Origin of the sequence: Micromonospora sp. NPDC005324 (assembly GCF_040607155.1) — a bacterium.
Taxonomy (GTDB): Bacteria; Actinomycetota; Actinomycetes; order Mycobacteriales; family Micromonosporaceae; genus Micromonospora; species Micromonospora trifolii.
Genome location: NZ_JBEXGE010000013.1, coordinates 112959 through 168380, shown reverse-complemented (window position 1 = coordinate 168380; position 55422 = coordinate 112959). Strand labels below are relative to the sequence as shown.

Genomic DNA, 55422 nt, shown 5'->3' with positions numbered 1-55422 from the left:
GGCCCTTATGCGCGTACCCCTGCTCAATGCTCTTCGGGGTTGCCGTCGCTGTGCGGGTGGCGCCAGCGCTCGTGCGGCTTCCGGGCCCGGCCGACTTGATTGTGCCCGCATGTCACGCGTCGATGTGGATCACCGAAACCGATGCACCACCATCCGAACAAGGAGCACCACCAGCCATGCCTGCAGGAAATGTCTTCAAACGATGCGGCTGCCGCCATCCCGACACCGGCAAGCCCTACGGAAACGACTGTCCGAAACTACGCCGACCCAACCGCGCCTGGAGCTCCGAGCACGGAAGCTGGGCCTACCAACTCGAACTCCCACCCACCGCCGACGGCCGCCGACGGCTCCTGCGACGCGCCGGCCTACCCACCAGACGAGCCGCCGCCGACGAACTCGACCTCGTACGCGAACTCCTCGCCCTCGCACCCAAGGCAGACACGCGCCGCCGCACCGAGATCGCCGACCTCATCCAGAGCGCCGTACGCGCCAAACGACCCCTGCCCGACGTCGAGCGCATCCGCCAACGACTACGCGGCGACGGGGTCCTCGCTGACATGCCCACCGTCGCCGACTACCTCACCACCTGGCTGGCCCACATCGACGTCGACGCGAACACCCTGCGCGGCTACGAGTCCATCGTGCGCGTGCACCTCACCCCACACCTCGGCGAAGTGCCACTCGACAACCTGCGCACCAGTCACATCCGCTCGATGTTCGTCGCCATCGAGCACCGCAACGCCGACATCATCGCCGCTAAAGCCAGCCCCGACCCCGCCGTCCGCAAAACCGTCGCCGGGGTACGGCCCACCGGCCCCAACACCCGCCAACGCATCCGCGCCTGCCTACGCAAAGCCATCAACGACGCCCTCGCCGACGAACTCATCGTCGGCACCAACCCCGCCGCCCTGGTCAAGGTCCCCGGCGAACCCGCCCGCCCCATCATCTGGGAAGACGAACGCGTCCAACAATGGAAGGCAACCGGCAAAGTCCCCGGACCAGTGATGGTCTGGACCGACGAGCACGTCACGGAGTTCCTCGACTACGCCGCCATCCACGCACCCGACCTGTTCCCCATGTGGCACTACATGGCCTACCGCGGACCCCGCCGCGGCGAAGCCTGCGGACTACGCGACAGCGAAGTCCGACTGCACCGCCACGAAACCACCATCAACAACCAGATCGCCACCCACGGCTACACGCCCGTCCAGAAAGCCCCCAAAAGCCAAGCCGGCAACCGCGACGTCGCCCTCGACACCGACACCGTCACGATCCTCACCACCTACAAAGCGCTCCGCGCTCAGTGGCGACTCGCCGCTGGCGACGCCTGGCCCACCACCGGGCTGTTCTTTGTCCGCCAAGACGGCCACGCCTGGCATCCCAACGCCGTCACCCAACGATTCCGGCGCCTCGTCCGCAAGGCCGGACTGCCACCAATCCGACTGCACGACCTACGACACAGCGCCGCCACCCTGGCCCTCGACGCTGGCGTCGACATCAAAGTCGTCTCTGAACAACTCGGCCACTCCACCACCACCCTCACCCGCGACACCTACCAAAGCGTCAGCAAACAACTCCACCGCGAAGCCGCCGACGCTGTCGCCAACAAGATCAAGAAGAGGCGACCCAAGGCAGCGTGACATGCCCCCGAGCAGTTATCAGCAATCGGCGATGCCGCACGGACGGACGTCCAGCCACTCGGGACGGGGCACCGGTCCAGATCCGGAAATCAGCTGCCGCTGGCTACCTGGTGGGGGTTAAGCAACACGCAGTGGAGCTGACCCGCCCATATGAGGGAACCGACTTGGTGGAGCGGGAGTCTCACCACAGAATATGCGCTATTCCCGAAAAGTCTGGTTCGCGGCACCTCCGAGGGCCGCCCGAGGAGGTCTGAATCATGCCCTGACGCCCGACCAAACTGCTGCTGGCAATGCCACTACTAGCGCTCGCCGGCTCCAGCGTCGCCACCGCCGCGCCGACGACGCCCCCGCAACCGCCACCCGCGACCGCGACCGCGACACCCGATCCAGGCAGGTCCGAATGGCCGAGCCAACAGGAGGTGATGGACGCCGCCACCGTAGTCGGAAAGGCAGCCTCGACGCGCTGGCCAAGGGCCTACGCGGGAGTGGCCGTCGACCTGCCCGCCCGACTCCTACTGGTGCAACGCATCCCCACCCCCGGTTTCGACGCCGCCATCCGCGCGCTGGTGCCGGCCGTGACCGTACGGTTCGCCGACGCCCGGTACTCCGAGCTGACCCTCGACGCGTGGGTGGCAGACATCAGCGCCGATTACGACTACTGGCAGCGGCGAGGCATCCCACTGCACGCCATCGGCGCCGAGCCCGGCCAATACGTGGAGGTGGGCACCGACAACCCGCAGCACAACGCAGGCAGGATTCGCGACCACTACCCGCGCATGACCCTGCGCGTGGTGCAGGGGAGCCCTTCGGTGCCGGCCACCGCGAACTGACGACGTCGCGGCCACTGATCACAGTCGGCCAGCAGCGCGGAAACGACACCAGCCCCACGCTCACCACGTTCCAGAGCTGCATCGGCCGGCAGTAGGTCCGGCGCGACTGACGACACCGGCGGTCCAGCACAATCCCCTGATCTCACGCGGCCCGATGCCAATCAAGCCCCGAGTAACGCTTCTCCGCAGCGTCTAGCTAGTCGCCAGGATTGGCTACGACCCACTGGACAAGACTCGTGTAGGCAGCGAGGGCGGTATAGACGTCCTCGCGTAGTCCGGCCATGGTGATCAGTTGGGATCTGCGAGTTCGGCGGTCCACCAGGCGCCACTCCACTTGCTGGGTCTTGCCTGGTCCGTCGGATCGCGGACAGGACTCACCGACGACTCGGGTGATGTTCCCGTGTGCCAACTCGTTTCGACGCCGCACCACGGCCCACAGTTCCTCTCGTGGGAAGCTGCGGTTCGCCTCCGAGGACGGGTGACTTGCCAGCAGCGACTCAACACGATGAAGTCGCTTCCCAATCATCCACCCGTCTAGCTCGCTTCGGCGCGCCTCGGGATCATCTGGCTTCTCCAGTTGCAGGACCACATCGCCGAGGAGGTCCTCCAGGACAGTGCTCTGCGTGATGACAAGACCTCTTCGTTGATCAAGCACGCTGCGCTCGGCGATTTCTTCCCAGTCAAGATCGACCTCGTCATGGAATGACAGGAGGAGGTCATAGTCTGAGAAGACGTTCAGGGGTTCGTCCGAGTCGTCGTCGAACGACACCTCGACGACGTACACCGACATTTCCTCGAGGATCCGGACGTTGTCTTCGTCCAGCATTCCGGCGTAGGCCCAGTCGACGGTGTATGAACAGGCCAGGTCAGGATAGTCCGGCGTCCGGAAGGCGCAGCGCCAGCCGGTGATTGCCGGAACTAGATCCGAACTCTTGCGCCACACCTCGCCGTGACGGGGGCACCTCATGTGTGTGGCGACCGGAGCAGCCTGCCAGCGACGAAGTAGCGCGACCTGCCCAGCAGTGAACGGTGCGTAGACCTTTGGCGTGTCAGTTGGAAGTCCCAGCGCGAATCGGAGCGCCACTCGGTGTCTCCACTCCCTCGTATCGGACGGGCCAAGTCAGGGACGTTGCGTCACGCGCACCTATCCTGCCGTAGCGCCACCACCGTGGACTGCCGTCACTGCGGCGTTACCGGGCACGCTAGTGAGGACCCCGGATAGTGACCGGCCACGTCGCGGGCGCCGGACCTGGTGCCTGACCCCTCCGAGTGGAACCCGATCTAGATCAGCGACATCTGCTCGTGATCGGGGAGGTTGAAATGCACGATACGGGTGGGGTCGATGGCGCCGGTGGCGGCGAGTTGTTGGGCTTCGCGGCCGTTGCGCACGTAGACCGGGACCGCTGGGGGCAGCCGGTGCAGTGATGCGGGGCTGGGTCGGAGTACCCCGTGTAGCCGCTGGCGAATGCGAATGGCGATGCCGTAGGCGCGGTCCGGGGTGGGGCCTTGGGCATCGAACTCGGGGCGGGCGGCGTGTGTCTTCCACAGCGGATCCGCGACGGCCTCGCGGAATTCGTAGAGTTGCTCGGCAGACAACTCCCCCCACCATCGGTCCGCGGCCAGTCGCTCGTCCTGCTCCTGGCGCAGCCGCTGCTGCTCGGCGGCGCGTTGCTGTGCCTGCCGCTGCTGCTCCTCTACTTCTCGTCGCTGGCGTGCCTGTTCGGCTTCGGCTGCCCATCTGCGCAGTTGCTCATCTCGCCGGGCGGCCTCCTCCGCTGCCCTAATCTCGCGTTGCCGTTGCTCGTCTTTGCGTCGGGCTTCGGCTTCTGCTTCGGCTTGTCGCTCGGCTTGGCGCTGCTGCTCTTCGCGCTGGCGCTTGCGCGCCTCCTGGCGCTGCCGCATCGCCTCGTGCCGGGTCTCGCTATCAATGTGCGGGCTGGAGGTCCAGACCAGGCGCCGCCGGCGGTAAAGATCGTCGGCGGCGAACCACACCCGCCGGTATCGGGGGCGGACCTCGTGCACGACGAGCTGCCCTCGCGACACCCAGCGGACGAAGGCGGTCAGCTCCAGCGCGTCGACGGCACCCCAGGCGCCGCGGTCGAAGTCGAACGCTGACGGACCCTCCACGACGGTCCAGGGCCGGCCCTGCGTGGGTTCGCGGACCCGGATCGACGGCACGTGTCCCATCCACGGGGCCTGCGCGGCCGGACTGACCCAGCACACGCCGACACCGGCGGCGCGGTATCGCTCGGTGCGCTCCTGGATCTCCTCGATGGTGATGGGCGACAGTTGGGCCTCCCAGGCGATGCGTCGGGTGCCGTCGTGCGAGGAGGCGAGGACATCGGCGCGCCATGAGCCATCCGGGGAGCGGACCTCCAGCTCGGCGTGCCAATCAGCGGCCCGAACCGCGGTAGCCAGTTCCAGCTTGAGGAGGTGATGCTCCAGGGACTCGTTCAACCAGGCGCAGCCGGTGAGGCGTCCGGGATCATGGGCGAAGTACCGCAGCCCGCGAGCGGACACCTTGGCATGGACCCCATGCCCGCACTCCGGACACCGCAACGCCACCCGCGGCCGAATCCTGTGCACGGCCGACCAGGTCAGACCACAGCCGAGGTCGGGCAAGGTGGCGTCGATGCGGCCAGCCTCGGGATGAATCGCCGCGAAGGCCATCTCACCGCCGCCGTCTAAAGGCGCCGCCGACGTCCGGGCTGCGGTTGGTGACCGTGCGGATCTCGCCCACGCGTACCTCTCACCGATGGTCGCGGAAACGCGTATACGTCGAGCATGGCAGAGTGGCGCGACAACATCACTGCTCGTACCAGTCCCCCAGTTGTCAGTCGAAGACCTGGTTGACCGTGACCCGGATGCGCTCGGGGTAGCTGTCGACGATGAGCCACCAGTGATCGTCGTAAGGCACCTCCAGGACCACGGGGGTGAGATCGTAGAAGCCACCGAAAAACTCATACTCGTCGCCGTCGACGTACGCCTGGTACTCGTCGTCGTCCATAAGGCAGACCCTGGCGGTCGAGCCGCGCAACCCAATCTCGAACACCGCGCCAGTGGCGCACTCACCAAGGTCCCAGTAGAGGTGATCCACACACTATGTGTAATGGATGATGACGCCCCGTAGAAAGTCCTTCCGGGCGTGTTCCTGTCCGCTCCGCAAGTCACGGCCGCTCGCGGGGTATCTGCCGAGTTAGTGACAGGGGTGCGTACTCGTGGTATCGCGACTGGGCGCGCGGAAGCGCTATGTGGTCTGCGGTGATGGTGCGGTGGCTCGTCGTCCGGTCACCGAACTGACGGACCGCTTCGGTGTCGCGGTCAGCGTGGTTGTACCGGGAAGCATAAACAGGCGCTGCACGTTGGACAGGTTGCCCCGAGAAGGTGTCCATGTAGGACGGCGCCCGCAACGCTTGTCTGCCTCGGAAGCAACGTGACTTCGGTGCGATGCTGCCAGAATGACACGATGGTTGACGACGCGGGTGTCGCGACGCTTCGTGAGATCGTGATCCGGGCCGCTCGCGCGATCGCTGACGGAAGCACTCACGCTCGACTAGACGAGGACCTGATCGAGGCTGGGCTCCCGCCGTCGACAGGCGGCGAAACCAAAGCCCAGCGGGGCGAGAGCAGTGCCGCGGCGGTCCCGGACGAGCGGCTCAGGGAGGTCGCCGTCGGCCTGGTCGAGCGGCACAGCGGCCTGCACATGATTGACCGTATAACGGTCCAGGATCTCGTGTGGGCCGACGAGCATCCTCCTCCGATCCCGAAGCGGACACGTCGCGACCTCGCCCGGGCCTTGCCGGGGCAGGTCCTGGTCGATCACGCCCAGCGATTCCACAACCTCCTGGCCACGCTCTTTGACCTAGGCCGCGGCGGCCTCTCTTTTGGATTCGAGGACACCAGCCTCAGTGGGCAGATCGATCGGCACTTCTACCGCAACGACGACTGGACCGTCGAGCAGTTGTTCGACGAGCTCGGTGCGGTCGATCAGGCAGCTGACCGCAGATTCGCCCTCTTCCTCGAAGGCATGGTGTCCGGCGACACCGTGCCGGACGAAGACGCCCAACGCCAACTGGTTGACGCGATCAATCCGCCGCTGGCCGCCATCGGGCTGGAGCTTCGGGAGACGGGCAACACCGATGGCTACCCGACCTTCCACCTGGTGGCCACCGGATCCAGGACCGGCCGACCCAAGCAGCTCATCTTCGCGTCCCCGAAGAAGCCCGATCTGCGGCTCATCGACGTCATCGACAGCGAGGTCGAGGTCGTGGATCCCACCGGGGAGGTTCTCGTCTACAATCGGCCTGTCGGTGCTTCGGGCCTGCGCTGGCGCGACCTACAAAGTTGGTGGTCCGACACCCGCCAGATCGACGATGGTCACCACGCCAAGCGGGAGCTGTACCAGCGGCTCGGCAGCAGCGTGCCGCAGGGCTCTCCGCATCAGCTGCTCCTGTTCAAGCTCTACCACGACATCTACCGTGGCGCCCTGCAGGACCTTCCGGCCCTCTTGCCCGAGGTGTGGCGCCACTGGGACCCGAAGACAATCAAGACCCGCGGTAAGGACGCGCTGGTGCAGTTCCGCATGGACTTCCTGCTGCTAGCACCGGCGGGCGCCCGAATCGTGCTGGAAGTCGACGGCCAAACGCACTACGCAAGCGAACAGGGAGCCCCCGACGGCCAGCGACGCTGGCTCCCGGATGGCAACGAGTACGCGCATACCGTGGCCGCCAGCCGCGACCTCACTCTCGCCGGCTACGAGGTCTATCGGTTCGGCACGAACGAACTCCACGACGAAGGCCAGGCGCGCCCGCTAGTAACGGCCTTCTTCAACAGCCTCTTCCGCAGGCACCACATCGCCCTACCCAGGTAGACGAAACAGGCCCGGCGAGCCACTCGCCAGGATCCCACTGGCCTGTCCGCGTCAGAAGGCCGATCAACTCTTAACGTCGTGGTCGCCGCTTTTCGAAGCCGCATCGAGTACGGCTCGGGCGCGGCGATCGGTTCGTGCGTCGCCGCCTGATGGGGGGGGTCACTGACCCTCAGGCCCAAGCCCAGGCCAGGGCGTCAGGAGTCGAGCCGCAAGCGCTCTAGGATCTCCAGGATGGGGGCACCGTAGGGCGGCATGCGCCTCCCTGGCGCCAAAGAGTTCAAGCCGCAGGCGCGGAAGAAGGCGATGTGCTCGCTGACATCGTCCGCCCGGCGCTCCTGAGGCATGAGTACCAGGAACGACAGGCCTGCAGCGTGGGCACCCTCGGCCACACGGCGCATGAGGGCGCGGCCGGCACCCTTGCGCTGCCCCTCGGGCGCTACCGCGATGGCGAAGATGAAGGCCTGGTTGTCACCGTGGCCGGGCGGCACCGTAGACCCGTAGTCGCCGTAGTCGAAGTCAGCGATGACACCGCCAATGACCTTGTGGACGCCCTCGACGCCCGACTCCACGGCCACCCAACACTGCACACCCTCAGGGTCACAGTCGAGCTCCACAGCGCTCAGGATATCCGCCAGCGCATCCAGGTCGGCTCGGGTCGGCTGTCGCACCTCGATCACCCGGCCACCGTACCGAATCGCCCCGACTTCGCTCTTCGCCTGAAGCAGCTTCCGAGCGGGACCAAGTCACCTTCCTGACACCCCGGCATCCGGTCGGCCGATCACCGCCGCCGATCAGCCCCGGCACACTCGCGTAGGTGAAGCCCTTGAAGCCCGCGCAGACGCTCGCACTCACCGCCGCCGCGGTCGTCGGCATGATCATCTGCGGGGCAAACATCGGCGACGACAAACCGGCCGCCCAGAGTCAGCCTCAACTGTCCGCGTCGGCTCAGGTGCAGCGCATCACCGCCACGAACGCCAGCACCAACAGCCCTGTGCCGATGCCGCAGCCCACCGCCGTCGCCGTCTCGCCTACTAGTGCAGCGCCGGCCCGAGAACGGGCACCCAAGCCGTCGCGCACCAGCAGTCCACCCACAATGCCGTACTACAAAAACTGCGACGCAGTCCGAGATGCCGGAGCCGACCCTCTCTACCCGGGTGAGCCCGGCTTCCGACCCGAGCTGGACCGCGACGGCGACGGGGAGGCGTGCGAACCCGACGGCGGCAACGGCGACACCGGTCCTGCCCCAGACGGCGACGTGTACTACGCCAACTGCACCGAGGTTCGGGAGGCAGGCGCCGAACCGATCCATAAGGGCGACCCAGGCTACTCGCGGAAGCTGGACCGGGACGGCGACGGCATTGGCTGCGAGTAGCGCCATGGCGCTACGAAGCCCGACCAAACAGGATGTCGGGGCTTCCTACTATCCGGCACCCGGTCGGCGCTACCTGATGTCGGGGAGGATCGACGCGAACAGCTCGGATCCGTCGACGAACACGACCCGCATGCCGCCCGGCTTCGTGCTGCCACCCCACGCAGCGTATGTCTCCGCCGACTTCAGACGCGGCAGACCAGCCTCCGCAACCGTGCGGGTGATCGCCTCCGCCCAGCCACCCGGATCGGATGGCGACGCCTGAACGGCGGGGACGACACCAGCGTTGTCCGGGTCGAGCGGCGCCGCCTTTTGATCGCCGCCCACCAGTTGCAGATGCAGCCGACCGGCCAACGTCAGGCCGACTGGTTTCGGCCCGGAGCCCGTCGACCAGCGGTCAACCTGCCCCGCCCACGGCTGCGCTGCCAGCATGTTGGCAAGCCAACCCTCAAAATCGCGCACAATCATCGTCTCGGTCCGTTCAGGTTGGCAGCGACAGCGGGGCGATGCTGTTGCACGTCACCGTCCGCTCACGTTCGCGAACGAAATAGGAACACACCACAACGGTCTCATCCCGCAACGACAGCGGCACATGCCCCCACCACAGGTTGTCGAAGCCCTGTTCACGACGCACCCCTTGAAAGGGGTCTTCGAAGCGGGACAGCACCCACGCTGTCACCTGATTGATCAAGTCCTGGTCGGGCTGGAACTGAGCGATCCACAGATCGAGGTGCCGATCGAACCCGCGCAGCACCCACAGAGACGCGTCAGACACCCGCCGTCATCCTCGCCCGCAGGGCGTCGATGCTGTCGACGTCTCCAGGCTGGTGGGCGGCAGAGGTTTCGTACAGCCAGTCGCGGACCTGCGCCGTGTCGAAGGCAGGACCATCGGTGGCTGCCCCCGCCGTCTGGAAGTAGCCCTTGATCCACTCGTGGCGGATAGCAACGCTGCCCCCCGGGGACCGGCTGGTGTTCGCGAGCTGCCACGGCGTCTCGCTGTGCGTCAGGTGTTCCAGGTCGTTGCCCGTGAGGTTGCCGTACCGGGAGATCACATACCCGATGGTGTTCAGTTCGGCCTCGCCCAACTCCGAGTCGAAGGCGGGAATGTCGCCGTCCTTCTCCTGCCGCCACAGAGTGCCCACGACCGGGCCCATGTCCCACGCGGAGATCGTCTCGTCAAACAGGGGGCGGTTGAAGGTCGCCAGGTGGTGCCCTTGGCAGTAGTAGAGCAGCTTGTGCAGCTTCTTCGCGCCCAGGCCGGGGAGGCGTCGGCGGAGTTCCGCGGCGATGGTGTGGGCTGTGGCGGCCATGGCCCCAGTCTACGAGCAGGGCGGACATTCATGGCAGGGCGAAACGGTCGCGGTTGGGCCTGCCGAGTTCGACGATCAGGTTGAACCGAGAGCCCGGGGAGGATGGCCGGGAACCGCGCTGCGGCTGACATCGTCTCAGAGGTGCACGAATTGCGTGGATCAAGCACCAAGGAGCGATATGCGAGTAATCGTCAAAGCCTTTGTCGTGATAGTGGCCTTGGTCGGACTGGCCGCGTGTGGTGAGGTCGCGCCCACGATGGCCGAGGCACCGAACGACGGGCGGGAGGTGCAGCCATCCGTTGCCGTGACCGGCACACCGGTTGTCCGATCCGGGTGGACCTCCTGCGCGGTCGACGCCCCACTCGGGGACGACGGGCGTCCGCCCCATATCCGCACCCTGCCGCGCCTGGGCACCGACTTCGCGGTCGCGTCCGCGGTCCACTGCCAACTCGAGCCGAAGCGACGCGCGGACGGTGGTGAGGACCTGGTCCTCACGGAGGGCCGAGCCACCGATGTGACAGCGCTTCTTGCCGCGCTACGCCTGCCCGATGACAGGACCACCATCGAGGCCTGCACCCTAGAGATGCCGTGGGAACCGAACCTGTTGCTCTTCGACGCGCAGGGCCGATGGATCCGGCCAGGGCTGCCGATGGACACCTGCGGCAAGCCGCTTCCCGAGATCCCGGTGGCGGTCCGAGGTCTGCGGCTGACCACCGTGTCGGAGACGGTCGTACGCGAAATCCTGTCAGCCGGGGCGGCTGCCTCCGGGTGCGGGCAGGAATGGTCGGACGTGGTGGCCGCTGAAAGCAGGAATCCGTCGTCTCTGCCGAGGCCGGGCAAGGTGCCGATCCCGTCGGCTGCACAGCTGCGTCTGTGCGTATACCGGGTGCCGGCGGAGCAGCAGGGGACACCCCAACCCGCCGGGACCTTCGAACGCGGGTTACTCCTGCCCCAGCAGCGGCGCGCGGCCATCGAACGCACGTTGGCGGTGCTCCCCCCGGCCAAGACGTGCTCAGACGCGGCGGATCGGTTCGCCGTGCTGCAAAACCCCGCCATCACGGGCGACGAGATTTACATCGAACTCGACCACTGCCGGCGGGTCCTGACCGCACCGATGCACGGCCCGTCGATCCTGGCTCAGGCCGACAACACGCTCATCGCACTGCTCAAGCAGTAGCCGCCACAGCCGGGCCAGCTTCGCCGCCCTCAGGACGGAAGCCTTGCCGGGGCCGCCGCTGGCGGCGCCGGAACCGGCAGGTCAGCGACCGCTAGTACGCCGAGCATCGCGAACGCATCGTCGGCGAGTTGCAAATCAGGCGACTCCGGCCCATCTCGCGTGGTTCGCAGGTCTTGTGGGTTCGCGCCACTTGTGAGTTCGCGGATTCCGGCTGGTGCCCCTACCTCATGCTCCAGGCAGGCTCGCGAGAACGGCGGCCAGGGTCTCAGCCTGCTTGGGTGAGAAGACGAACTCGGTGTACTCGCAGTCCTCGGGGGCCCGCGCCCAGGGGGCCGACGCTGAGGCTCATGAACACGCTGCCGTCCGGATCGCAGGTTAGGTCAAGAATGCCGTGAATGATCGAGGGGATGCCGTCGATGGTCGACCCCGGCCAGGAGTTCTCGAAGGTCAGCGGGTCCGATGTCATCACCCGACCGTAGGGCACCGCGATGACCGGCAGCTCTTGCGGTCCACCCCGTCTTCTGGCAAGCATCGGGGCCTCGCTGCTCAGCTCTGCCCGGCCTGCCGATCCGCCTCTTCATCCTCCGCGCAAGCCTTGTGGCATGGCCGCCCGTGCTCGTCCCGGGTGAATGCACCGTTGTGGCAGATCCGACACGGGAGACGATCGCCGGTGGCGTGATGCGTCCAGACCAGGCCGACCTTCGCCCTCCGCGGGGCTGAAGCGCTGCCGAGGTCGACCACCACCGGGCCGCGCGGATCGCGGGGCGGGGCGGCCAGCCGCCGGTGCCCGCTGTCGACGCCGTAGTCGCAGTTGAGATCCAGGTCTCGCGGCACCATCGTCGACCCGTCGCCCGCGTTGGGGTCCAAGTCAACGTTCGGGACCGGCCTCCGCCCAGCCCGGTCGTTCAGGTATCGCTCCATGTCGTCGGCCGTCACCCAGTAGTACATGGGCCGCCCGCGCGAGTCGGTCCGTTCTAAAGCCCGCCAGGCCCCTGTCGCCGCGCCGACGACCAAGGCGTCGAGGTTGAGGCCGAGGGCGGCCTCCAGGTAGACGTGCAACTGCCCGCACGGGTGCCCCCGGGTGACGGGGCAGTACGGCCCGCGCCGGCCGCACCGCTCGACCTCGGCTGATCGAGCGCCACCGGAAACCAGCAGCTCATGGCCGGTGCGGACCCAGCCGGCGTTCGTCGACGGGATCGTCGCCCAGGGGGCGCGGTGTTCGACCTGCACGGCGGGGTTGTCGGTGGTCCACATCGGTAACAGCCCGTCCTTGCGGGCAATCGCGATGCGTCTCTTGATCGTTGGGACGGACAGCTTCGACACCTGCAGCTCGTGTCCGAGCAGAAGACCGCCCTCGCCGCGCACCAGCACGTCGGTTACCCGCTTGCCGGTAGAAGAGCGAGCCTCCACCTCCACCGAGAAGCCCGCCCGCTGGGAGACCGTGGCAACCCGTTCCTTGAGGGCCTTGTGCTTGTCCGACTCGACGGCGTCCGGGTGGTTCCTCGCGGCGGAGGGATTGAGGTGTACGGCCTGGCGGAGTCCGGTTCCGTCCGGATTTCCCTTCAGATACATCCACTCGGGGCAGTCCGGATCGTTCCTGTAGCAGGCACCCATGCACCGCAGCTCACTCGCGTGGACCGTCCGCGACCGCAGCTCCTGCCACAACCCTGGCCTGTCCGGGTGTCCCAGATCCGCTCGACTCAAGTTCAGGTCGATGCCGAGCTTCACGTGCCGTACAGCTCCCGCCACGCCGTCCCCCTCGCACTCGCACTCGCCCTACCACCATGATGAAGGGCGGCGCCGACAGGATCCACCAGCCGCAGAGCGCAGCCGTGTCGATGGATCTCGTTGGCACACTGACACACATCGGCCAGCACCGGAGAGATCACATTGCTCGCGTACTGCCGCCTCTACCCCCAGTCGGCCACGACTCTGAGCCCTCGCTGACCTGACTTAGTCTCTCTTGAGCTTGCGCAATGACCCGTGGGTGCACGTCTAGCCCCGCAATAAAGGCACGGCAGATGTCGGCGCAGTCGAGCAAGGAAGCAGCAGTTATCACGACCGCACCGTCCCGCACTGGCACGCCGATGGCACGCACCTTGCGCGGAGCTGCTTTTTCAAACTGCTTCGCGGTGAAGCGCCCGAGACCGTGGGCGACCGCGTTGCGCACGAGAATGCACGCCTCGAGCGTCTCCCAAGCCGCAACGTCACGCACATCCACGTGGTGGTGCCGCTTCAGCAACCCAATGACCTCACTCCAGCCGCCGGGGGCCCGTCCCGGCAACTCACCGGCAAGCTGCTTCAGAAGGGCCTCGACGTATATCTCCACAATGCTGACCATTCGAAGCCAGCAAGCGGCTCGGTCGGCTGACCCATCTTCGCCCATCACGCCGATGCGGTGGCGGCACCGGAACCGGTCCTGTACGCGGCTGGCTGTAGCGACATAGCGTGCGTACGCCGAGCCCAACTCCTCGAGGGCGTCTTCAGTAATCTCGAAATTCAGAGGATCCAGCTTCATGCTTGAATCAGCATCGCCGCGTGCAGGCCGTTCTCGTCACGGACCGCGTCGTGGGTCTCTCGGGGTACAGCTCCATGTTGAAACAAGCGTCGGAGGGCCATCAGATACCAGGTCGCCAAAGCCGACGGCTCCTCATCCAGGGAACGGATGACCCCCTGCGCCTCAATCTCGTTAGCCTCCGCCAGAGCCAGGGCAGCCTCGGCACGGACGGCCGGCTCGAATCGCTGTGCACGGTGAGTCATCACCCAGGCAAGGAAGGGGTCCGCGTCCACCAGGCGAAGCTCACGAATAGCTCGGATCAGGCAAAACCGCTGCCAGTCACTGAGGCTGATGTCCGTAGCTATCGCGGCAACAGTACGAGTCACTGCCGTGCGGTCGAGTTCAACCATGGCTCGCAGATAGCGCAGCACGTACGGCGTTGCGGACGGAACGAATGCGACGATGTGCTCCATCTTTGGCATCACCGCGATGCCCCGTGGTTCTTCTGAATCCGACAGTCTGATCAGCGCTCGCCGGATCGTGCGGATAGCAGCGCGGTCGGCTTCGTGCAGATTGATCACTGCGGCGCTTGCTTTCCCGGCAGCCAGATCACGGGGTGTCACGGTCGAGCTGAGGGTGTCGAGAGCCCACTGCGGGTCAGTGTTCTCGGCATCATCGACATAATCGGGTACCTCGTTCTCCTCCCAGTAGGTGGCGAACGACGGTGTGCGGGTCTTGGACTCGTTAAGCACCAACCCGTTATCGCGGGCAGCCGCCGCCAGATCGTCGAGTGCTCGCTTGGCGTCTTCGAAGGTCTCAGCAGCGATCCGGAAGTCGTCGTTGTACCGCCACGCCGCCCATTGCCTCCGATGCAAGGCGCGCAGCACCCGGCCCGCATACAAGTCAGAGAGCCGGTCCGAGGGCTCGAGCAACTGGGGAAGTCCGTAACGCCGACCCTGCACCTCAAGGAGAAGCTCAAGCAGACACTCGATGGCTGCGTGTTCCTGGGCACGGAGGAGCAGTTCACGGCCAAGGATGTCATGATCGATGTAGTCATAGAACGACGCAATGTCGGCCTTGACGACATACTGGACGACCGCGTTTTCCGGCCAGCGTAGGTCGCTGCTACCGGTGGCTCCCGCACGGGTGCCCCGCGTTCGGCCGTACGTCAACGGTGCATACGCGAATGCCTGATATCCCTCGGACGAGCGATCCATCTCATGTTTAGCCTCGGTCATGAGGAGATCGGTCAACGCACGGTAGGTGACACGCTCAGCGAATCCCCAGACCGCAACTGGTCTGCTACCGGTCGCGGGCTTGGCCACAGCGACGACAAGACCGCGGCAAGCCACCAATCCGGCTTGGAGCTGGCCCGATAGCCAGGCGGCGAACTTCGGGGCGCTATCCGCCAGTTCGGCGGCGCCCGGCGACGACGGCATTAGATATTCTTCGGCGCCGGCCTCCAGGCGCGTGGCCTGCTCAAGCTTAAGCCGGAAGAGGACCTCAGAGGGCATCGGGCGCATGCGTCGTATGAAAGCACACGGCGACCCGGCGTGAAGGCCGCAAACCCGGCGGCTGGATGGCCCTCCTTCCGGCAGGTCTCTCAGCGCTCAGCACGACGACGGCGGGGCTTGCATCGGGCTCCACCCCGCGACTGTGGACGCAGGCGGCCTGCCCCACCCCAGGCCTGGGGCTTCGCTCGATGCACAGGATCCGTGTCGGCGACGCGTGAAATTGGACCCCGGGTCGGCGGGTGAATCTGACCTGACCGCATGGGCACGGCGACGTACTCCGGCCGGACCGGAGCTTCAGCCCGGATCACGCCCCTGACCATGTGCCCCGCAGACATGTTCCACAGCCGGGGAAAGACCTCCGGTGCCGCGCTCTCACACCCCGGCTCGATGAGCGGCCCGAAGTCCTCGTCGCGCATCTGGTCGGACTCGCCGGTCATGGTCATGTCCTCCACCACGATGTCGATGCTGTTATCCACGATCTACCTCACGACGCTCATCGGTCGATCCGTTCCAACAAGTTTCGGACGACACCCGTCGAGATGCGCTGGGGTGAAGTTCCAGTGGCCGACGTGGGCCATCGCGGTCTCCTGCATGAGCAGGGATTCCCGCCCCTGACCCCACCTCTCGGGCCACGAAACCGAAGGGCTCACATCACTGCAGTCTGTCTCTTGGTAAACGCTTGCCGTCCGGCCTGTCGACCCAGACGTACGCGGCGTAGCCGTTGCGGTACGGAAGATCGTTCCTTCGCCGATGGCGCGGGTGAGTCCAGGCATCAGCCGGCCTCCTGCCGCTCGACCTGCTCGCGGATGTACTCGTCGACCCACTCCAGTGGCGCAGCTACCGCGACGAGATGAGCCGGTCAGGTCGAGCCGTCGAAAATTGAGCCCGCCGGGTCGGCGTTCGTTGAGCACCAGGGCGATGACCGGGCGGCGGTGGTCGGGCCGGTGCGGGGCGTCTGGTGGGAAGGGGCAACCTCACTGTCGGGGACAGCGCATCCATGGCGGTCGGAGCTGCGTAAGGACGAGGGTGGATGGCGGCTGTCGGCCGTGGAGCTGCCGCCGTGGTGTGGTGTGCCCGTCCGCGCGGACCATTGCGGTTGAAAGCCAGGACGACCGCAGACGTTATGGGGATCGTGTGCGGCAGCGGCATCGTCTAGGTTCAGCCGGGTGATGACCATGTACACACTGCGATGCCCCGGCTGCGAGGAGCCATTCAATCTCCGGCTGGGGATTGGGCCAGCAAAGATGGCTCGTTTCTATGCACCGTGTCCGCACTGCAGCTTGCCCATTCGGGGACGGTCTCACGGGCAAGATCTAGAGTCGCATCGGGTCGAGTTCGAAGCTGAGGCGCTGCCGAGCGAAGCCTCGCTGGATGCCGATTTCGTTACCGTGGATCCAAACGTTCCGTCCAAGTACAACGCTGCGCAGCGAGGTGAGCTCGGCACGTTCCCCACCATGACCCTGGTGCACCTGGTCGGCGACGAGCGAGCAGGGGCCCTTTTCGAGACGTTTTCGAGGAGTAGAACTGCGGCCGAGAAACTCTGGCCGAAAGTGCGACGAATTTACGAGTACTACCTCGTAGAAGATTGGAGAAACTTCGACAAGGCCGGCAGAGCTGCATTCGATGACTGGCAGGCGAAATCGACGACTCATGAGCGAGCCACTATGGCACACCAAGCCGTTGCCATCGCGACCATTTCAATGACGGATGGCATCGACGATTCTGCTCGACGGTACCTTTACAGGTTTCACGTCAAGCACACCAGCGCCCTCAGGTCATCGGCATACATCCATTCCGCTCGCGCCGACGTTGCGTCCGGGCTGGTGCCGGGTCTGCAGCGCAGCGTCTTCGACGTGATCGACCGGTTCATTGGTCACTTCGAGGCATGGCAGATGGGCGTTTTGCGGCGGGTAATGCCCCCTGATCGTCTGCCGCTACTTAGGGAACTAACTCTGTTCCGCGATGAGTTTGATATCCTCCGAGACCTCTATCAGCAGGGATTCGAGACGGTCTGCAAGACCCTGAGGTTCGCCGTGGCAGCACAGAACACCGTGAAGCGCCAAAGCCCAGGTGACTTTGGGACAGATTTGCCGAACGGGGTAGACCTGAAGGCGAACCCAACTTCACTCAAGGCGTTCGACGACAAACTGAGCAACGCTGCGCGCCTCGCCTTCGTTCGGCAGGTACCAGGGTGGCAGGATTATGCAGCTCTCCTTAACAACCGGACTCGGAACGCGATCGGCCACGCTACCGCTCGACACGACCTTCGAACTGGACGAGTATTCAGCGACAAGGAGCCCGCCGGAGTTCAATATCTTGATCTAGTTGCCGACGTCTTCGGAGTATTCGACGCGCTCTGCACCTCTCTCCAAGTGCTTCGCGCCGTCCGAGTCGTTTCGTCGCCCGATTTTAAGAACGCTCCCTTATAGGTCGCTACGAGGCGACGACTCACAGACAGGCGATCTACTCTCGCCTGCTGGCGCCCACTCCGTCGCTGCTGACATCTGAAACGCGCCCCTAAGGGATGTCTCGCAACCCTGGTGTCTGTCTGTTCAGGACGGTCGGGGAGGATGCCTGGGTGCAGGTGATCACGGCAGCTCGCTCGGAGTGGATCTTTCCCTTCACCGGGCTGCAGCCCGACCAGTTCCGCACGCTGGTCCGGCTGGTCGCCGAGCGTGGCGGTGAGGGCATCGCCGACGGTCGGCCAGGCCGGCAATGGGCCCTCGATCTCGCCGACCGGGTGCTGCTGGTGGCCGCGTACTGGCGTACGAACCTGACGATGCGCCAGATCGGTCCGCTGTTCGGGGTGTCGCACTCCGCGGCGCATCGGGTCATCGACACCCTCGCGCCGCTGTTGGCCCTGGCACCGGTGCGCAAACGGCCGGTAGAGCAGATCGCGATCGTCGACGGGACGCTGATCCCGACCCGCGATCACCGCCTGGCCGCCCGGAGTAAGAACTACCGGTACTCCACGAACCTGCAGGTCGCCATCGATGCCTCCACCCGCCTGGTCATCGCCGTCGGCGACCCGCAGCCGGGCAACCGCAACGACACGATCGTCTACCGCAGCTCCGGCATCGCCGAGAAGCTGGACGGGCGGCCGGTGATGGCCGACGGCGGCTACCGGGGCAACCCGGAGGTGATCATGCCGTACCGCAAGCCGTCTGACGGCAGCGACCTGCCGGCTTGGAAGCAAGCCCTCAACGTCGAGCACCGCACCGTCCGAGCAGGGGTCGAACACGCCCTGGCCAGGATGAAGAACTTCAAGATCCTGCGCGACTACCGCCGCGCCGCGCACACATTGGCCGACGCCGCTTCCGGCATCGCCAACCTCCACAACATCATCCTCGTCGGCTGACCACCGGTCCGGTGCCGGGCAACGCCTTCACCCAGTTACGAGACGTCCCTTAGGTCACCACCACATCGTTTCCCTCCAAGCGCCCTCAGATCAGGCGCGCAGCGACAGTGGCATGGCCCTCATGGTCGGATCGCGGTAGATCGCCGCGGGTATCTGCCCGCGCCGCGGGCGAGGGGACACACCGTGGGCGGCTCATGACCAGGGGAAACGCCCGTCCCGCAAATGTTCAGCAGGCGATCACAGCAAGGCGCCCGTGCGACCCATTCTCAAGCCCTAAAAGAGAGAAGCCGCAGGTCATCAGCCTGCGGCTTCGATAAGAACACGGTTTAGGAAACCGATGCTCTATCCCCTGAGCTACGGGGGCGCGAGTGGTCAGTGTAACGACCTGCGGGTTGACCCGCGCTGGCAGGGAGTGGCCCTCGTTGACCTGCGTTGATCCCGCGAATCGCCCCCGACCGACGACCAAACGGCGACGACGACACCGTCCACCGGCTACGAACTGGAGGAACGTGCGGCGCGGCGACGCTCGGTGAGCCGTCGCGCCTTCACCGCGTTGCCGCAGTCGGCCATGCGACACCAGCGGCGGGAACCGTTGCGGCTCTGATCGAGGAACAGCCAGCCACAGCCCCCTTCGAGCACCGGGCAGCGGCGCACCCGGGTGAGGTCGGCCGTCAGCATGACATCGAGGGCGGCCTCGGCGATCCGGTCGGGCACCAGCATGGCCGGCACCGTGCCGTAGACCAGCCGTACCTGAGACGAGTCGAGCTCGAATCTTGCTCGGGCGGCCGCGCCGGACCAGCGCTGCTGCAGTGCGACCAGCGCGGCACCGGCGGCGATGGGGTCACCCGCCGTGCCGCCGTCCGCGTCGGTGATCGCCGCGAGCAGCACGAGATAGAGGCTTTCACGGATGTCCCGCACGGCGGCCAGCCCTGCGTGCGCCGCCGCCGGCTCGTCGCGCCACGCCCGACCCACCTGGTCGGCCTCCGCGTCGCTGACCACGCCCACCCGGACCGACCAGCGCAGCAGAGCGGAGCTGTCGGTCAGGAAGTCGTGCGGCGACTCGCCCCCTCGTTCGAGGGTGTTGGCCAGTTCGAGTGCCGGGTGGCCGCCGACCAACGGTAGCTGGCACACGTCGAGAGGCATACGGAGATGCTACTACCCAATCCATCGTAGGAGGTTATGCCCCCACGCCCGCGTCCTGCGACTAGCGCGCCGATGCGGCTTCGTGGCAAGGAGAAGGCGAGGGATGCACGCCTGCCTATGCTACCGTCTAAACATCGTTAGCCGGAATCACGGTACCGCAGGCGTGACGGCTGCCCGCTACACCTCGTCCTGAAACTGGGAGGTAGCCAATGGCGCATGATCGACGCGCGGTCTATGCCCTCGCCGCGTTGTCCGCCGCCACGTTCTGTTACGTCACCACCGAGGTGCTTCCGATCGGGTTGCTCACGCTGATCGCGCCCGACCTGGGACGCTCCAGGTCCGAGGCCGGTCTGCTGGTGACCGGGTACGCCGTGGTGGTCATGATTGTGGCGCTCCCACTGACCCGGGTCACTCGGCGTGTGCCCCGGCGCCCACTGCTCGCCGGTGCCCTCGGTGTGTTCGCCGCGGCGACGGCGGTGTCGGCCTTCGCCACCTCGTACGAGGTGTTGCTCGCCGCGCGGCTGGTGTCCGCCACCACCAACGGTGTCTTCTGGGCGGTGGTGTTCCCGGTAGCGATCTCGATGTTCCCCCCGAACATCCGGGGCCGCATCGTGGCTCGACTGTCGATCGGCAACGCTCTCGGCCCCGTCCTCGGCGTGCCGCTGGGCACCTGGTTGGGCGCGCAGGCCGGGTGGCGGGCCGCCTTCGTCGCGATGGCCGTCTTCGGCCTCGTCACCTGCGTCGCGGTCGCCCTGCTCCTGCCGAGCGTCACACCGCAACAGAGTGCGGGCGACGTCGGGCCGATGCCGGACCGGCACCGCTTCGTCGTGCTCCTGATCGCCACCATCCTCGCTGTCACCGGCGCCATGGGCGCGTTCACCTACATGACCGTCTTCCTCCTCGACGTCAGCGGGTTCGCCGCAGCATCTCTCGGCCTGTTGCTCTTCGTGCAAGGCTCGTTCGGCGTGGCCGGCACCTGGGCGGTCGGCCGGTTCCTGGACCGGTTTCCACTCGGTGTCGTGCTGGTCCTGCTCGGGCTTCTTACCGCCGCGATGCTCGGCCTCTATGGAGTTGGCGCAAGCAAGGTGTTGACGATCCCGTTGCTCGCCGTGGCGGGGATGTCGTTCAGCTCGCTGATCGCGGGAATCCAGCACCGCGTCATGCAGGTGGCCCCGTCGACCACCGACATGGCGTCGGCCAGCCTCAGCGTCGCGTTCAACTTCGGCCTGGCGGCCGGTTCGTTCATCGGCGCGGGCCTGCTGGCGACGGCCGGGGTGCGCGTCATCCCGTTGTTCGGTGGCCTGCTGACGGCCGTGGCGATCGCGTTGCTCGCCGGCCACGAGATGTCCCGCAGGAGACGGAGAGACCACAAGCCCGACCACAGCAGTTGGTCGGTGCGGCAGACCCACAGCCGCGATGCCGAGAAGCCGCAGGCCACCAGCGTGCAGACGTAGATGGGGCAGCTCGGCTCGTTCCGGTGCCACGGGGGCGGGCCCGGCGCGGAGAGTGGTCCTCCGCGCCGGGCCCGTCGCATCGGGTGGGGTCAGCTGGTCACGCAGTTGGCCGACACGCCAGGGCCGGTGCCGGTGCCCTGGAAGCCGAAGTTGGTCGACTGCCGGCCCAGGACCCGCCCGTTGTAGCTCACGTTGGTGAACCCGACGGTTCCGCTGGTGCCGCTGACCTGCGCGTTCCAGGTGCTGGTGACCGCGCCGCCGGGCAGCGCGACCGTCACGGTCCAGCCGTTGATGTCCGACTTGCCGGCGGTGACCGTCACGCTGGCGGTGAAGCCGCCAGCCCACTGGTTGACCGCGATCGACGCGTAGCAGCCGTCACCGGCCGGCGGCGTGGTGTTCGGCGGAGGGGTGGTCGTCGGCGGGGTCGTGGGCGGCGGAGTGGTCGTCGGCGGCGGGGTGGTCGTGGGCGGGTTGGGCGCGCCGTTGGCCAGGCTGAAGGCCAGGTCGGGCTGGAACGAACCCGCCGTGAACCGGCAGCCGTCGGCCTCCCCCGGCGGCTTCACCCACAGGTACGCGTCGATGTTGCCGTCACCGGTGTTGGTCGTCGGGTACTGCCCGATGCGCCGGTCGGTGTTGTCGTCGCCGCACCAGTCCCCGCTGGCACCCCCGTTACGGCTGGTGTCGATGACCTGGCGCTTGCCCGAGATTCCCATGCCGTTGAGGGAGGAGATGACCGCCCGACCGAAGTTCGCCTCGCTGGAGGTGGAGTTGTAGTTCGACACGTTGGTGAAGAAGCCGTCGGCGTACTGCACGCCGGCTGCCCGGAGCCGGTTGGCCGTCTCACCCGCGCTGTTCCAGGTGGAGTGGCCGCCGTCGAGGTACACCTTGGCGTTGGGGTTGCCCGACTTGATGGTCCGGGTGGCCGTCGAGATCGCCTCGTTGCGCGCGTTGATCTCGGCGCCGCTCAGGCACGTCAGCAGGGCGAGCGAGTCGGTTTCCAGGATGATGATGACGGTCTGGTTTCCCAGTCCCCTGGCGAAGTTGGACACCCACGTCTGGTACTGGTTGAGGTCCGGCGCGCCACCGGCGCTGGCTCCGCCACAGTCCCGGTTGGTGATCTCGTAGACGGCCAGCACCGGGATCTGCTGCGCCGCGTTGGCGGCGCCGATGAACCCGGAGACCTCGGACTGCACGGTCGAGGGATTGAAGTTGGCGAACCAGCGCGCCTGCGGCTGACTCGCGATCTTGTCGCGGATGACGGCCGTACGCGAGTCGCCGGGGTTGGCGGCGACCCAGCGGACGACGGCCGAACTCGGGTCGCGGTAGAGCGACCCGGACAGCGTGCCGGCGGAGGCGCTGCTGACGGCGAGGCAGACGCCGACGGCGGTGGCGCCCGCGACGGCCGCCACGCTGATGGCCGCCGATCTGCGGCGGAGCGAGGGGAGGATAGCCACGACGTGTTGCCTCCAGATCACATAGATGTATCCAAGTTCGTGGGAGCGTTCCCATGGACGTTAGCGGAGGCGCGCAGCGCTGCCAAGGTGTGGACACTCATCGATGAGACAAATGCCCGTGTTTCGGCGTCGACCATGAGGGCGGCTGAGCAGGGCGGGCTAGCCTGTCGCGGTGGCGAGTAATTTTCAGCTAAGCGGCGAGCGCTCCGGCACGCTACTGGCGATCCTCGGTTGCGCGGTCGCACTAGCGGTCGGGGTGGGTGCGATCTACGTCCTCGGCCCTTGGTCGGCGGACTCGCCCGCGCCGGCTGAATCGCCTGCGTGGGCTGACCCGCCCCAGCCGGTGGCGGTCGCCGACCGTACGGTCTCCGTGCTCGGTGCGGGGGACATCCTGCTGCACCCCAAGCTGTGGGAGCAGGCCCGGACCGACGGTGGCGGCACGTTGGACTTCGGCCCGATGCTGGCACCGGTGAGCGAGACCGTTTCCAACGCTGATCTGGCCCTGTGCCACCTGGAGACTCCCTTGGCACCGCCCGGAGGCCCGTACATCGGCTATCCGAATTTCAGTGTGCCGCAGGAGGTGCTCAAGGGCCTCAAGAGCATCGGGTACGACGGGTGCTCCACCGCCTCGAACCACACCCTCGACCATGGGTACGACGGCGTCAAGCGGACCCTCGACGCGATGGACAAGGCGGGTCTGGGGCACGCCGGCAGCTACCGGACCGAGCGTGACTCCGGCATCGTCAAGATCTATCAGGCCAGGGGCGTGAAGATCGGGCACATCAGCCTCACCAGAAGCTTCAACGGCCTGCGCCCGCCGGCCGGCAAGAAGTGGGTGGCGAGCCTGATCGACGTGAAGACCATCCGGCGGGACGCGGCGGCAGCTCGGGCGGCGGGCGCAGAGATCGTGGTTGTCAGCCTGCACTGGGGCACCGAGTACGAGCACGAGCCGGACGCCGACCAGCAGACCTGGGCGCGTCAGATCGCCGCGATCGACGACGTGGACGTCGTCTTCGGGCATCACGCCCACGTCGTCCAGCCGGTGGAGCGGATCGGCGACACCTGGATCGTCTACGGGATGGGCAACCAGATCGCCCGGCACGAGAAGCCCATCAACGCCAACCGTGACGGCGCGATGACCCGGGTGACGTTCGGTCCGGCGAGCGAGCCGAAGAGCTGGAAGGTGGTGGCCATCGAAGCGATCCCCACCTTCGTCGATCTGAACCCGACCATCCGTCTGGTTGATCTGGAGCGGGCGTTGGCGGATCCGACCCTGTCCCCCGGGCGACGTGGGATCTACCAGGCCGCTGTCAAGCGGATCGAGGGCAACCTGTTGACCAGGGCGGCTGACACGGCGGGACTGGTGGTGCGTGGGGCGCCCGGCCGGTAACGGCCCCGAAAGGTCGGGGTCCTCACCAAGGACGGTCGAGCACGCCGGGTGGCCCGGTCAGACCGGGCCAGCCCCTTCGGCGGCATGCAGGGTCGGCAGGTCGCGCGGGGCCACAACGACGTCGACGGCTCCTTTGGGCTGTTGACGTCGCTGTTCGGCCGGAGGACGGTGTACTGGCCCCTGGGCGGGCGCGGTCCGGGGCGTACTAGCCTGTCGCGGTGGCGAGCAATTCTCAGCCGAGCGGCGGGTTCTCCGGCACGCTACGGACGATCCTCAGTTGCGTGATCGCACTAACGGTCGGGGTGGGCGCGATCTATGTCCTCGGACCCTGGTCGGTTGAATCCCCCGCGCCGGCCGACCCGCCCCGCCCGTTGGGCGCCCCGGCGAAGGTCGCCGGACGTACGGTGTCCGTGCTCGGTGCGGGGGACATCCTGCTGCACCCCGAGCTGTGGGACCAGGCCCGGCGCGATGGCGGCGGCGAGTTGGACTTCGGCCCGATGCTGGCACCGGTGCGCGAGACCGTTTCCAGCGCGGATCTGGCCCTCTGCCACCTGGAGACGGCGCTGGCACCGCCGGGAGGCCCGTACATCGGCTTCCCGAAGTTCAATGTGCCGCAGGAGGTGGTCAAAAGCCTCAAGGGCATCGGGTACGACGGTTGCTCCACCGCCTCCAACCACACCATCGACCAGGGGTACGACGGCGTCAAGCGGACCCTCGACGCGCTGGACAAGTCGAATCTGGGGCACACCGGCAGCTACCGCACCGAGCGTGACTCCCGCATTGTCAAGATCTATCAGGCCAAGGGCGTGAAGATCGGGCACATCAGCTTCACCAAGAGCTTCAACGGCCTGCGCCCGCCGTCCGGCAAGGAATGGGTGGCGAACCTGATCGACGTGAAGGCGATACGGCGGGACGCGGCGGCAGCTCGGGCGGCGGGCGCAGAGATCGTGGTGGTCAGCCTGCACTGGGGCACCGAGTATGAGCACGAGCCGGACGTCGACCAGCAGACCTGGGCCCGTCAGATCGCCTCAATCGACGACGTGAACGTCGTCTTCGGGCATCACGCGCACGTCGTCCAGCCGGTGGAGCGAATCGGCGACACCTGGATCGTCTACGGGATGGGCAACCAGATCGCCCGGCACGCCGAGCCGGTCAACGCCAACCGTGACGGCGCGATGACCCGGGTGACGTTCGGTCCGGCCGGCAAGACGAAGAGGTGGAAGGTGGTGGCCATCGAGGCGATCCCCACCTTCGTTGATCTGAACCCGGACATCCGCCTGGTCGATCTTGAGCGGGCCCTTGCGGATCCCGCCCTGTCCCCCGGGCGACGCCGGATCTACGAGGCCGCGGTCGAGCGGATCGAGGGCAACCTCTTGACCAGGGCGGCTGACACGGCGGGACTGGTGGTACGTGGGGTGCCGCGCCGGTGACGGCCATGGTTCGGCCGACGGCAGGGCGAAGTCGTCACGGATCTCGCGATGGTGCACCTTGCTAGCATTCGCGGCGGCCGGCGGCTGTACTGGCTGACGAGCTGGATGGGTAGCGGTCCAGGGAGCAGCTCCACGGGGAAGGTTGTCGTTTCGTGTCAGGCAGGTCGGCGCAGTATGCGCCATGGCAGTCGACGGCTGGCCCGGCAGACGATCAGGAACAGCTGCTGGCGTGGCGGCGACGGGCGCTCGACCAGCAGTTGCCGGCGGCGGCCTTCCCGGCCGGAGCGAGCGCGCCCTCACTGGTCTACCTCTGGACCACGATGTTCGTGGTTGCCATGGCGATCCTCGGGTTCGCGGTCAACGCCCAGCGCGGGGTACTCCCGGCTGTCGTCGACTCTCAGCGTGACGTCGTGTCCAAGCTGGCGTCGGGCATGCAGGTCGAAGCCCGCGGCCGGGCGACCGACCTCAGCCGGACGGTGCAGGACCGCGGCACCGCGAGCGACGCCGACCTGCTGACCCGGCTGGTCGGAGAGGGCAACGGCTTCACCGGCGCGGTGATCGTTGAGACCGCCTCCCGGCGACCTCTCGCCGCCAAGGGCGCGGCGCTGCCGATCGACCTGCTGCCGCCGGTGCTGGTAGTCGACAGGACGATCGCCGTCACCACGCCGGATGGCCCGATGCTTGTCTACTCCGTCGCGCTGGACGACACCCGGGCGGTGCTCGCGATCCAGCCGGTCACCATGCGGAACCTACGACTCAACCCCGACGCGGGGCACGGCATCCACATGATCGCGCCCGACGGCAAGAGCAGCCTGATGCAGGGAGCCAGTGCGGTCGACGCCGTGCACCTGCCGACGGTCTTCGCCGGACTGGCCGGGTCCGAGTCGCCGCAGAGCCGTGAGGTGGTGGTCAAGGAGTGGGCGGACCGCAGGCTGGTGGTGTCGTCCGCGCCGGTGGGTGAAACCGGACTCGTGGTCGTCTCCCTGCTCGCCTCAGCGGTGAGTACGGGGACTTCGGGCACCAAGGGGGCGTTGCTCGGCCTCAGTCTTCTGGTCGTGGCACTGCTCAGCTTCGTACTCATGCGCATGTCCCTGGTCCGACCAGTCCGGACGCTGCTGGATCAGGCCAAGGCGGACGCCTGCGGCGCGATGACGCGGCGCCGCGCGCCGATGCGCATCCGCGAGGCACACCGGATCGCCCGGGCACTGGCCCTGACCTCCGGCGACCAGTACCCGCCGGATCGGCGTTGGCGGCCGACCGTCCTCCAGGGCCTGACCGTCGCCGTGGTGGTCGCGATGCTCTGGCCGGTGGCGGCCACGGTGCTCGCGTTGCAGGCTTCCGATCCGACGATTCCCGCGCAGTTGGTGCGGGATGAGGAGAGCCGGGCCGAGGAGGCCAGCAACGCCCTGGGACACCTGCTCGACGATGGCCTTGCCACCGTCTCCCGGGTCTCGCAGGGGGTGACCTCGACGGACCTCGCGGAGACGGACCGGACACTCGACCGGGAACTCGCCGCCGAGCAGCGGCTCCGAGCGTTGTACCTGGTTGACCGCGACGGGAAGATGGTTGCCGGCGCGGGTCGGGAGCCGCTGCGGGCCGTCGCGCCACTGCCCGGAGAGGTCGGCATCCACCTCGACGACACGGCCGGACGATTGCCGCTGGTCTACGCCTTCAACCAGCGTGCCGACGGCTATGCGGTGGTCGGTGAGTTCGACCCGGACCGTCTGCTCGGGCTGGTCCGTCGGGTCGATGGCCGGGTCCGGGTCGTCGACGCCGAGCTGCGGACGATTCTGGATTCGGAGGGCTTTCAGGCCTTCCAGCCGCTGCAGGGCGAGTTGGCTCGGAGCGTAGCCGTCGAGGTGCTGCCAGGCAGCACGGTTGGCCGGTCGACCACCGAGGACGGTGCCCCCGCGATGGTCGCCGCCTCCGGTTTGACCCTACCGACGACTGTCGCCCACCTCGAGTGGGCGGTCGTGCTGGAGCAGGACGTCGCCGGGCTGCGCCTGCCGGCGATGGTGGAGCGGCGCTGGACCTTGCTGGTGGCCGGTGCCGTGGTGGGCGTCACCCTGCTCACCCACGTGTGGCAGCTCTACATCTTCGTCCGGCCGTTGCGAAGGTTGAGTTCCTTCGCCGAGCGGATGAGCGACGGGACCGTGGAACTGCCCGTTCCGCCGCAGCGCCACGACGACATCGGCGCGATCGCGATGTGCCTGGAGATCTGTCGCCAGGTCCGGCACACCGGGTCCGCCCGGTTCGGTGGTGCGCTGCGGCTGCGTGGCGCGGGAGCCGACCGGACCAGCGTCCTCGCCCGCGTCCGGCACGCGGCCGGGACTCGCAACCGGGCGACGAAAGGCTGACCATGTTCTACCTGTACACCGTCTACAGCCTCTGCTGCCTTGCGCTCCTGGTGGCCGGCGTGATCGAGCAGCGGAACCACAACCGCAACCTCAACACCATCCCGCACCGCGTGCTGGTCAACGGGATCCGAGGCAAGAGTTCGATCACACGACTCTGCGCGGGAGCGCTGCGCGGCGGCGGCAAGGTCGTGGTGGCCAAGACCACCGGCACCGCTGCGCGGTTCATCTTTCCGGATGCCAGCGAGGAGCCGGTACACCGCAAGTTCGGCATCGCCAATGTGGTCGAGCAGATCGGCATCGTCCGGCGGGCCGCCGTCTACCACCCGGATGCGCTGGTCATCGAGTGTATGGCGGTCATGCCGGCGCTGCAGGAGATCAACCAGAGCAAGCTCATCCGGTCCACCATCGGGGTGCTCTGCAACGTTCGCGAGGACCACCTCGCGGAGATGGGGCCGACTCTCGACGACGTGGCCCGGTCGCTGAGCCGGTCGATGCCCGAGGGCGGCCTCTGCATCACTGCGGAGAGGGACCGGCTGGCGATCCTGGAGAAGGAGGCAGCCAAACGGAACTGCAAACTGATCGCGGTCGACCCCGAGTCGGTGACCGACCAGGAGATGTCGGGCTTCGGCTGGATCACCTTCAAGGAGAACGTGGCGATCGCGCTCGCCGTTGCCGAGCAGCTCGGCGTCGACCGGCACAGCGCGCTCACCGGCATGTGGTCGGCACCACCCGACCCGGGAGTGCTCTCCGTGGCCCGGGTTCTGTACGGCAACAAGCGGGTCCGGTTCGCCAACATCTTCGCCGCCAACGACCCGGAGTCGACGTACATGAACATCGAGCAACTTGAGAAGCAACGGCTGATCAGTCAGCCATTGACCATGGTGATCAACTGTCGACCGGACCGGGTGGAGCGAAACGGCCAGATGGGTACGCTCGCCGGCCGGGTACAACCGCAACGCATCGTGCTGATCGGTGAGATGACCCGCAGCGCCCGGGTCAACGTGCCCGCCGAGCTGCAGAGCCGGGTGGTCGACCTGGGCGGCAAGCTTCCGTCGGAGCGGCTGGTCAGCGAGGTCATGGCAGTCACCGCGGAGGATGCGTCCATCGTCGCCGTCGGGAACATCCACGGGCAGGGCGAGGTGCTGCTGCACGAGCTGGCCGCCCTGCCGAGCTGGGAACCGCAGGATCACACCAGCGCCGAGTCGATGCTCCGTCCGCCAACCGCGCGCAGTTCCAACGTCGACGGCGAGACCGTGTTTCTCGGAAGGACCTACCGGTGACATTCGGAGGAGAACTCAGCGCCCAGCTCGCCACCGCCTGCCTCGGCATCGGCCTGGTCTTCGCGCTGCTCTGCTATCTGACCACAAACCTCTCGCCCGGCGGGATGATCACGCCGGGCTGGATCGCGCTCGCTCTGATCGAGGACCCACTCCAAGCCGCGGTGATCGTGGTGATGACTGTCGTCACGTACGCCCTCACCCGGCTGATGCAGCGCATCGTGATCCTCTACGGCAAGCGCCTCTTCGCCGCTATCGTCCTGCTCAGCGTCCTCCTCCAGATGACGCTGTTCGTGATCGTTCAACGCGACCTGCCGCTGCTCTTCGCGCACCAGACACTGGGATTCGTGGCGCCGGGGCTGATCGCCTACCAGCTCGTACGGCAGCCGCCGAAGGCAACCGTGCTGGCCACCGTCATGGTTACCGTCATCACCTACGGCGTGGCGTTCAGCGGCGTCGTGGCCGGCTTCGTGCCGGTCACCTGAGGCCACACACCGACGAGGGACAGGCATGAACTACCGGACTTACTCCCGCAGCCGCGCCATGCTGATGACCGTCGCCGCCTTCGCGTTGCTGAGTGGTGGCAGCACCTTCGCCTACGTCGTCGTCCGGCACAGCGCTGCGGATCCGATCGAGCTGAGCCTCGGCGCGCAGGCCGCGCAGGCCGCCGTAACCACCGGCTCCGGCTACAGCTACCGGCGGCTGACCGCGCCGGACCGGACGCAGATGATCGACGCCAAGGGCAGGACCGTCGCGATCATGACCGACGGCGCCCGCACGGTGCACATCAGCGGCCCTCAGCGGACGTTCGCCGAGGCACGGTTCACCAAGGCGAAGGTGCCCGCCGACTTCTGGGTACGACTCGCCCCCCGGCAGTGGCGGGCGGGTGCCGAGAAGGAGAAGTGGTTCACCGACTGGTTCCCCAAGGCTCGCACGGACCGCTCCCCGGACGTGCTGGCGGTTGCCCGGGAGTACACCTACGTCGCCGTGCCGAAGAAGGATGCGAAGGGCCGGCAGTACTCCGGCGACGCTGCCTTCGGGCCACTCTCGGACATCGACCCGGACGGTCGCGCGGAGAACTCCGACTTCTACGACTACCTCGGGGTGTCGTGGGAGTTCCCCGACAAGAAGGAGAAGCCGGCGGCGTCTCACATCCGCAGCCTGGACTGCTCGGGCTTCCTGCGCATGGTCTACGGCTACCGGATGGGTTTTCCGCTGCTCGGCACCAACAACGCCGGCCCCGGCCTGCCACGGCGGGCGACCGCGATGGCCTCGGTGGGACCAGGGGCCCTGCTCATGCCGAACACCGGCAAGCGGGCCCGAGAGTTGGATCGGCTGCTCCCCGGTGACCTTCTGTTCTTCAACGCCGGGCCGGTGCAGGGCGCGAACATCGAGCATTCCGGCATGTACCTCGGCGTGGACGACCGGGGACACCACCGGTTCATCTCCAGCCGCACCACCGCCAACGGCCCGACCATGGGCGACCTGGGTGGCGAGTCCATCCTGGACGGCACCGGTTACTGGGCCTTGCGCTGGCGGACGGCTCGCCGGATCTGACCTTGACAGCAACCTGTATCGGGTCAGGCCACGGTGAGCTGCTCCGCGAGCACCGTCGCGACGCGGCTGCGGGCCTCGGCGTCCCGCCGGACCGACCAGCTCAGCTCCAGGTGGATGAAGACGGCTTCCAGTGCGGCCGCGGTTCGGCCCTGCTCGTTGGTTTTGCCCTCAAGTTGGCCGCACTTCTTCACCCACGCCCGGCAGGTGTTCAGCCCGGCCCCGGAGAGGCCGTCCGCGATCCGGCGGGCCACCGAGGTCACCGGAGCCGAACCGGTCGACACCACCGCGTCGGACGTGGGCAGGTTCCGGTCGGCGAAGCCGTGCAGCTGGATCTGATCGAGCCCGTTGTTGGCGAACTCGGCCGCCAGGGTGTGGAACAGTGACCTGTCGTTGTGGGCAACGTCCGCGTCGCCGTCGGCGGCCTGCCGGTGGGCCCCAGCGACCAGCAACACGCTGGCCGGCGCCTTGCGGTACAACACCAGCCCCAGCTTCTCCGTGTTGATGTCGAAGCCGGGGTGCGGTACCTCGATCACGGTGCGCGGGGTCGCGCTCCGGTCCACCAGCACGGCACCCCAGGAACGCTCGTCGGACCCCGCGGCGAGGTAGAGGTCGAACGGCCGGCCGGTGACCGGGTCCTTCCCATGGTGAGCCCGGAAGCCGAGGTCACCGAAGAGCTGATCCAGGTCGGCGCCGGCATTCGGCTCGGTGACCAGCAACCGCGCTGCCCGCCGGGCCGCCGCCCGTTCCTCCGTGTCCGGATCACGGTAGGGATTGTCCCGGGAGAGGCCGGCGGTCAGCTCATCGATCAGCACCTCGGGATCGGGGCCCCGCTGCTGCTCAGACGTCGGCTTGGCGTCGGCGCACGCCCCCGAGACGAGCAGTGCCAGCGTCGCCGCGGCGATCAGTCCGCGGCGAGTTGAACCCACGGCCGGAAGCGGTGTACGCACCCGTGCAGGCTATCCGATCACTCCCGGGCGCCTGTCGTCTCGGCCCGCTGGCCCGCTCAGACCCGGGCCAGCCCCAGCGCACGCACATCGACCGCGACATGGCTGCCGTACGACTCAGCGATGCGGCGCTCGAAAGCGTCGGCGTCGATCGTGTATTCCTGCGGGCCCTCGACCTCCAGCACGTGCGTGGCCAGGACGCAGCCCACCTGCGCCGCCCGCTCGATGGGCAGGTCGACGGCGAGCGCGGCGAAGAAGCCGGCCCGGAAGCCGTCGCCGACACCGGTCGGGTCGACGATGGCGCCCACCTGCGCCGCCGGTACCAGGAAGTCGCCGTCCTGCCCGGTGATCCGTACCCCGTTGGCGCCCAGGGTCACGACCCGCACGCCCACGCGGCGCAGGATGTCGTCCTCGCTCAGCCCGGTCTTCGACTCCAGCAGCGCCGCCTCGTACTCGTTCGTCAACAGGTAGCGAGCTCCGTTGATCATCGCCTCGATGTCGGCCGACGGCATCCGGGCCAGCTGCTGCGACGGGTCGGCGGCGAAGGGCAGGCCCAGTCGGCGGCAGGCGGCGGCGCGGGCGAGCATCGTGTCCGGGTTCTCCGCGGCGAGGATGACGAGCCCGAGCCCACCGGCCCGGGCGGCGACACCGTCGAGGCTGATCCGGTCGGGCTCGCCCATCGCACCGGGATAGAACGACGCGATCTGGCAGAGGTCGGTGTCGGTGGTGCAGATGAACCGGGCGGTGTGTGCGACGGAGCTGACCTGCACCTCCGAGCAGTCGACCCCGTGCCCCTCCAGCCAGCTGCGGTAGTCGCCGAAGTCGCCGCCGACCGCGCCGAGCAGCACCGGCCGGTGCCCGAGCTGGGCGAGCCCGAAGGCGATGTTGGCCGCGACCCCGCCGCGTCGGACGACGAGGTCGTCGACGAGGAAGGAGAGCGAGACGGTGTCGAGGCTGCCGGCGACGAGTTGCTCGGCGAACCGCCCCGGGAAGCGCATCAGATGGTCGGTCGCGATCGAGCCGGATACGGCGATCATGCGGACGAGCCCTCTCAGTAGCGGTAGTGGTCGGGCTTGTAGGGCCCTTCAACCGGGACGCCAAGGTAGTTGGCCTGCTCCTTGGTCAGTTCGGTGAGGCGGACACCCAGCGCGGCGAGGTGGAGTCGGGCCACCCTCTCGTCCAGGTGCTTGGGGAGGGTGTGGACACCGATCGGGTACTGGTCGGTGCTGGTGAACAGCTCGATCTGCGCGATGGTCTGGTTGGCGAAGCTGTTCGACATCACGAAGCTCGGGTGCCCCGTGGCGTTGCCCAGGTTCAGCAGCCGCCCCTCGGACAGCACGATGATCGAGTGGCCGTCCGCGAACCGCCACTCATCCACCTGCGGCTTCACGGTGATCCGCTCGACGTCTCCGCGTTTCGCGAGACCGGCCATGTCGATCTCGTTGTCGAAGTGGCCGATGTTGCCCACGATCGCCTGGTGCTTCATCCGCGCCATGTGCTCGTTGGTGATCACGCTGAAGCAGCCCGTCGCGGTCACGAAGATGTCGGCGGTCTCGACAACGTCATCGATGGTCGCGACCTGGTAGCCGTCCATCGCCGCCTGGAGGGCACAGATCGGGTCCACCTCGGTCACGATGACCCGCGCACCCTGACCGCGCAGACTCTCGGCGCAGCCCTTTCCCACGTCGCCGTAGCCGAACACGACGGCGACCTTCCCGCCGATCAGCACGTCGGTGGCCCGGTTGATCCCGTCGATCAGCGAGTGCCGGCAGCCGTACTTGTTGTCGAACTTGCTCTTGGTAACCGAGTCGTTCACATTGATCGCCGGGAACAGCAGGTTCCCGGCCTGCTGCATCTCGTACAGGCGGTGCACGCCGGTCGTGGTCTCCTCGGTCACCCCCTTGATCCCGGCGGCGACCCGCGTCCAGCGACGGTTGTCCTCCCGCAGCGACCGCGTCAACACACCGAGGATGACCTCGTACTCCTCGGAGTCCGCGCTCTCCGGCGACGGCACCGCGCCGATCGCCTCGAACTCGGCGCCCTTGTGCACCAGCAGCGTGGCGTCACCACCATCGTCGAGGATCATGTTCGGGCCCTGCCCGTCCGGCCAGAGCAGCACCTGCTGGGTGCACCACCAGTACTCGTCGAGGGACTCGCCCTTCCAGGCGTAGACCGGGACACCCGCCGGTGCGTCCGGCGTGCCGGTCGGGCCGACCGCGACCGCCGCCGCCGCGTGGTCCTGCGTGGAGAAGATGTTGCAGGACGCCCACCGGACCTGCGCGCCGAGCGCCACCAACGTCTCGATCAACACGGCCGTCTGGATGGTCATGTGCAGCGAGCCGGTTATCCGCGCACCCTTCAACGGCTGCCGCGAGGCGTTCTCCCTCCGGATCGACATCAGACCCGGCATCTCATGCTCGGCCAGCTCGATCTCCTTACGCCCGAAGGCCGCCAACGACAGATCCGCCACCTTGAAATCGCTGAAGTCGCCAGTCATGCCCGCACCCTCCCCCACCCGCGTCGAGGACCGTTGGAGGCCCGTTCAACCGAGCCCCTGCTCCGCACGCCGGGCCACCCGGGCCCGGGTGCGGAGCAGGCGCCGTCAGGAGTTGCGGCTGGCCGGGTCGACCCGGGCGTACGTCAGAAGGTCGGCCATCGTGAACTGGCCCGAGAAGCGGGCGGGCAGGGTCGGACGCCAGTTGGGCTGCACCTTCAGGTAGCTCGCCGGGTCGAGCTGGGCGATGCCGATGAGCACCTCTGCCACGATTCGCCCACCTACCGCGCCCAACGAGCCGCCGCCGGCCTGGAGCTGTGCCTCCTTGAGGATGTAGTAGAAGAGCGGGGTGTTGGAGTCCAGGCCGAGGCCGTACCCGCTGAGCTCCGGGAAGTTGAAGCTGCCGAGTGCGGGCGCCCCGATGTGGGAGGCGATCCGCTGGCCCGACGGGATGCCGAAGGTGAGCTGACGGAGCAGGTCGCGTCCGAGCAGGTTTGCCGACGGCGAGCCGGACGGCGGCGGTGGCAGCGGGAAGCCGAACAGCGGCGTCGAGTTGCGGACGTCGATCCACTTGCTCCAGCGCACCTGACCGTCGAAGAACTGGAACCAGAACTGGTAGTCGAGGTAGCGACGGGCGGCCCGCTTTCCGCCACGCAGGTCGGCCGGGTCGGCGCCGCTCAGCGCCGAGTCGAAGAGCATGGCGTAGAACTCGTCGCCACCGTTGCCGGTGCGGTTGACCAGGTAGGCCGGTCGGGGCTGGCTGTGGCCGAAGCGGAACGCCGCCGCGGTGAACTCGACCGGGATGAACGTCGCATTCGGCTCCGGCTTGTAGAAGCGGCGGCCGCCGTTGAGCACTGTGAAGACAGTGCCCGGCCCGGCGATCAGCGGAAGGAACTCGTTGAGCACGATCCACTGGTAGTGCCAGGTGACGAGTTGCCGGGCGGCGCCGAAGACCTGTGCCGCCGGTGTGCCCTGTGCGCGCACCAGGTCGACCACCCGGTTGTGGAAGAGGATGAACGCGGCTGTGATCTGCGCGATCGGCAGGTTCTCGTCGTTGCGGACGTCGAAGACGATCGCCCTGCCGCTGGAGTTGCGCGGCAGGTCCTCGAAACGCCCACCGGACTCGATTTTGAGTTTGGCGGGGTCGGCCGAGTTGTACAGCTCCGGGTTTGCGGCCGGCCCGCCGCCGTAGAGCGAGTCGAGGTCGAGGGCCGGCGTCCGGGGGTTCGGCACAGTGGTCGGGTCGACCGGCGTGCCCAGCGGCGCCGTCGTCTCGAAGGCCAGGTCGTGGTCGATGAACTGCCCGAAGTACGTCATGCCCTGCGGGATCGAGAAGTTGTCGGGGTTGTTGATGCTGTGCTGCTGCTGGTCGGCGAGCGCCTCCGCGCCGACGCTGAGCGGGTCGCGTGCGTCCATCGGGCCGCCGACGCGCGACAGGTCGATCAGCGCGTTCCGCATCTGGGTCGTCGCGGACCCGAACGCCGGCAGCGACGGGAACATCCGACCGAACCGGTTGGAGAACGCGGCCGCCGCGGGCGTCGCGTCGAGCAGGACTCCCCCGGTGCCGGCCACGAGCGCCCCCACGCCGACTCCGGCCAGTAATCGCCGTCGGCTGACACCTCGAGAAGCGTTGTCAATTGCCATGTCGGCCACCTTCCGTCCGCGGGCGCCCGCGTGGACGCACGGGCCGCAAACCCGCGAACCGGCAGCAGTGTGAACCCTTCGGTTAGTGGCGCCCTGGAGCTTCGCTGGTGTCCCGCTGGAGGCCGGTGAGCATGGTGTCGACCAGCGAGGTGTCGTGTTTCGCGCCCCGGAACAGCGGGTGGTCGAGCGTCGATCGGAGGAAGTCACGGGTGGTGGCCACACCTGGCCCTTCCACGGCGCACTCGTCGAGGGCGCGGGCCATCCGGGCCAGGGCCTGGGTGCGGTCGGGTGCCCAGACGACCACCTTCGCGAGGAGGGAGTCGTAGTCGGCCGGCACCCGGTAGCCGGCGTACCCGTGGGTGTCGACGCGGACGAACGGGCCGGCGGGCAGGTCGAAGCGGGTCAGCTCACCCGGCGTCGGTACGAAGCCACGCGCCGGGTCCTCGACGTTGAGGCGACACTCGATCGCGGTGCCGCGCGGCGTCACATCGGCCTGGGTCAGCGCGAGCCGTTCGCCGGCGGCGACGAGGATCTGTTGCCGCACCAGGTCGACGCCGGTCACCAGCTCGGAGACCGGGTGTTCGACCTGGAGCCGGCAGTTGACCTCCATGAGGTGGAAGTCGTCCCCACCGCCGACCAGGAACTCGAAGGTGCCCGCGCCCACGTAGCCGACACCGAGCGCGCCGGTGACCGCAGCGGCGGTCATCCGGTCGACCATGTGCTGCGGCAACCCGGGCGCGGGCGACTCCTCGATCAGCTTCTGGTGACGCCGCTGCACCGAACAGTCGCGCTCGCCGAGGTGGATGCCGTTGCCGTAGCGGTCGGTGAGCACCTGCACCTCGACGTGGCGGGCCGACTCGAGATAGCGCTCGATGTAGACCCGGTTGTCGCCGAAGAGCAGCTGCGCCTCGGCCCGCGCGGAGGCGAACTCGCCCAGGAACGAGGCCGGGTCGCGGACCACCCGTACGCCTCGGCCGCCGCCACCGGCGACCGCTTTGATGATCAGCGGGAAGCCGATCTCCTCGGCGACCGCGCGGGCGTCGGCCGCCGACTCGACGGCGTCGGTAGTGCCGGGGAGCACGGGCAGGCCGAGGCCCGCCATGATGCCCCGCGTCCGGGCCTTGTCGCCCAGCGCGGCCATCACGGCGGGCGGCGGCCCGATGAACGTGATCCCGTCGGCCTCGCAGATCTCGGCGAAGTCCGGGTCCTCGGAGAGGAATCCGTAGCCCGGATGGATCGCGTCGGCCCCGGTGCGGCGGGCCGCCTCGATGATGGCCGGGGCGCTCAGGTAGCTGCGCCGACTCGGACCCGGCCCGATCTGGACGGCCTCGTCGGCCAGCCGCACCACCGCCGAGTCGCGGTCGACTGTCGAGTAGACCGCCACGGTACGCAGCCCCATCTCCCGGCAGGTCCGGGCGATCCGGACCGCGATCTCGCCCCGGTTGGCGATCAGCACCGACTCGAACACTGGGTCAGCCCTCCGACACAGCTAAGGCGATCAGCCGTTCGCCGTACTCGACCGGGGTCGCGTTGGGCACCAGCACCTTCACGACCTCGCCCGCGTGGTCGGCTTCGACCGGGATCATCATCTTCATCGCTTCGAGGATCGCGACCTGCTGGCCGGGCACGACCTGGTCGCCCTCCCGGACGAACGGGTCAGCGCCGGGCGACGGCGCGAGATAGAGCGTGGCGACCATCGGCGCGCACACGTAGTGCAGACCGGCGTCGGCCTCCACCGGCGGGGCCGCCGGGACCATCGCCACCACGGAAGCGCCGTCCGGCCACTCCACCTCGACCACCAGGTCGCCGTGTTGCAGCCGGGCACGGCGAACCGGACCTGGCGTCGACCCGATCAGCCGCGCGAGACTGCGGACCGCGGCATCCAGCGGGTCGGCGTTACCCTCCGGCATTCGTCAAACCTCCGATCTGTCGGAAGCGGGCCCGGCGCTGGGCCCGCACCTCCTCGCGGGTGAGACCGGCCAACTCCGCGATCGCGTCGACGACCGCCCGGTGTACGGCCGACGCGGTCGCTCCGGGATCGGCCGGTGCCCCGCCGGGCGGTTCGGGGACCACCCCGTCGACGATGCCGAGCGCCAGCAGGTCGCTGGCCTGGAGCTTGAGCTGCGCGGCGGCCTCGTCGGCCCGCCCGGAGTCGTTCCAGAGGATCGCGGCGCAGCCTTCCGGGCTGATCACCGAGTACGTCGCGTTGGCGAGCATCAGCACCCGGTTGCCGACTCCGAGGGCGAGCGCGCCTCCGCTGCCACCCTCGCCGGTCACGATCGCGACGACCGGGACCGTGAGACCGGCCATCAGCCGGATGCCGTCGGCGATGGCGAGGGCCTGCCCGTTCTCCTCCGCCGAGATGCCGTGGTACGCGCCGGGCGTGTCAATGAGCGTCACGATCGGCGTGCCGAGCTTCTCGGCCAGGCGCATCAGCCGGGCCGCCTTGCGGTAGCCGGCCGGTGTCGCCATGCCGAAGTTGCGGCTGGCCACCTCGGCGACCGTGTGGCCCTTCTGGTGGCCGATCACCACTGTGGGCCGCCCGTCGATCAGGCCGACGCCGCCGACGATCGCCGGGCAGTCGCTCGCCAGCCGATCGCCGTGCAGCTCCACGAAACCGTCCACGAAGTGGCCGATGTAGTCGAGTGTGGAGGGTCTACCGAGATCGCGGGACAGCGCCACGACCGCCCACGGGTCCGCCGGCTCGGGTGCCGCGGTCACCCGTACCGGGTAAGGATCCGGCGCGGACCTGTCGGCCCCTGCGAAGGCCAGCAGCCGGCCGATGGTCGGCCGCAGGTTCGACCGGGGCACCAGGTCGTCGAGCATGCCGCGGGCGAAGAGGTACTCGGCGGTCTGGAAGCCGGCCGGCAGCGGCTGACGCAGCGTCTGCTGGATGACCCTCGGCCCGGCGAAGCCGAGGCGGGCCCCCGGCTCAGCGAGGATGACGTCGCAGAGCGTCGCGAACGATGCCGCGACGCCACCGTAGGTCGGGTCGCTGACCAGCGAGATCGTCAACACCCCGGCCTCGTCGAGGGCCCCGAGCGCCGCACTCGTCTTGGCCATCTGCATGAGCGACAGCACGCCCTCCTGCATCCGGGCGCCGCCGGAGGCGCTGACGATCAGCAGCGGCGTACGGGTCTCGAGCGCCAACTCGGCCGCCCGCGTGATCCGCTCGCCGACGCCCGTGCCGAGGCTGCCGCCGAGGAACCGGAAGTCCATGACCGCCGCGATCAACGGCTGCCCCTCGACAGTGCCCCGGACGCAGACGACCGCCTCGTCGAGCCCGGTACGCCGGCGGGCGGCCTCGATCCGTTGCGGATAGGGCTTCGTGTCGACGAACCCCAGCGGATCGCCGGAGGCGCCGACCGGTGGCAGCTCCTCGACCGAGTCGAGATCAAAGAGCTGCTCGATCCGCTGGTGTGCGGTGACCTGGTCGTGGTGGTCGCACTCCGGGCAGACCCCCAGGTTGCGCTCGACCCGGCGCTGGTAGAGCAACGCCCGGCAGCCCGGGCAGACCAGCCAGCTCTTGCCGACGGGCGTGTTGACGGTGGCGGTCATGACTGCCCGCGTTCGGCCGCGGCCTTCTCAACGATCTCCCGGATACGTGCCTGCTGCTCACGTGTGGTCCGGTTGAGGTGGGCGGTCATGCCCTCGTCGTCGGCGTGCCCGCCCGGCCGCATCTCGAAGTCCTGTACCCACCGCATCCGCACGCCGCCGTCCGGGATCTCGGTGTATTCCCAGAACAGGTTCATGTACTTGAAGGCGCCGGTCTCCAGCCGCCGTGCCCGCACCACACGGTCGCCTCGGTCGGGCACCCGCTCGGAGACCCAGCTCCAGACCCGGCCGGCGGGGTCGGGGTGCATGGTCAGGCGGAAGACGACGGCCCCGTCGGCGGACGTCGAGAGGACCTCGGTGCTGGCGTACTCGCTGAACAGGGAGGGCCAGTTCGGGATGTCGTTGGTCAGGTCCCAGACGAGGTCGAACGGTGCGTTGATGACTACCGCGTTGTCCGTGTGTCCGGCCATGGGGTCACCGATCCGCGAGTCGTTGGTTGACGTAGTCGACGGCGAGCCGCGGCGTCTTCATGATCGACACGGCGTCGTCGGGGATGCGCACCTCGTACTCCTGCTGCACCCGCGCCGCCAGCTCCAACAGCGCGAGCGAGTCGTAGCCGAGGTCATCGAACGGCGCGTCGAGCGTCGCCGGATCGGCCCAGTCGGTCTGCTCGACCACACCGGAACTGGTCTCCAGGATCCGACGCAGGTCGTCGAGGGTCAGCTGGCTCATGAGTTTCCTCCCGTCGGCCGCTGCCACCCGTCGCGCACGCCACCGACCTGCGGCACTGGCGACTCGGGGTGCGGGACCTCCTCGGTGTCGACGTGGCCCAGCTCGGGGCGCGGCGCGAGCGGACTGATCTGGAACACGATCAGCGCGGTCTCGCCACCGGCGTTGACGATGCGGTGCCGCTGGCCGCGACGGACCATGAGAGCTTCGTCGGCCGCGAGCTTGACCTCCGCGCCGTCGACCCGGATCACGACCTCGCCGCGCACCAGATAGCAGAACTTGTCCGAGTACGGGTTGTACTGCTCCGCCAGGAACTCGCCCGGCTCCAGGCGGACAGTGCCCATGAAGCCCTCCGTCGCGTCGACGGTCTTCGGGCTGAGCAGGATCCGCACCTCGCCGCCGATCCGGTTGATGCCGGGCACGTCGGTGGCGGCGACCTTCACGATCGGTTGCCGATGCATTGTCAGCCCTTCTCTGCGACGAGCACTCGGAACGGCAGGTCCGTCGGGTGGACGGTGGCCGGGCCGAAGCCCGCCGCGGCGAGGGCCCGGTCGTAGGCGGCGACGGAGTGCGACTCCCCCTCGAAGGTCCAGACCAACATCAGCACCGAGAAGAGGTACGGTGCCGGGTCCAGTGCCGGCGACTCGTCACCCGTGGTGAAACCGACGATGACCAGGCGCCCACCCGGCTTGACCACGGAACCGAGCCGGGTCACCAGCTCACGCACCCGCTCCTCGGAGAAGTGGTGGGTGACGTTGGTGAGCAGCACGACGTCGTAGGGGCCGCCGAGGTCGGTGGTGAACATGTCACCCGGCAGGAACGACGCACGGTCGCGTACGCCGAGCCGCTCGGCGTGCTTCTCCGTCACGGCGAGCACGTTGGGCCAGTCCAGCGAGGTCACCGCCGCCTGCGGGTTGTGCTGCGCGAGCGTGTAGCCGTAGACGCCGTGCCCGCAGGCGACGTCGAGGACGTCGAGCTCGGCGCGCTCCTTCGTCCATGGCGCGAGCGCCTCGGCCATCACCTCGGCGGTCGGCTGGGCGACCTTCGTCGCGTACGCGGCGAAGTCCTCCCAGTAGGTGTACTCCGGGGTCTCGGCGTGCACGTCGAGGACGGTGCCGCCGGCCCGGACGGCGGCGCTGAGGTCGCGCAGTGCGTCCCACTCCCAGTCGCTCGACATCACCTTGACCATTCCGCCCAGGTAGTCGGGGCGGGTGCTGACCAGGTGGTCGGCGGCCGCCGGGGTGAGCGAGAAGTGCTCGCCGGTCCGGTCGGTGAGACGGATCGCGGTGAGCGCGTCGAGCAGGATCCGCGCGCCCCGCGGGTGGATGCCGAGCTTCGGGGCGAGCCCGCTGGCCGTGGCCGGGCCCGCGGCGAGCGCGTCGAACACGCCCAGCTCGACGCCGGTACGCAGCAGGCTCGTCTTCTTGTATGCCTGCATCATGTCGTTGATGTCGCGGCGGGTCAGCGTCACGTGATGCTCCCTGTCTCGGGGCTCCAGGTGTAGAAGGGCGTGGCCAACGAGTCCTGCAACTCGGTCATGCTGTCCGGCGCGTAGCGCTGCAGGTAGGCCGCGAGGCGGCGGTTGACCTCCTGAAAGTCCGCGCGGGCTCGGGCCGCGAGGAGCTTGTCGAAGACGTCGGTGTCGGCCTCGAGCAGGTGCATGTAGAGGTCCTGGTACTGGAAGAGCGTGCGCCGCGAGATGCCGACGACGTAGGGCATGTCGCCCTTGTCGTGCTCGGCGAAGAGCTCGGCGACAGCGTCGGCGTGACCGGGGGCCATCCGCATGACCATGAGGGCGCGGTAGGACATGTGCTCACGCTCCCCGCAGGATCGTGGCCAGGGCGGCGGCGAGGGTCTTCGCCCGGTCGTCGACCGGGCCGGCGCTGCGGAAGGCGACGATGCCGTCGGGGCGCACCAGCAGCGCCCCGCCGGGGCCGACTCCACAGCTCGCCAGCCACGACCCGTCGTCGGCGAGGTCACCGTCGGGGCCGGCGGTCAGCGCCGTGATCGGAAGCCCGGTCTCCGCCGAGACCGCCTCGGCCGCCGCGAGCCATGCGTCGTCGCCGGGAGCTGTGGCCAACGTCCAGCCCTCGGTCAGCACGTCGATCGTGGAGAGCCGAGCGCCGTTCTGGTCGACCCAGGCGTGCGGGGCACGCGATCCGGGTTGACCGGTGAAGGTCAGCTCGCGGGGCAGCAGCTCGGTGTCGGCGGGCGCGCCGACGATCGCGTTCGAGGTGTACCGGTAGCCCATCGTCACGATGACGAAGTCCCGATAGGCGGCCTTGTCCTCGTCGGCGAGCTGACCCCTGGTGCGGAAGAGCATCCACGCCTGGTCGGCGGTCGCCGCGCCGACCGGACGACGCTCGGCTTCGTAGGAGTCGAGCAGGCTCTCGTCGGCCCGACCCTGAAGCACGTCGGCGAGCTTCCACGCCAGGTTGTGCGCGTCCTGGATGCCGGCGTTGACGCCGAAGCCGCCGGCCGGCGGGTGGGCGTGGCAGGCGTCACCGGCGAGGAAGACCCGCCCTGCCTGGTACGCGTCGGCGACCATGTGCCGCGCGTCCCAGGGCTGGGCCGACTCGACCTCGACCTCCAGCTCGGGGTCGCCGGCCGCGATCCGGGCCAGCTCGACGCAGCGTTCCGGTGTGAAGTCGGCAGGCGACTGCCCCCGCTCGGGGTAGTAGTTGACGCCGAACATCCACCGCCCCGGCTCGATGAAGAGCAGCAGGCCTTGGGCCAGTTGGTTCATCAGGTAGATCAGCGTGAACCGTGGCGCGGTGTCGGGCAGGTCGACCTTGGCGCGGAAGATGATGCTGACGAAGTTCCCGGCGACACCGTTGCTGCGGTCTCCGATCTGGAGCATGTTCCGGACGGGGCTCTTCACGCCGTCGGCAGCGACGACGTAGCGCGCCCGGATCGTGCGTGTCGTGCCGTTGTCGGAGACGGTCGCGGTCACCCCGTCCTCATCCTGGGTCAGCCCGACCAGCTCGTTCTGGAAGCGGATCTCCGCGCCCGCTTCGACGGCGGCGTCGTGGAGCAGCGGCTCGTAGTGGTCCTGGCCGCACCAGATCGGCCAGCTCGGCGTGAACGTGTCGTAGTCGACGTCGTGCGCCTCCATGACGAAGGACTTGTGGAGGTCGGCCAGCGACTGGGCGCCGAGCATGACCAGTGGCGTGGCGCGGCCGGCGCGGACGAGGTCGAGTTCGGCGCCCGGCCCGACGATCTTCATGCCGGCCTGCTGCACGGCCGGCTCCAGGCCGACGGTGCGGAAGATCTCCACAGTGCGGGCGTGCAGACCGGTCGCGCGGGGGATCGTCGACAGTCGGGGCCGACGTTCGACCAGGATGGGCCGGATCCCCTTGCGGGCCAGGAAGAGCGCGGTCGACAGGCCGACCGGGCCGCCGCCGACGATCAGGACGTCGGTGCTTCCGTCAGACATGAGCGTCCTCCGTGTAGACGACTTTGTAGAGGTGGCGTTCCGGCGTGGCGATCGCGCGTACCTCGCCGAAGTGGGGGTGGACCTCGGGGTTCTGGAGCATCGCTGTGAAGTGCTCTTCGCTCTTCCACTGCGCGTAGTTGACGACCCGGGTTCCGTCGAGGCTGGCGTGGATGTTCGCCGACACGAACCCGTCGACCTTGGACATCACCGCGTCGGTCGCCTCGATCAGGATGTCGACGAGCTTCTGCTGGTTGGCCGGCTCGACGGTGAAGACGTTGACCATCGTCACGACCGGCTGGTCGATGCCGATGTGTGCCATTGCGGGCTTCCTTTCCTAGATCGGACGCGCTTCGAGCAGGGCCCAGCCGCGGGACGCGGGGGTGTTGACCAGCTCGAAACCGGACGCGGTGAACAGCGCCTGCCATTCGCGGAGGTCGCGCTCCTTGCCGCCGAAGAGCACCAGCATGTCGATGTCGATGATCTTGGCGTGGTCCCACTGGTTGCGCGGCGGCACGATCTGGTCGATCGCGATGAGGCGGGAGTCGGCGTCGCCGATCGCCGCGCGGATCCGACGCAGCAGCGTGACGCAGGTGTCGTCCGGCCAGTTGTGCACGATCGACTTCAGGATGTACGCGTCGGCGCCGGCCGGCAGGTCGTCGGTGAAGAAGTCGCCGCCCCGCACCTCGACCCGCTCGGTGACACCGTGCTCCTTGAGCAGCGGTTCGGCGTCGGCCACGACCTCGGGCAGGTCGAAGAGGACACCGGTGCCCTCGGGGTGGCGCTGGAGCATCTTGGCCAGGAAGTAGCCGTTGCTGCCGCCGATGTCGGCGATCCGGCCGAACCGCTCGGGCGCCAACTCCGCCGCGAACCGGTCGGCGAGCCGCCGGCTCCAGTGGGCCATGAAGCCCTCGAAGAACCGGTTGGCCTCCGGGTGGGCCTGGAGGTAGTCGTAGAAGCCCATGCCGAAGACCTTGTTGAAGGCCGGCTCGCCGGTGCGGACACTGTGCAGGATCTCCGCGTACGGGAGGCGGTTGAAGTCGGCGCCGCTGAACTGCACCATCGGTCGCAGCCCGCCGATCCGCGCCGACGTCAGCCCCTCGCCGAGCGGCGTCAGCGCGAACGACCCGTCCTCCTGCTCGTCGAATATGCCGACCGCCGAGGCCGCACGGAGGATCCGGCGCAGCGCGTCCTCGTGCGACTCGGTCGCCGCCGCCAGTTGGGCGACCGGCACCGGTCCGTCGACGAGCAGGTCGGCGACGCCGAGCTCGGTGACCACGTAGATCACGTGGGCGATCTGTTTGGCGCTTCCCAGTACCGCGATCTGCCGTTCACGCAGGTCAAGTGCCTGCTGCTCGTCGAAGTTCGCGACGGCGGCGAGGCTGGCGTCGGTCATCGTCCATTCCTTTCGTCGGTCACGACCATGGCCGCGTTGAACCCGCCGTAGCCCCTGGCGAGGACGAGCGCCGCGCGTACGGGTGTCTCCCGCGCGGCGTCGCGCACCAGGTCGAGGTGCAGGCCCTCGGCCGGCTGGCGGATGTTGGTGGTGGGCGGGATGACACAGTGCCGGATCGACAGCAGCGCGGAGACGAGGTCGAGCGCCGCCCCGCCCGAGTAGAGCCGGCCGGTCATCGTCTTGGGCGCTGTCACCGGCACCCCGCGTGGGCCGAAGACCGCTGTGATCGCCTCGGCCTCGACACGGTCGAGCTCCGCGACACCGGCCCCGTCGGCGAAGACGACGTCGATGTCGGCCGGCGTGAGACCGGCGTCGGACACTGCCATCTCGGCGGCCCGACGCAGACCCGGCGGGCGGCCGGAGCCGGGCCGGGGGTCGAACGTCGCGCCGTATCCGGCGATCACCCCGTAGACGGCGGCCCCGCGCCGGGCAGCGGCATGTTCGTCCTCCAACACGAGGATCGCCCCGCCCTCGCCCGGCACGTAACCCGACGCGTTGGCGTCGAACGGCAGGAACGCCGTGGCCGGATCGCGCCCCGTACTGAGGAGGCCGTTGGCGAGCTGGGCGGTCCAGCCCCACGGGCAGAGCGAAGCGTCGACGCCGCCGGTCATGACCAGCTGCACGCCCTTGCGCACCTGGCGTCGGGCCTGCGCCACCGCGTCGAGCCCGCCCGCCTGCTCGGTGACGAGCACGCCGGTCGGCCCACGCATCCCGTGGCGGATGGAGATCTGGCCGGTGTTGACAGCGTAGAACCAGGCGAACGACTGGTAGGCGCTGACGTGCTCGGAGCCCTTGCTCCAGAGCTTCTCCAGCTCACGATGGCCGAACTCGAAGCCGCCCGACGCGCTGGCCGTGACGACACCCATGCCGAACTCGGGCAGCGCCGACGGGTCGACCGACGCATCGGCCAGCGCCCACTGCGCGGCCGTCAACGACAGCCGGGTCATGTGGTCGGTCTGCGCCATCAACCGGCTCGGAATGTGATCGGCCGCCTCGTATCCGGGAACCTCGCCGGCCAACTGGGCGGGGTATCCCGAGGGGTCGAAACGGCTGATCGGCCCGATGCCGCCCACCCCGGCGACGGTGGCCGCCCAGAAGGCGTCGCGGCCCAACCCGTTGGGGGCGGCCACCCCGACCCCGGTGACGACAGTGGTCATGCCACACGCGCCAGGAGCATCGCGCTCTGGAAACCGCCGAAACCGCTGCCCACGCTCAACACCACGTCGGTCTGCTGCTCGCGGGCGGTGAGCGGCACGTAGTCGAGGTCGCACTCCGGGTCGCGTTCGTGCAGGTTTGCCGTCGGCGGCACCGCCCCGTGCTTGATCGCCAGGGCCGACGCCGCGATCTCGATCGAGCCGATGGCGCCGAGCGAGTGGCCGATCATCGACTTGATCGAGCTGACCGGGGTGCGGTACGCGTGGTCGCCGAGGCTCCGCTTGAACGCCGCCGTCTCGTGTCGGTCGTTCTGCTTCGTACCCGAGCCGTGCGCGTTGATGTAGTCGACGGCATCGCCGGGCAGCCGGGCATCGGCGAGCGCGACCCGGATCGCCTCGGCCATCTCCCGCCCGTCGGGCCGTAGACCGGTCATGTGGAACGCGTTGGAACGCGAGGCGAACCCGACCAGCTCGGCGTAGATCTGCGCTCCTCGCCGGCGGGCGTGCTCGAGCTCTTCGAGGACGAACATCGCCGAACCCTCGCCGAGGACGAACCCGTCGCGACTGTTGTCGAACGGCCGCGACGCGTGCGTCGGGTCGTCGTTGCGGGCCGTGGTCGCCTTGATCGCGTCGAAGCAGGCCACCGTGATCGGCGAGATCGGGGCGTCGGTCGCGCCGGCGATCATCACGTCGGCCGAGCCCTCCCGGATCAGCTCCCGGGCGTGGCCGACCGAGTCGAGGCCCGACGTGCAGCCGGTGGAGACCACCGTCGCCGGACCTTCCGCCCCGACCGACCACGCCACCTCGCGGGCGAACGAGCTCGGCACCAGATAGTCGTAGAGGTGCGGGGTGGCGTACCTGTGGTCGGTCAGCCACTTCCGGCCGCCGTCGCTCACCACGACGTACTCCTCTTCGAGGCTCATCGTGGCCCCGACCGCCGTGCCGACGCTGACGCCGACCCGGGTCGGGTCGACGACCTCGAAACCGCTGTCGGCCAGCGCCTCCCGCGTGCAGACCACTGCCATCTGGGCCGCCCGGTCCATCCGGCGGACCTCCTGCGGCGACAGGCCCTCGGCGACCGGGTCGAAGTCGGCCTCCGCGGCCACCCGCGACCGGAAGGGGGTGGCGTCGAAGAACGACAGGGTACGGGTGGCCGTGCGGCCAGCGGTCAACAGTTCCCAGAACGCCTTGGTGCCCAGTCCACCGGGGGCGATGACGCCAATCCCGGTGATGACCACCCGACGGTCGGATGTGCTCGTCATGGAAGACCTCCTGGCCGCGATGTCCGTGTGAAAGCTAGGGACGGCCGGTCGAACGGCGCTGGAGCGTCGGTCGAGGGCCTGTCACGAGGCCCTGGCGAGCCCCGGGCGCAGTGGCCCGCCGGCGGCCAACACCTCCCGCTGGAGCCGCTGGAGGTCAGGCGAAGGGTCCAGGCCCAACTCCTCACTGAGCACCCGGCGCAGGTGGTGGTACGCCTGCAACGCCTCACCACGGCGCCCGGAGCGGCTGAGCGCCACGATGAGCTGACGGTGGAACCACTCGTTGAGCGGGTACGTGCCCACGAGATAGCGCAGCTCGCCGATCAGCTCGCGGTGGCGGCCGAGGGTGATGTCGGCCTGGATGCGCAACTCCAACGCCCGGATCCACTGCTCCTGGAGGTGGATCGCGTGCGCCTCCAACGCCGGCCCGAACGTCACGTTGGCGCCCACCGGCCCCGTCCACATGGCCAGCGCCCGCCGCAGCACCTCGGCGCCCTCCTCGGGCCGGTCCGACTCGATGTGCGAGCGGCCCTGGTCGAGCATCGTCTCGAACACCTCGGCGTCGAGCTGGCCCGGCTCCACCTTGAGCAGGTAGCCGCGCGCACGGCTCTCCAGCACGGTCCGGTCCGGGGTCTCTATGCCCTCTTTCGCGAAGAGCTTGCGCAGGTGGTAGATGTAGGTCTGGACTGTGGTGACGGCGCTGCGCGCCGGGTCGTCACCCCACAGCTCCCGGATGATCGAGTCGACCAGAACGACCCGATTTGCCCGCATCACCAGCAGCGCCAACACGGTCCGCACCTTCGGCGGCGTCGGCGTGCAGATCCGGCCCTCGTGGATCACTTCCAGCGACCCGAGGATCTCGTACCTGACCACAGTGGTCCCCCATTCCCCATAGCACTCGTCGAGACGCTCTCAAGCTATGGATGAGCGGGGCGTGTCGGAACGACCGCAGGTAGCGACATCGCGGGTTCTTCCGAGGATCGATGCGTGTCGAAAGTTGTACGGCGGATACCCCTTCGATCGCTCGATGCTTCCTCCACGCAACCTCCACCGGAGGCGGGAAGACTCGCCGGGCCCCCACGCCCCCTCGGGTTAGGAGTCACACATGTCGCGCCGCCTCTTCACCTCCGAGTCGGTCACCGAAGGTCATCCCGACAAGATCGCCGATCAGATCAGCGACGGGATCCTCGACGCGTTACTGGCGCAGGACCCGCACAGCCGGGTCGCCGTCGAAAGCCTGATCACCACCGGCCAGGTCCACGTCGCCGGCGAGGTCACCACGCAGGCCTACGCCGACATCCCACGCATCGTGCGGGAAACCGTCCTGGGCATCGGGTACGACTCGTCGAAGAAGGGCTTCGACGGCGCCTCCTGCGGCGTCAGCATCTCGATCGGCGCCCAGTCGCCCGACATCGCGCAGGGCGTCGACACGGCGATCGAGCTGCGCGACGGTTCGTCCGGCGGCGGGCTCGACGCCCAGGGCGCCGGTGACCAGGGCATGATGTTCGGCTTCGCCTGCTCGGAGACGCCGGAGCTGATGCCGCTGCCGATCGCACTGGCCCATCGACTGGCCCGGCGGCTGGCCGCCGTCCGCAAGGACGGCACGGTGCCCTACCTGCGGCCGGACGGCAAGACCCAGGTCACCGTCGAGTACGACGGTCTACGCCCGGTCCGGCTCGACACCGTCGTGGTCTCCACGCAACACGCCGCCCACATCTCCCTCGACGAACTGCTCACCCCCGACATCCGGAACCACGTGATCACGCCTGAGCTGGAGGCGCTCGACCTCGACACCGAGGGTTACCGGCTGCTGGTCAACCCGACGGGGCGGTTCGAGATCGGTGGCCCGATGGGCGACGCCGGCCTCACCGGACGGAAGATCATCGTCGACACCTACGGCGGGTACGCCCGGCACGGTGGTGGCGCGTTCTCGGGGAAGGACCCGTCGAAGGTCGACCGCTCGGCGGCGTACGCGATGCGGTGGGTGGCGAAGAACGTGGTCGCCGCGGGCCTGGCCGAACGGTGTGAGGCGCAGGTGGCCTACGCGATCGGCAAGGCCCACCCGGTGAGCCTGTTCGTGGAGACGTTCGGCACGGAGACGGTGCCGCTCGATCGGATCGAGAAGGCGATCGGTGAGGTCTTCGACCTGCGCCCGGCGGCGATCATCCGCGACCTGGACCTCCTGCGTCCGATCTACCAGCAGACGGCCGCCTACGGCCACTTCGGTCGTGAACTCCCGGACCTGACCTGGGAGCGTACGGACCGCGCCGCCGACCTCAAGGCCGCTTGCTGAGGAACGTCGCCGATCGCTAGAACGGCGGGCGGCGAGGGCGCGGCACCAACCGGTCGTGTGGCAGCGTCACCAGTGACGCTGCCACCGCCTTGTTGACCGCGTCGATGCGGGAGACCGCGCCGAGCTTCGCGAAGATGCGACGCAGGTGACTCTTCACAGTGGCCTCGGTCAGGTCGAGTCGGCGCGCGATCTGGGCATTGGTCATCGCCTCGGCTGCGAGCTGGAGGATCTCCAGCTCGACGGGGGACAGAATGGCGGATTCCGCGTTCTGCACCTGCACCAGGCTCTGACCGGAGACCGAGAGCAGCACCGAGCCGCTGCCGTCGCGCGCCTTGCGGATCGCGGCGACCAGTTCCTCACGACCCACGCTCTTGAGCAGGTAGGCGCGCACCCCGGCGGCGATCAGTCGGCGCAGCAGGTCAGGGCTGTCGTACATGCTGAGGATGACGACTGCGCTGTCGGGCGACACCTCACGGATGCGGCGCACAGTGACCACCGGGTCGTCGCCGGGAATCTCGACGTCGAGCAACACCACGTCGGGACGCTCCGACGCCGCCTTGGCGACCGCGGTGGCCGAGTCGCCGGCCTCGTCGACCACGTCGAGGTCGGCGTGCACCTCGAGCACCCAGCGCAGCCCCTCGCGAACGAGAGCGTGGTCGTCGACGATGAGGATGGTGGTGGCGCCGGCGGGAGACCCGCCGTCGGACCGCGTCAACCTGACCCCCAGACCCCGTCCCCCGCCGCCAGCGTGCACATGATTGGCACCGTATCGCGGACGTGTGACACCACAGCTATCGTGGCGTCCTCCCGACACGAAGAACGCCACGATCGCCGCGCGATTCTGTCAGTCTCGTGTGGACAGACGGACCAACTCGCCGATGCCGAGGCCCTTGTTGGCGATGTAGAAGCTGCCGTCGGAAGCGATGGCGAACGACATCGGGGAGTCCAGGCCGGTGCTCGCCAGCTCCCGGTGGCTACCGTCGCGCTCCACCCGGATCAACGCGCCCGTGGAATCCCCCGAGCTGAGCCCGTTCTTCGCGATCTCCAGCACGACCAGTCGACCCCGCTTGTCGAAGGCGATGTCGATGATGTTGGTGAAGCCGGTCGCGAAGATCGTCGGCTCCTGCCCGGGCACCAGCCGCCACACCCGGGCGCCGCCGTTCGGGAAGGGATGCCCGGTCAGCTGCCCGATGTAGAAGGCACCGTCCGGCCCGCGGGTGATGGTGACCGGCACGAACTGGATCGGCGTCGTCGAGCCGGGCGGCAGGCCCCACTCCGGCGGTGCCGGAACCTGCTCCTGCGGCCAGACGTGTTCGGCAGTGACCACGCCACGACGGTCGATCCGGAGCACGTCGTTGGCGGCCGCGTCGAGCGCGTAGACGTCACGCCCGTCGGCGACGACGGCGTACGGCTGGCTCTCCGGAATGACCCCGTCCGGGTTGTTCCGCCCCTCGAAGGCGGAGAGGTCGCCGACGACCGACCAGCGGCGCTTTCCCTCGACCCGGAGGATGGTTCCCATCGTGGCCCCGGCCGCGCCGAGCAGGTCGCGCGAGACCGGGTCGGTGCTGTAGCCCATCGCCACCAGCAGCTTTCCCTGCCGATCGAAGGCCAGGTCGTGGGCACCGTAGACGGAGAAGCCGGCGCCGGTGCTACGCAGCGACGGCAGACCCGTCACGACTCGCTTCTGCCAGCCGCGACGGACCGCCGTGATCGCACCGGTCGAGCCGTAGCAGAGGTTGGTGCCGAACGTGCCGGGGATGCACACGTCGTCGCCGCCGAGCCCGGCCTCGGCGACGTAGACGATGCCGGCCCGGTCGATGGCGACACCGCGTGGGTTGTCGAGGTTGCGGGCGACGACTGTCAGTCGCCCGGTGGTCGAGGTGGCCGCAGTGGCGGGCGCGGCAATGCCGGCCACCAGTACCAGCGGCACAGCCAGCGACAACGTTCGTCGCATCGCGTCGAGCATGGGTTCTCCTCAGCAAGAGGGGTTCGGATGCGAACGACGCTGCCGGCGTTGCCTCGAGGCTCGGTGGAGGAAGGCTCGACAGGCCCTCCTACTCCGGCTGATTGGGAGTGCCGCGCCCCAGCTCGTAGGGGGATGTCACGCCCTCGTAGGCGAGGTGCATCACCATGCCGTTGGCCGCGTGGTCGAGGTTGTGGCAGTGGTCCATCCAGAGCCCTGGATTGTCCGCCTTGAAACCGATTTCGTAGATCTCGCCGGGGATCACGTCGAGGCTGTCGATCCACCACGGCGACCCGGTCGCGCGGACCCCGTTACGGGACAGCACCAACGCGTGGTGACCGTGCAGATGCATCGGGTGGTTCTGGTGGCTGCGGTTGACGATCCGCACCTTGACCACGTCGTCCATCCGGACCATCAACGTCGGCGTGTGGGGGAAGCTGTGCCCGTTGATGATCGGCACCAGGTGGAGCCCTCCGTTGTAGAAGGACAGCCGGTCGTCGAGGAGCTGGGTGAACGAGCGGTCGTACGACGAGCCCGCGTCGAAGGGCCGGGAGCCGCCAGAGCCGTACGAGAGCGGGTCGAAATGGTCCCCGTCGTCGACGATCTTCGGCGTCGAGGCGTCACCCGGTGGCGCCAGGACCAGCCCGCCGTCGCGGTTGGCGAGGTCGGTCAGGCGCACCGGGCCCGCCGGCATCGTGAACGTCACGTCGTAGCGTCCACCGGTCGCCAAGCCGAACCGCGGGTCGGTCAGCGGGGTCGGGCCGTTGACGTCGACCCCGTCGATCGCCGCCACCCGAACCGGCGTGCCGTTGACCGTCAGGGCCCGCGGACGACTGTCGCCTGCCGGGTTGTTGTCGGTGTTGATCAGACGCAGTCGTACCGGCGTGCCCGGGGCGACCTCCTGGCGTTGCAGGGTGTCACTGGTGCCGAACGAGACGATGTTGTCGTCCGGCGTACGCCACTCGTGGGCCTGCACGACGAAGTCCCGCTCGCCGGGTGGTGGGCCGTCGCGTGGCTCCACGATCAGCGCACCGAACAGACCCCGCCGGATCGCCTCCAGCGGGTTCTGGTGGGTGTGGTACCAGAAGGTGCCGACCTGCTCGGCGATGAACCGGTAGGTGAAGGTGCCGCCCGGCTCCACAGCGTTCTGCGTCGCGCCGGCCACGCCGTCCTCGCCGTTGGGAACGTCGAGGCCGTGCCAGTGGATGGTCACGTTCTCGTCGGGAATCTCGTTGTGCAGTGTCACCTCGACGAGGTCTCCCTCGCGGACCCGCAGCTCCGGCCCGGGCGACTGTCCGTTGTACGTCAGCGCCTTGATCTCGGTGCCCGACGAGAGCCGTACCGTTGCGTTCTTCGCGGTCAGGGTGAAGGCCTTGTTGGGCTTGCCGGTCTGCGGCCCGCGCAGGGTGTCGACGGAGATCCCGCCGTGACCGCCGTGACCGATCGAAGGGCCGCCGCCGTAGTCGACGTTGTCGTGCGATGTCATTGTCATGCGGTCGGGCAGCCTGCTGCTCCGAGCCACGTAGGTGATGCCGGCGGCGACGGCCAGCACCACGACGGCGGCCTGCGCGGTGGCGCGCAGGGCCCTGGCACGCCGGTCCCGGCGCGCGAAGTCGGTCGCTGTGACGACCCGCAGGCGACGCCCCTGCCAGAACCACAGCACCAGCACCGACAGGAGAATCGGCGCGGCGTGGGTCGCGATGTCGTCGAGGTAGGACGGGACCGGGCGGGACACGTACGCGAAGTAGACGCCGACGACAGTCGCCACCGCCGTCACCTGGACCGGCACGACGAATCGGGGATCGGCGGCGGCGGAGCGCCTCTCGACGTCGACCGGTGCGTCGTCGCGGTTGGCCAGGGCGCGCAGGCCCGGCACGGTCCAGATGACGACGGCAAGCATCGGCAGCAGCAGGAGCGGCATCTGCACGATCACGCGATTGTCGGCAAAGATCCAGTCGACGGCGAGCATCAGCCCGATCGCGACGCACTTGACGATCAGCACCACCAGCGCGGCGACGAGCAGACGCAGCAGTCGACGGGCGCTTTTCCGCAGCGCCTCGGGCGTCGGCCGCCAGGCCAGCCGCGTGGCGAGGATCGCCGCGGACAGCCAGATCAGGAACAGGACCCCGGCCAGGATCCCATCGGCGTTCTCTCCGACTTCAAACATGACGCCAACATACGAAGGATGCGCACCACCCGGCATCCGTTGAGGAACGGCCAGGGTGTACGGCGATCGCCGTAGCCGGCACGGCGTGCGAAACAACCGCCGTAGCCGGCTAGCTGCCGGGTGCGACGAGCCCTGTCTGGTAGGCGAGCACGACGAGTTGCGCGCGGTCGCGGACGCGGAGCTTGACCATGGCCCGGTGCACGTGGGTACGGGCCGTGGCCGGGCTCATCGACAACCGACGCCCGATCTCCTCGTTCGTCAGCCCGCTGGCCACCAGGCTCATCACCTCGCGCTCGCGGTCGGTCAACACCGCCAGCCGGCCGCCGTCGACCGGCGCCGGCGCGACCTTGCTGACGAACGCGCTCACCAGCCGGCTCGTCACCCGCGGCGAGATCAACATGTCGCCGCCGGCCACCACCCGCACCGCCTGGCGCAGCTCGTCGGGCTCGATGTCCTTGAGCAGGAAACCGCTCGCGCCGGCGCGCAGCGCCTCGAAGACGTACTCGTCAAGCTCGAAGGTGGTCAGGACGATGACCCGCACGGCCGGGAACCGCTCGACGATCGCGGCCGTGGCCCGCACGCCGTCGAGCACCGGCATCCGCACGTCCATCAGCACGATGTCCGGCCGGGTCGCGGCGACCATCTCGACAGCCTGGGCGCCGTTGGACGCCTCACCGACCACCTCCAGGTCCTCGCTGTGGTCGAGCAGGCCCCGGAAGCCGGCCCGCACGAGTGTCTGGTCGTCCGCCAGCACCATCCGGATCGTCACGCTGTCTCCTCCACCTCGACCGGCAGCCGTGCGGCCACTCGGAACCCCCCGCCCTGCGGCCGGGGCCCGGCCTCGAGCGACCCACCGGCGGCCGTGGCCCGTTCCCGCATGCCGGCCATCCCGTGCCCCCTCCGGCTCGCCCCGGCCCCGACCCCGTCGTCGACGATCTCCACAGTGACGGCGTCACCCGCGTAGGCGATGGTGACGTCGACGGTCGTCGCCTCGGCGTGTTTGACCGTGTTGGTGATCGACTCCTGCACGATCCGGTAGACCGAGAGCGCCACCTCCGGCGGAATCGGACGCGGAATGCCGGCGATCCCCGACCGCACCTTCACACCGGCCTGTTCGGCGACCGCGAAGACGCGGGCCAGATCGGGCACCTCCCCGGCGTCGCGGAGCATGCCGATCGCCGAGCGGACCTCGTGCATGGCGTCGCGTGCCGCGCCCCGGATGCTCCGCAGCGCGGCCCGCGCCTCGGCGGGCTTGCTGTCGAAGATGTCGTCGGCGAGGCTCGCCTGCACACTGATCGCGGCGATCGTGTGGCCGAGTACGTCGTGGACCTCGCGGGCGATGCGGAGCCGCTCCTGGGCGACCTCGTGTTGACGCTCCTGGCGCATCACGGCCAGGCGCTGCTGCGCCTCGGCCAGCCGGACCCGGCGGGTGCGGATCGTCTCGGCGAGCAGCACCACGGCCGCGAGCAGCGAGCCCTCTTCGAGGGTGGCCGAAAAGGCGGGGAAGAAACCCTCGCCGAGCAGCGTGTACCGCATGATCAGCTCAAGGACGACGAAGAAGCCGGCGACGACGAGCGCCCAGGTGAACCGGCCGGCGGCCGCGACGGAGAAGAGGGCGGCAGCCAGCGGGAGGGCGGGCGGGATGCCCGGGTACTCGAGCGCGTAGTAGATCATCAGTGCGGTGACCGAGCCGACCAGCACCAG

Annotated in this window: 51 protein-coding genes (1 of these 51 cut by a window edge); 15 read left to right on the top strand and 36 right to left on the bottom strand. The window is 68.4% G+C overall.

Annotation, left to right across the window (positions count from 1 at the left end; genetic code table 11):
* The first annotated feature begins 176 nt into the window (after window positions 1–176).
* Complete coding sequence (locus ABZS40_RS16520; RefSeq protein ID WP_354944095.1) at window positions 177–1640, top strand: tyrosine-type recombinase/integrase; 1464 nt, start codon at window positions 177–179, stop codon at window positions 1638–1640.
* A 290-nt stretch (window positions 1641–1930) separates the two neighbouring features.
* Complete coding sequence (locus ABZS40_RS16515; RefSeq protein ID WP_354944094.1) at window positions 1931–2470, top strand: hypothetical protein; 540 nt, start codon at window positions 1931–1933, stop codon at window positions 2468–2470.
* A gap of 196 nt (window positions 2471–2666) precedes the next feature.
* Here ABZS40_RS16515 and ABZS40_RS16510 read toward each other — a convergent pair whose 3' ends face one another.
* The 3 genes from ABZS40_RS16510 to ABZS40_RS16500 form a co-directional block, all read right to left on the bottom strand.
* Window positions 2667–3554, bottom strand: a complete 888-nt coding sequence (locus tag ABZS40_RS16510) for a hypothetical protein (RefSeq protein ID WP_354944093.1) — start codon at window positions 3552–3554, stop codon at window positions 2667–2669.
* A 197-nt stretch (window positions 3555–3751) separates the two neighbouring features.
* Window positions 3752–5140 carry a competence protein CoiA family protein gene (locus ABZS40_RS16505; RefSeq protein ID WP_354944092.1) on the bottom strand — a complete coding sequence of 463 codons (1389 nt, stop codon included), beginning with the start codon at window positions 5138–5140 and terminating at the stop codon, window positions 3752–3754.
* A gap of 163 nt (window positions 5141–5303) precedes the next feature.
* The gene (locus tag ABZS40_RS16500; protein WP_354944091.1) at window positions 5304–5567 is read right to left on the bottom strand and encodes a DUF1883 domain-containing protein; all 264 of its coding nucleotides are present in this window, start codon (window positions 5565–5567) and stop codon (window positions 5304–5306) included.
* A 369-nt stretch (window positions 5568–5936) separates the two neighbouring features.
* Here ABZS40_RS16500 and ABZS40_RS16495 point away from each other — a divergent pair, with 369 nt between their 5' ends.
* Window positions 5937–7340, top strand: a complete 1404-nt coding sequence (locus tag ABZS40_RS16495; RefSeq protein WP_354944090.1) for a hypothetical protein — start codon at window positions 5937–5939, stop codon at window positions 7338–7340.
* A 194-nt stretch (window positions 7341–7534) separates the two neighbouring features.
* Here ABZS40_RS16495 and ABZS40_RS16490 read toward each other — a convergent pair whose 3' ends face one another.
* Window positions 7535–8017 (bottom strand): GNAT family N-acetyltransferase, encoded by a 483-nt coding sequence (locus ABZS40_RS16490; RefSeq protein ID WP_354944089.1) that lies wholly within the window; start codon window positions 8015–8017, stop codon window positions 7535–7537.
* Between the two features lie 137 nt (window positions 8018–8154).
* Between ABZS40_RS16490 and ABZS40_RS16485 the strand changes: the two genes are divergently transcribed.
* The gene (locus ABZS40_RS16485) at window positions 8155–8712 is read left to right on the top strand and encodes an excalibur calcium-binding domain-containing protein (RefSeq protein ID WP_354944088.1); all 558 of its coding nucleotides are present in this window, start codon (window positions 8155–8157) and stop codon (window positions 8710–8712) included.
* A 69-nt stretch (window positions 8713–8781) separates the two neighbouring features.
* On the opposite strand, the gene ABZS40_RS16480 is transcribed toward ABZS40_RS16485, so the two are convergent.
* The 3 genes from ABZS40_RS16480 to ABZS40_RS16470 are packed head-to-tail and all read right to left on the bottom strand — an operon-like array spanning window position 8782 to window position 10019.
* A complete protein-coding gene (locus ABZS40_RS16480; RefSeq protein ID WP_354944087.1) occupies window positions 8782–9177 on the bottom strand; it encodes a hypothetical protein in 396 nt (131 codons plus the stop codon).
* 13 nt (window positions 9178–9190) lie between these two features.
* On the bottom strand, window positions 9191–9484 hold the full coding sequence (locus ABZS40_RS16475; RefSeq protein ID WP_354944086.1) for a hypothetical protein: 294 nt from the start codon (window positions 9482–9484) through the stop codon (window positions 9191–9193).
* A complete protein-coding gene (locus ABZS40_RS16470; RefSeq protein WP_354944085.1) occupies window positions 9477–10019 on the bottom strand; it encodes a Panacea domain-containing protein in 543 nt (180 codons plus the stop codon). The genes ABZS40_RS16475 and ABZS40_RS16470 overlap by 8 nt, the downstream gene beginning before the upstream one ends.
* A 178-nt stretch (window positions 10020–10197) precedes the next feature.
* Between ABZS40_RS16470 and ABZS40_RS16465 the strand changes: the two genes are divergently transcribed.
* Window positions 10198–11196, top strand: coding sequence for a hypothetical protein (locus ABZS40_RS16465; protein WP_354944084.1), 999 nt, complete (start codon window positions 10198–10200; stop codon window positions 11194–11196).
* A gap of 265 nt (window positions 11197–11461) precedes the next feature.
* On the opposite strand, the gene ABZS40_RS16460 is transcribed toward ABZS40_RS16465, so the two are convergent.
* From ABZS40_RS16460 to ABZS40_RS16445, 4 genes are all read right to left on the bottom strand, one after another.
* Window positions 11462–11662, bottom strand: a complete 201-nt coding sequence (locus ABZS40_RS16460) for a hypothetical protein (RefSeq protein WP_354944083.1) — start codon at window positions 11660–11662, stop codon at window positions 11462–11464.
* 80 nt (window positions 11663–11742) lie between these two features.
* On the bottom strand, window positions 11743–12924 hold the full coding sequence (locus tag ABZS40_RS16455) for a hypothetical protein (protein WP_354944082.1): 1182 nt from the start codon (window positions 12922–12924) through the stop codon (window positions 11743–11745).
* Between the two features lie 157 nt (window positions 12925–13081).
* Window positions 13082–13714, bottom strand: a complete 633-nt coding sequence (locus ABZS40_RS16450; protein ID WP_354944081.1) for a hypothetical protein — start codon at window positions 13712–13714, stop codon at window positions 13082–13084.
* Entirely contained in the window at window positions 13711–15216 is a 1506-nt protein-coding gene (locus tag ABZS40_RS16445) for a reverse transcriptase domain-containing protein (RefSeq protein WP_354944080.1), read from the bottom strand. Before ABZS40_RS16445 ends, ABZS40_RS16450 begins: the two co-directional genes overlap by 4 nt.
* Before the next feature lie 1157 nt (window positions 15217–16373).
* On the opposite strand from ABZS40_RS16445, the gene ABZS40_RS16440 reads away from it, so the two are divergent.
* Together ABZS40_RS16440 and ABZS40_RS16435 are read left to right on the top strand one after the other, a co-directional pair.
* Window positions 16374–17636, top strand: coding sequence for a hypothetical protein (locus ABZS40_RS16440; RefSeq protein WP_354944079.1), 1263 nt, complete (start codon window positions 16374–16376; stop codon window positions 17634–17636).
* 149 nt (window positions 17637–17785) lie between these two features.
* Entirely contained in the window at window positions 17786–18565 is a 780-nt protein-coding gene (locus ABZS40_RS16435) for a transposase family protein (RefSeq protein WP_354944078.1), read from the top strand.
* A 492-nt stretch (window positions 18566–19057) separates the two neighbouring features.
* On the opposite strand, the gene ABZS40_RS16430 is transcribed toward ABZS40_RS16435, so the two are convergent.
* Window positions 19058–19708: a CGNR zinc finger domain-containing protein gene (locus ABZS40_RS16430; protein WP_354944077.1), complete on the bottom strand. Its 651-nt coding sequence runs from the start codon at window positions 19706–19708 to the stop codon at window positions 19058–19060.
* Between the two features lie 209 nt (window positions 19709–19917).
* On the opposite strand from ABZS40_RS16430, the gene ABZS40_RS16425 reads away from it, so the two are divergent.
* Window positions 19918–21162, top strand: coding sequence for an MFS transporter (locus ABZS40_RS16425; RefSeq protein WP_354944076.1), 1245 nt, complete (start codon window positions 19918–19920; stop codon window positions 21160–21162).
* An 89-nt stretch (window positions 21163–21251) separates the two neighbouring features.
* On the opposite strand, the gene ABZS40_RS16420 is transcribed toward ABZS40_RS16425, so the two are convergent.
* Window positions 21252–22616, bottom strand: a complete 1365-nt coding sequence (locus tag ABZS40_RS16420) for a glycoside hydrolase family 6 protein (RefSeq protein WP_354944075.1) — start codon at window positions 22614–22616, stop codon at window positions 21252–21254.
* 172 nt (window positions 22617–22788) lie between these two features.
* On the opposite strand from ABZS40_RS16420, the gene ABZS40_RS16415 reads away from it, so the two are divergent.
* The 6 genes from ABZS40_RS16415 (at window position 22789) to ABZS40_RS16390 (ending at window position 30627) form a co-directional block, all read left to right on the top strand.
* Window positions 22789–24006: a CapA family protein gene (locus ABZS40_RS16415; protein ID WP_354944074.1), complete on the top strand. Its 1218-nt coding sequence runs from the start codon at window positions 22789–22791 to the stop codon at window positions 24004–24006.
* A 218-nt stretch (window positions 24007–24224) separates the two neighbouring features.
* Entirely contained in the window at window positions 24225–25436 is a 1212-nt protein-coding gene (locus tag ABZS40_RS16410; protein WP_354944073.1) for a CapA family protein, read from the top strand.
* Between the two features lie 152 nt (window positions 25437–25588).
* Entirely contained in the window at window positions 25589–27793 is a 2205-nt protein-coding gene (locus tag ABZS40_RS16405) for a HAMP domain-containing protein (protein WP_354944072.1), read from the top strand.
* Between the two features lie 2 nt (window positions 27794–27795).
* Window positions 27796–29073 (top strand): poly-gamma-glutamate synthase PgsB, encoded by a 1278-nt coding sequence (gene pgsB / locus ABZS40_RS16400; RefSeq protein ID WP_354944071.1) that lies wholly within the window; start codon window positions 27796–27798, stop codon window positions 29071–29073.
* On the top strand, window positions 29070–29555 hold the full coding sequence (locus ABZS40_RS16395; RefSeq protein WP_354944070.1) for a poly-gamma-glutamate biosynthesis protein PgsC/CapC: 486 nt from the start codon (window positions 29070–29072) through the stop codon (window positions 29553–29555). The genes pgsB and ABZS40_RS16395 overlap by 4 nt, the downstream gene beginning before the upstream one ends.
* Before the next feature lie 25 nt (window positions 29556–29580).
* Entirely contained in the window at window positions 29581–30627 is a 1047-nt protein-coding gene (locus ABZS40_RS16390) for an NlpC/P60 family protein (protein WP_354944069.1), read from the top strand.
* A gap of 23 nt (window positions 30628–30650) precedes the next feature.
* Here the strand turns inward: ABZS40_RS16390 and ABZS40_RS16385 are convergent, their stop codons facing one another.
* From ABZS40_RS16385 to ABZS40_RS16300, 18 genes are all read right to left on the bottom strand, one after another.
* Window positions 30651–31574, bottom strand: coding sequence for a hypothetical protein (locus ABZS40_RS16385; RefSeq protein ID WP_354944068.1), 924 nt, complete (start codon window positions 31572–31574; stop codon window positions 30651–30653).
* 56 nt (window positions 31575–31630) lie between these two features.
* On the bottom strand, window positions 31631–32608 hold the full coding sequence (locus ABZS40_RS16380) for a carbohydrate kinase family protein (protein ID WP_354944067.1): 978 nt from the start codon (window positions 32606–32608) through the stop codon (window positions 31631–31633).
* A gap of 14 nt (window positions 32609–32622) precedes the next feature.
* Entirely contained in the window at window positions 32623–34068 is a 1446-nt protein-coding gene (ahcY, locus tag ABZS40_RS16375; RefSeq protein WP_354944066.1) for an adenosylhomocysteinase, read from the bottom strand.
* 105 nt (window positions 34069–34173) lie between these two features.
* Window positions 34174–35709: a peroxidase family protein gene (locus tag ABZS40_RS16370; protein WP_354944065.1), complete on the bottom strand. Its 1536-nt coding sequence runs from the start codon at window positions 35707–35709 to the stop codon at window positions 34174–34176.
* Window positions 35710–35791: 82 nt separating this feature from the next.
* Window positions 35792–37177 carry an acetyl-CoA carboxylase biotin carboxylase subunit gene (locus tag ABZS40_RS16365; protein ID WP_354944064.1) on the bottom strand — a complete coding sequence of 462 codons (1386 nt, stop codon included), beginning with the start codon at window positions 37175–37177 and terminating at the stop codon, window positions 35792–35794.
* A 4-nt stretch (window positions 37178–37181) separates the two neighbouring features.
* Window positions 37182–37619, bottom strand: coding sequence for a biotin/lipoyl-containing protein (locus tag ABZS40_RS16360; RefSeq protein WP_354944063.1), 438 nt, complete (start codon window positions 37617–37619; stop codon window positions 37182–37184).
* On the bottom strand, window positions 37606–39267 hold the full coding sequence (locus ABZS40_RS16355) for an acetyl-CoA carboxylase carboxyltransferase subunit alpha (RefSeq protein ID WP_354944062.1): 1662 nt from the start codon (window positions 39265–39267) through the stop codon (window positions 37606–37608). Before ABZS40_RS16355 ends, ABZS40_RS16360 begins: the two co-directional genes overlap by 14 nt.
* On the bottom strand, window positions 39264–39734 hold the full coding sequence (locus ABZS40_RS16350) for an SRPBCC family protein (RefSeq protein WP_238671243.1): 471 nt from the start codon (window positions 39732–39734) through the stop codon (window positions 39264–39266). The genes ABZS40_RS16355 and ABZS40_RS16350 overlap by 4 nt, the downstream gene beginning before the upstream one ends.
* A gap of 4 nt (window positions 39735–39738) precedes the next feature.
* Window positions 39739–39996, bottom strand: a complete 258-nt coding sequence (locus ABZS40_RS16345) for a phosphopantetheine-binding protein (RefSeq protein WP_091394916.1) — start codon at window positions 39994–39996, stop codon at window positions 39739–39741.
* Window positions 39993–40454 carry a cupin domain-containing protein gene (locus ABZS40_RS16340; protein WP_091394919.1) on the bottom strand — a complete coding sequence of 154 codons (462 nt, stop codon included), beginning with the start codon at window positions 40452–40454 and terminating at the stop codon, window positions 39993–39995. The genes ABZS40_RS16345 and ABZS40_RS16340 overlap by 4 nt, the downstream gene beginning before the upstream one ends.
* A gap of 2 nt (window positions 40455–40456) precedes the next feature.
* Complete coding sequence (locus ABZS40_RS16335; RefSeq protein ID WP_354944061.1) at window positions 40457–41464, bottom strand: methyltransferase; 1008 nt, start codon at window positions 41462–41464, stop codon at window positions 40457–40459.
* Window positions 41461–41802, bottom strand: a complete 342-nt coding sequence (locus ABZS40_RS16330) for a TcmI family type II polyketide cyclase (RefSeq protein WP_354944060.1) — start codon at window positions 41800–41802, stop codon at window positions 41461–41463. The genes ABZS40_RS16335 and ABZS40_RS16330 overlap by 4 nt, the downstream gene beginning before the upstream one ends.
* Before the next feature lie 4 nt (window positions 41803–41806).
* Complete coding sequence (locus tag ABZS40_RS16325) at window positions 41807–43429, bottom strand: FAD-dependent oxidoreductase (RefSeq protein ID WP_354944059.1); 1623 nt, start codon at window positions 43427–43429, stop codon at window positions 41807–41809.
* The gene (locus ABZS40_RS16320) at window positions 43422–43748 is read right to left on the bottom strand and encodes an antibiotic biosynthesis monooxygenase family protein (RefSeq protein WP_210781784.1); all 327 of its coding nucleotides are present in this window, start codon (window positions 43746–43748) and stop codon (window positions 43422–43424) included. Before ABZS40_RS16320 ends, ABZS40_RS16325 begins: the two co-directional genes overlap by 8 nt.
* A 15-nt stretch (window positions 43749–43763) precedes the next feature.
* Window positions 43764–44822, bottom strand: coding sequence for a methyltransferase (locus ABZS40_RS16315; RefSeq protein ID WP_354944058.1), 1059 nt, complete (start codon window positions 44820–44822; stop codon window positions 43764–43766).
* On the bottom strand, window positions 44819–46039 hold the full coding sequence (locus tag ABZS40_RS16310) for a ketosynthase chain-length factor (RefSeq protein WP_354944057.1): 1221 nt from the start codon (window positions 46037–46039) through the stop codon (window positions 44819–44821). Before ABZS40_RS16310 ends, ABZS40_RS16315 begins: the two co-directional genes overlap by 4 nt.
* Window positions 46036–47298, bottom strand: coding sequence for a beta-ketoacyl-[acyl-carrier-protein] synthase family protein (locus ABZS40_RS16305; RefSeq protein ID WP_124861448.1), 1263 nt, complete (start codon window positions 47296–47298; stop codon window positions 46036–46038). Before ABZS40_RS16305 ends, ABZS40_RS16310 begins: the two co-directional genes overlap by 4 nt.
* 81 nt (window positions 47299–47379) lie before the next feature.
* Window positions 47380–48168 carry an AfsR/SARP family transcriptional regulator gene (locus ABZS40_RS16300; protein WP_354944056.1) on the bottom strand — a complete coding sequence of 263 codons (789 nt, stop codon included), beginning with the start codon at window positions 48166–48168 and terminating at the stop codon, window positions 47380–47382.
* Between the two features lie 232 nt (window positions 48169–48400).
* Between ABZS40_RS16300 and metK the strand changes: the two genes are divergently transcribed.
* Window positions 48401–49588 (top strand): methionine adenosyltransferase, encoded by a 1188-nt coding sequence (gene metK / locus ABZS40_RS16295; protein ID WP_238682059.1) that lies wholly within the window; start codon window positions 48401–48403, stop codon window positions 49586–49588.
* A 16-nt stretch (window positions 49589–49604) separates the two neighbouring features.
* Here the strand turns inward: metK and ABZS40_RS16290 are convergent, their stop codons facing one another.
* The 5 genes from ABZS40_RS16290 to ABZS40_RS16270 all read right to left on the bottom strand — a co-directional run.
* On the bottom strand, window positions 49605–50303 hold the full coding sequence (locus ABZS40_RS16290; protein ID WP_181539555.1) for a response regulator transcription factor: 699 nt from the start codon (window positions 50301–50303) through the stop codon (window positions 49605–49607).
* Between the two features lie 129 nt (window positions 50304–50432).
* Window positions 50433–51554 carry a ScyD/ScyE family protein gene (locus tag ABZS40_RS16285; RefSeq protein WP_354944055.1) on the bottom strand — a complete coding sequence of 374 codons (1122 nt, stop codon included), beginning with the start codon at window positions 51552–51554 and terminating at the stop codon, window positions 50433–50435.
* Window positions 51555–51642: 88 nt separating this feature from the next.
* Window positions 51643–53718 carry a multicopper oxidase family protein gene (locus tag ABZS40_RS16280; protein WP_354944054.1) on the bottom strand — a complete coding sequence of 692 codons (2076 nt, stop codon included), beginning with the start codon at window positions 53716–53718 and terminating at the stop codon, window positions 51643–51645.
* Window positions 53719–53827: 109 nt separating this feature from the next.
* A complete protein-coding gene (locus tag ABZS40_RS16275) occupies window positions 53828–54487 on the bottom strand; it encodes a response regulator transcription factor (RefSeq protein WP_354944053.1) in 660 nt (219 codons plus the stop codon).
* Window positions 54484–55422, bottom strand: the 3' portion of a protein-coding gene (locus ABZS40_RS16270; protein ID WP_354944052.1) for a sensor histidine kinase. It continues 180 nt past the right edge of the window; the window shows 939 of its 1119 coding nt (coding positions 181–1119); its start codon lies off the right edge, out of view — the gene reads right to left on this strand; it ends in the stop codon at window positions 54484–54486. Before ABZS40_RS16270 ends, ABZS40_RS16275 begins: the two co-directional genes overlap by 4 nt.

Bases quoted from the DNA above. Each gene is read 5' to 3' on its own strand.
- pgsB (WP_354944071.1), top strand. From the start codon at position 27,796: ATGTTCTACCTGTACACCGTCTACAGCCTCTGCTGCCTTGCGCTCCTG.
- ABZS40_RS16345 (WP_091394916.1), bottom strand. From the start codon at position 39,996: ATGAGCCAGCTGACCCTCGACGACCTGCGTCGGATCCTGGAGACCAGT.
- ABZS40_RS16465 (WP_354944084.1), top strand. From the start codon at position 10,198: ATGCGAGTAATCGTCAAAGCCTTTGTCGTGATAGTGGCCTTGGTCGGA.
- ABZS40_RS16380 (WP_354944067.1), bottom strand. From the start codon at position 32,608: ATGATCGCCGTATCCGGCTCGATCGCGACCGACCATCTGATGCGCTTC.
- ahcY (WP_354944066.1), bottom strand. From the start codon at position 34,068: ATGACTGGCGACTTCAGCGATTTCAAGGTGGCGGATCTGTCGTTGGCG.
- ABZS40_RS16350 (WP_238671243.1), bottom strand. From the start codon at position 39,734: ATGGCCGGACACACGGACAACGCGGTAGTCATCAACGCACCGTTCGAC.
- ABZS40_RS16370 (WP_354944065.1), bottom strand. From the start codon at position 35,709: ATGGCAATTGACAACGCTTCTCGAGGTGTCAGCCGACGGCGATTACTG.
- ABZS40_RS16520 (WP_354944095.1), top strand. From the start codon at position 177: ATGCCTGCAGGAAATGTCTTCAAACGATGCGGCTGCCGCCATCCCGAC.
- ABZS40_RS16390 (WP_354944069.1), top strand. From the start codon at position 29,581: ATGAACTACCGGACTTACTCCCGCAGCCGCGCCATGCTGATGACCGTC.
- ABZS40_RS16515 (WP_354944094.1), top strand. From the start codon at position 1,931: ATGCCACTACTAGCGCTCGCCGGCTCCAGCGTCGCCACCGCCGCGCCG.
- ABZS40_RS16330 (WP_354944060.1), bottom strand. From the start codon at position 41,802: ATGTCCTACCGCGCCCTCATGGTCATGCGGATGGCCCCCGGTCACGCC.
- ABZS40_RS16340 (WP_091394919.1), bottom strand. From the start codon at position 40,454: ATGCATCGGCAACCGATCGTGAAGGTCGCCGCCACCGACGTGCCCGGC.
- metK (WP_238682059.1), top strand. From the start codon at position 48,401: ATGTCGCGCCGCCTCTTCACCTCCGAGTCGGTCACCGAAGGTCATCCC.
- ABZS40_RS16480 (WP_354944087.1), bottom strand. From the start codon at position 9,177: ATGATTGTGCGCGATTTTGAGGGTTGGCTTGCCAACATGCTGGCAGCG.
- ABZS40_RS16305 (WP_124861448.1), bottom strand. From the start codon at position 47,298: ATGACGAGCACATCCGACCGTCGGGTGGTCATCACCGGGATTGGCGTC.
- ABZS40_RS16445 (WP_354944080.1), bottom strand. From the start codon at position 15,216: ATGCGCCCGATGCCCTCTGAGGTCCTCTTCCGGCTTAAGCTTGAGCAG.
- ABZS40_RS16360 (WP_354944063.1), bottom strand. From the start codon at position 37,619: ATGCCGGAGGGTAACGCCGACCCGCTGGATGCCGCGGTCCGCAGTCTC.
- ABZS40_RS16470 (WP_354944085.1), bottom strand. From the start codon at position 10,019: ATGGCCGCCACAGCCCACACCATCGCCGCGGAACTCCGCCGACGCCTC.
- ABZS40_RS16355 (WP_354944062.1), bottom strand. From the start codon at position 39,267: ATGACCGCCACCGTCAACACGCCCGTCGGCAAGAGCTGGCTGGTCTGC.
- ABZS40_RS16315 (WP_354944058.1), bottom strand. From the start codon at position 44,822: ATGACCGACGCCAGCCTCGCCGCCGTCGCGAACTTCGACGAGCAGCAG.
- ABZS40_RS16310 (WP_354944057.1), bottom strand. From the start codon at position 46,039: ATGACCACTGTCGTCACCGGGGTCGGGGTGGCCGCCCCCAACGGGTTG.
- ABZS40_RS16285 (WP_354944055.1), bottom strand. From the start codon at position 51,554: ATGCTCGACGCGATGCGACGAACGTTGTCGCTGGCTGTGCCGCTGGTA.
- ABZS40_RS16505 (WP_354944092.1), bottom strand. From the start codon at position 5,140: ATGGCCTTCGCGGCGATTCATCCCGAGGCTGGCCGCATCGACGCCACC.
- ABZS40_RS16320 (WP_210781784.1), bottom strand. From the start codon at position 43,748: ATGGCACACATCGGCATCGACCAGCCGGTCGTGACGATGGTCAACGTC.
- ABZS40_RS16430 (WP_354944077.1), bottom strand. From the start codon at position 19,708: ATGCCTCTCGACGTGTGCCAGCTACCGTTGGTCGGCGGCCACCCGGCA.
- ABZS40_RS16325 (WP_354944059.1), bottom strand. From the start codon at position 43,429: ATGTCTGACGGAAGCACCGACGTCCTGATCGTCGGCGGCGGCCCGGTC.
- ABZS40_RS16495 (WP_354944090.1), top strand. From the start codon at position 5,937: ATGGTTGACGACGCGGGTGTCGCGACGCTTCGTGAGATCGTGATCCGG.
- ABZS40_RS16460 (WP_354944083.1), bottom strand. From the start codon at position 11,662: ATGACATCGGACCCGCTGACCTTCGAGAACTCCTGGCCGGGGTCGACC.
- ABZS40_RS16280 (WP_354944054.1), bottom strand. From the start codon at position 53,718: ATGTTTGAAGTCGGAGAGAACGCCGATGGGATCCTGGCCGGGGTCCTG.
- ABZS40_RS16425 (WP_354944076.1), top strand. From the start codon at position 19,918: ATGGCGCATGATCGACGCGCGGTCTATGCCCTCGCCGCGTTGTCCGCC.
- ABZS40_RS16450 (WP_354944081.1), bottom strand. From the start codon at position 13,714: ATGAAGCTGGATCCTCTGAATTTCGAGATTACTGAAGACGCCCTCGAG.